This is a genomic window from Microbacterium sp. 67-17, assembly GCF_001898325.1.
Classification (GTDB): Bacteria; Actinomycetota; Actinomycetes; order Actinomycetales; family Microbacteriaceae; genus Microbacterium; species Microbacterium schleiferi.
On sequence record NZ_MKTR01000014.1, the window covers coordinates 57,672 to 113,763 of the forward strand.

The window sequence follows — 56,092 nt, forward strand, 5'->3', positions numbered from 1 at the left end:
AGAAGGCTGCGGCGACAACTCGCGCCACTGTCGCGCGAGAGACCGAGCAGTCGCGGGCCGCGGCTGAAGAGGCGGTTCGTGAGCTGCGGATGCGGGCTGCCGAGTTCGAGGAGTCGCTCACGCGCCGTCAGGATGACGCGCAGCAGGAGTTCCTGGTGCTGCACAATCAGGCTGTTGCGCACGCGGAGCGCATCACCACCGACGCGAACGCGCAGGTCGCGGCAGCGCTCGAGCACGCGCAGCGGATCACCGCGAAGGCCGACGACTTCGACAAGCTCATGCGCTCGCAGGCGCAGCAGATCGAGGCCGACGCGAGGGTGCGGGCGTCCGAGCACCTCGACCGTGCACGCGAGAAGGCGCAGCGCATCATCGACGCAGTGACGGCCCAGGCCGACACAGTGCTCCGCGACGCCGAGGATCGCACGCGGCAGTTGCGCTGGCAGCAGCATCAGCTCACGAGCTTCATGGCCGAGGTCAAAGAGATGATCCGCCCCGACGGTGTGAGCGGGTCGCCGCAGGACTCCGACATCACTCCCACCGCAGACGGCGGCGCCCAGCACGCGTAGTCTGGCCGAAGCCCGTGAGGGAGGTTCGGCATGGTCCAGGTACGCGTCGCCGGGGTGGCGATGGACTCGATGGGGCAGCACGTCATCCTGCTCAAGCCTCTGGATGATGCGCCCGGAACAGGCTCGATCGTTCCGATCTGGATCGGTGCTCAGGAGGCGACCTCCATCCTCGTCGCCGTCGAACACGCCGTGACACCGCGACCGCTTGCCCACGACCTCATGTCGGTGATGATCCAGCAGCTGCAGGCCGAGGTGACGCGCGTCGAGGTGACCCGGATCACGGACGGCACGTTCTATGCCGAGATCACCGTCGTCCATGGCGACCAGGTTCTCGTCATCGACGCACGACCCTCGGATGCGATCGCGCTGGCCTCGCGGACGGGGGCTGCGATTTGGGTCGCGGATGCCGTGGTCGAGGAAGCCGGCATGCCCGACATCCTCGACGAGGATGACGCCGAAGCGTCAGTCGACGAGTTCAAGCGTTTTCTCGACGAGGTCGATCCCGAGGACTTTCGCGGCTGACCGCCTCCGGGCTGGCGGCCGGAGCCCCGGTCGAGCCGCGCACGACCAGGGCCGTCGGCAGCTCGACGATACGCGGTTGGGGGTCTGCGCCGGCGGCGATGGCAACCAGCTCATCGATCGCGGCTCCCGCCATGTCGCGGATCGGCTGGCGAACCGTCGTCAGGGCAGGCTGGACCCACTTTGCCCCGCGAACGTCGTCGAACCCGACCACGAGCACGTCTTGCCCGACCCGCATGCCGAGGTCGGCGGCGGCGCGATACACGCCGATGGCCATCTCATCCGAGATCGCGAAGACGCCGATCGGCGCGGATGCCGCAGCCTCGCGCAGCGCCGGAAGGCTCGCGCGCCAGGCGCCCGGCGAACTCCAGTCCGCGCGAACCCGGTGGATGACGGCGGTCGGATGCCGCGAACGCACCGCGGCTTCGAAACCTTCCACGCGCGCGCGTCCGAAGCGGTAGGACGGTGCGGCATCCACGACGACGAACTGCTTGGCTCCGGCCTCGAGCAGGTGCTCCGCTGCCGCGGCCGCTCCGGCGCGGTCGGTCGTACGCACGCTGGTCAGTGACGTACCTGCTTCGGCCCGCGGATCCATCAGCACGAGCGGGATTCCCGCGTCGCGCAGGACGGCGAGCTGGGCGGCGGTGGGCAGGATCAGGCCCAGCACCACACCCGCTGAGCCGCGGGCTCGGATCCGCAGGGGCCAGTCATCGTCGGGGGTGTCTCGCTCCGCCGTGAGGACCAGGTCGAATCGATGGCGCGCTGCAGCGAGGTGTGCGCCAGCGGTGACCTCGTCGGCGTAGGGGTCGTGGAACCGCCCCAGTACGAGGTCGAACAGGCGCGACGTTCCCGTTCGCGGTCGCCCTCGGCGCACGCCGGTGGTCGAGTACCCGTACTGCTGGGCGACCGCCAGCACGCGTGCTCGCGTCTGCGGTGTCATCTCGCCCTTGCCTCGTAACGCGCGGGAGGCGGTTGAGACACTGACCCCGCTCTCGGCGGCGATCTGGGCGAGGGAACTCACGGGACGATTTTTGCGCAAAAGCGAGGACCTGCGCCACGGCCGCTGGCATTGTGGTGGGCGGATCGTGAGAGAAGGGCGATGTCGATGGGGATGTCGAGTCCACCCGTCCTGCGGGTCGCCATTGTCGGCGCCGGCTTCATGGGCAAGATGCACGCACACGCATGGCGCACCGCGCATCGTTTCTTCAGCCTGGATGCCATCCCCGAGATCGCCGTCCTCGTCGGGCGGGACGCGGCACGCACTGCCGATGCCGCCCGCGAGTTCGGGGCGCTCGCCGCGTCGACCGACTGGCGGGAGGTCGTGGCGCGTGCAGATATCGACGTCGTCGACATCTGCACGCCCGGTGACACGCATGCCGAGATCACGCTCGCGGCACTGGCCGCCGGAAAGCACGTGCTGTGCGAGAAGCCGCTCGCCAATAGCGTCGTCGACGCCGAGCGGATGGTCGTTGCGGCAGCTGCAGCCCCAGACCTCGTCGCGATGTGCGGATTCAGCTATCGCCGCACCCCTGCGCTGTCGCTTGCGCGTGAGCTCGTCACTGCAGGGCGGCTGGGTGAGATCCGGCACGTCCGGGCACAGTATCTGCAGGATTGGTTGAGCGACCCCGACGCCCCCTTCACCTGGCGACTGGACAGGGAACGCGCCGGCTCGGGCACTCTGGGCGACATCGGCGCGCACAGCATCGACACCGCCCAGTGGCTCAGCGGGGAGCGGATCACTGCCGTGTCAGCGCTCACACGAACCTTCGTGACCGATCGTCCCGAGCTCACGGAGCAGGTCGGGCTCGGCGGACGAGCCGTTCAGGGTGCATCCCGACGTGACGTCACTGTCGACGACGCAGCAGCGTTCACCGCCACTTTCGCAGGCGGCGCAATCGGGGTGTTCGAGGCAACCCGCATGGCGACCGGCAGGCGTAACGCCAACCGCATCGAGATCAACGGATCGCGCGGCTCGATCTCGTTCGACTTCGAACGCCTGAATGAGCTCGAGTTCTATGACGCCACCGATCCGGCAGGCGAGCAGGGCTTCCGTCGCATCCAGGTCACCGAGCCTGAGCATCCGTACGCGGCTGCGTGGTGGCCGGCGGGCCACGGCCTCGGGTACGAACACGGCTTCACGCACCAGATCGTGGACTTTGTGCGGGCGATCACCGCCGGCACGACACCGTCACCCTCGTTCGCTGAGGCGGCTCAGGTCCAGCGTGTGCTCGCTGCCGTGGAAGACAGTGCGGCGCGAGGCAGCATCATGACGGCTGTGGAAGGAGCACCCTCATGACCACCAGACACGCTCTCGTCGTCCGCGGCGGGTGGGACGGCCACCGTCCCGTCGAGGCGACAGGCCTCTATATCCCTTTCCTGGAGGCGAACGGATTCGCGGTGCGCGTCGAGGAGTCGCCCGACATCTATGCGGATGCCGCCGTGATGGCCGCCACCGATCTCGTGCTGCAGTGCGTCACGATGTCCGAGATCTCGCAGGATGCCCTGACGGGACTGCGCGCGGCGGTGAGAGCTGGTCTTGGGCTTGCCGGTTGGCACGGGGGGATCGCCGATTCGTATCGCAACAGCTCCGACTACTTACAGCTGGTCGGCGGACAGTTCGCGACCCATCCGTCGAAGAGCCCCGACCGGTGCACGGGCGACCAGAGCGACAACTATCTGCCGTACACGGTCGAGATGACAGCGCTCGGGCGCGAGCACCAGATCACGGCGGGAATCGCCGACTTCGAGCTGACCACCGAGCAGTACTGGGTACTGCACGATGACCTCAACGACGTGCTGGCGACCACGACGCATCCAACCCAGCCGTACCATCCCTGGCATCGGCCGATCACCTCGCCCGCGATCTGGACGCGGCTGTGGGGAGAGGGGCGCGTCTTCGTCGCGACACCCGGGCACAGCCTGGATGTGCTCGAGGATCCGAACGTCCGCACGATCATCGAGAGGGGACTGCTGTGGGCAGCACGCACGGCATCGGCGTAGTCGGACTCGGCGTCATCTTCGCCCAGTATCGTGAGACTCTCGTCGGGCAGAGCGATGTCGCGCTCGTCGCGGTTGCCGACCTCGATGAGGCCCGTGCCCACGAGGTAGCCGCGACGATTCCCGGATGCCGCGCTCTGCGCGTCGGGGAGCTGATGGCAGACCCCGCCGTCGACACCGTGCTGAACCTCACGATCCCGGCAGCGCACGCCGAGGTCGCGCTGGCAGCGCTCGCGGCAGGCAAGAACGTCTACGGTGAGAAGCCGCTCGCGGCGACCTTCGAGCAGGCCCAGCAGATCATGGCGGCCAGTGGGCAGGCGTGGGTCGGCGGCGCGCCCGACACGGTGCTGGGGACCGGCATCCAGACAGCCCGGCAGCTCGTCGACTCGGGGCGGATCGGCCGGCCCCTCGCGGCGACGGCCACGTGGGTCGCTCCGGGACACGAAGCGTGGCATCCGAACCCCGACTTCTACTACCGCGAGGGCGGCGGACCCCTCATGGACATGGGTCCGTACTACCTGACCTCGCTCGTTCACCTGCTGGGTCCCGTCGAGAGTGTGAGCGGAGCATCTTCGCGCAGCAGAGACACCCGAATCATCGCTTCCGGGCCGCGGGCTGGACAGGAGATCCCCGTCGAGGTCGACACGTATGTCACGGGGACACTGCGACACGAGGGTGGTGCCATCTCGACAGTGGTCTTCAGCTTCGACAGCGTCGCCACGCACGCCGCGCCCATTGAGGTGCACGGGCAAACGGGTTCGATCGCGGTTCCCGACCCGAACATGTTCGAGGGCGACGTACAGGTACGGATGCTGGGAGCAGCGGAGTGGCAGACCGTTGCCCCGTCGGCAGGCTACGGCGGCGCTGGGCGCGGCATCGGGCTCATCGATCACGTCCGCACCGGGGCCGACCGCGCGAGCGGAGCCCTTGCCCTGCACGTCCTCGAGATCATGACCGGGCTGCTGCGCTCTGCGCGAGAGAACTGTTCTTTCCCCCTCACAACAACGGTGCAGCGACCGGCGTTGGTTCCGCTGACCCCCGCATCCGACTGGAGATGATCCCATGACCGAAACCGCACGCGCCGTCGTCGACCTCGACGTCACCGGCGCCACGATCAACCGCCACCTGTATGGGCATTTCGCCGAGCACCTCGGCCGCTGCATCTACGACGGATTCTGGGTCGGCGAGGACTCACCGATCCCTAACGAGCGCGGCATCCGTCTCGACATCGTCGAGGCCCTGCGCGCCGTGAACATTCCGAACCTGCGATGGCCCGGCGGATGCTTCGCCGACGAGTACCACTGGCGGGACGGCATCGGCCCCCGTGAGCAGCGACCCCGGATGGCGAACACCCACTGGGGTGACGTCATCGAGAACAACCACTTCGGCACTCACGAGTTCATGGACCTCTGCGACATGCTCGGCGCCGACCCCTATGTCAACGGGAACCTCGGCAGCGGCACCGTTCAGGAGATGAGCGAATGGGTCGAGTACCTCACGCGCGACGATGACAGCCCGATGGCGCGGCTGCGGCGCGAGAACGGTCGCGATGAGCCGTGGAAGGTGCCGTTCTGGGGTCTCGGCAATGAAGCATGGGGATGCGGTGGCAACATGTCGCCGGGGCACTACGCGCAGGAGGCCCGCCGCTACGCGACCTTCTGCCGGAATCACGGCGGCAACGAGCTGACCCGCATCGCCGCCGGCGCCAACGAGGGTGACCTGCGCTGGACGCGTGCCCTCATGGAGGCGGTGAACTGCCTCGGGTGCACGAAGGACGACAACCCCGTCTACCAGGCGATCTCGTTCCACTACTACACGCACTCGGGAACGGGCATCAACACCGAGGATGCCGCGGGTTTCACCGACGATCAGTACTACCGGACCATGGCGTACGCGGCCGGGATCGAGCGGATCCTCGCGTCCCACGTCGCGCTGATGGACGCCTACGACCCGCGCGGGCGCATCGACCTCGTCTGTGACGAGTGGGGCACGTGGTGGAACGTCGAGGAGGGAACCAATCCCGGATTCCTCTTCCAGCAGAACACCGTGCGTGATGCTCTGGTCGCGGGCCTGCACTTCGACATCTTCCACCGGCACGCGCGGCGGCTGACGATGGCCAACATCGCCCAGACCGTCAACGTGCTACAGGCCATGATCCTCACCGACGGCGAGAGCCTGGTCCTGACCCCGACCTACCACGTGTTCGAGATGAACAAGGGACACCAGGATGCGTTGCAGCTGGGTGCTCACATCCTCGAGGTGCCGAGCGAGACGGTGGGGGATGAGGACCTGCCGTTGCTGTCGCTCTCGGCATCCATCAAGGACGGGGCAGCCCTGATCTCGCTCACCCACCTGGCGGCACACGACGACCTGGACGTCAGTATCGATCTGCGTGGCCGTGCAGCCTCGGTCGCCCGCGCGCGGGTGCTCACCGCCGAGACCGCAGCGGACTTCAACGACCCGAGCGCGCCCGACCGGGTCGCGCCGGTGCCGCTGGAAGCGCGAATTGCTGACGGCGTGCTCTCGGTGCGGCTTCCGGCTCACTCCTTCGCAACCGTCGAACTCGACCTCGCCTGACCGGCCCCGCGCGACGCGTCTCAGGCGTTCGTGGCGCGGGCGATTGCCTCGATCAGGGTGTCGATGTCGGACTCGGTGGTGTCGAAGCTGCAGACCCAGCGCACCTCGCCGACTGAGGCATCCCAGTCGTAGAACCGGAAGCTCTCGCGGACGCGGTCGGCGGCTCCCGCCGGCAGAGTGGCGAAGATTCCGTTTGCCTGGGTCTGCTGGGTGAACCCGACCCCGCGGATGCTGCCGGCGGCGATCGCCTCCTCGAGCCCACGCCGCAACCGCGCCGCCATCGCGTTGGCGTGCCGTGCGTTTCGCAGGAACAGATCGGCCTCATACAGCGCGATGAGCTGGGCCGAGACGAACCGCATCTTGGAGGCCAGCTGCATGTTCATCTTGCGCAGGTAGTGGAGCCCCACTGACGCCGAGTCGGTGAGCACGACGATCGCCTCGGCGGCAAGCGCTCCGTTCTTGGTCCCTCCGACGCTGACGACATCGACCCCGACATCCGTCGTGAAGGCGTGTAAGGGGAGGTCGAGGGCCGCAGCGGCGTTCGAGATGCGAGCGCCGTCCATGTAGAGCAGCATCCCGCGCTCGTGGACGTGGTCGGCGATCGCCCGGATCTCGGCCGGCGAGTAGAGCGTGCCGAGCTCGCTCGACTGGGTGATGGCGACCACCAGCGGCTGGGCGCGGTGTTCATCACCCCACCCCCAGGCCTCGGTGTCGATCAGCTCGGGTGTGAGCTTTCCGTCGGGAGTCGGGATCGTGAGCAGCTTGATGCCGCCGACCTTCTCGGGTGCTCCGCCCTCGTCGCTGTTGACGTGTGCCGTGGATGCCGCGATCACCGCTCCCCACCGGGGCAGCATCGACTGCAGCGCCGTGACATTCGCGCCCGTGCCGTTGAAGACCGGGAACACCTCGACGCGCTTACCGAAGTGACCAGCGAACACGCCGCGGAGCCGTTCGGTGACCGAGTCCGCGCCGTACGCGGGCTCGTGGTCGACGTTCGCAGCGGTGATCGCCGCGAGTACCTCGGGATGGATGCCGGAGTAGTTGTCGGAAGCGAAGCCGCGGGCGTGGACGGGTGTGCTGGTCACCGTCTCAGCCTACGGTTCGCGCGGACGCGCCCGGTGAGCAGGTCATGCGTCGCCAGCCCGGATGCCGGCCGTCGAGGCGATCACCGGGCGCATCTTCTTCTCGAGCGCCTCGTAGAACATCGACAGCGGGAACTCGTCGTCGAGGACGGCATCCGTGTAGCCCGACAGCGGGCCGGCGAGGACGTCGTCGGGGAGTCCCCGGTTCCACCGCGAGGCGGGGTGCGGCGGAAGCGTCTCGCGAATGAGGTCGTAGGCCGCCAGCCAGTGGACCGGCTTCGGGCGGTCGATCGAGGCCCAGTACAGCTCGTCGATGCGGTCGGCCAGGGCGACGACGGCGTCGGTGACCGCCTCCCAGTCGATCGTCAGGGCGGTGTCTGTCCAGTGGAGCACGCCGCGCTGATGCAGCCAGGCGAACAGGAGCTGTCCGCCGAGCCCGTCGTAGTTGCGCACCCGCGAGCCCGTGATGGCGAAGCGGAAGATGCGGTCGAACACGACGGCGTACTGCACCAGTCGCGCGTGCTCGAGGGACTCCTCTTCGGCTGCACTGAGCGTCTCGCCACGGTCGCTGCGGCCGTGGAGTCGGTCATGGATCCGCACGCTCTCGCGAAACGCCGTGAGGTCGCAGCGCAGCTCTTCGAGCGCGTACAGGAAGTACGGCATCCGCTGCTTGATCATGAACGGGTCGAAGGGTAGATCTCCGCGCATGTGCGTGCGGTCGTGGATGAGGTCCCACATGACGAACGTGCGCTCCGCGAGGGCGGCGTCATCGAGCATCCGCGCGGCATCGGCAGGGAGCTCGAGCTTGGTGATCTCGGCGGCAGCGCGCACCACCCGGCGGTAGCGGGCTGCCTCACGGTCCTGGAAGATCCCACCCCACGTGAAGGTCGGGATCTCGCGCATTGCCACGGTCTCGGGAAAAAGCACAGCCGAGTTCGTGTCGTAGCCCGAGGTGAAGTCGATCAGGCGGAGCGAGACGAACAGGGCGTTGCCGTAGTCAGTGCTCTCGAGTTCGGCGATGAACGCGGGCCAAATGGCCTCGACCAGCACAGCCTCGACGTGGCGCTGCCTCGACCCGTTCTGCGTGTACATCGGGAAGACGACGAGGTGACGGATGCCGTCGACGCGATGCTGCTGTGGCTGGAACTCCACGAGCGAGTCGAGGAAGTCTGGGATGCCGAAGCTGCTCTCGCTCCAGCGGCGGAAGTCCCGGGTGAGGGCGGTGAGGTAGGCGGCGTCATGGGGGAACTGGGGTGCCAGCTCCTCGACGGCGCGCACGATCGTTGCAACGTTCTCGCGGGCGGCGGCGTGATGCGCGGCATCCGGGATCGAACCGTCAGCGGCCTGCAGTGGGTGCAACGCTTCGGCGGCAGCCTTCAGCTCAAGCCACGCCGGCGAGGTTTCGATCGACCCAGCCAGCTCGGCCGGAGCGAGGGGTGCGGGGGACGACAGGGTCGACATGAGGCCTCCGAACGGGTAGTCGCTCGCGAGTCTAGAATTTCTCCGTAGTCCGCGCTGACTAGCAGGAATTTTTCCGGTACTGACGGGTTGCGACGGCTAGTCTTGCCACCATGGCCACGGACGCACTTCCCCCACGCCTGGATGACGACACCGACGCCCGGATCCTGCGCGCCCTCTCTGCGAACGCCCATACGACCCTCGCGGACCTCTCGGCGGCGGTCGGTCTGTCGGTGTCGGCCGTCCAAGCACGGGTGCGCCGCCTGGAGAGCCGCGGGATCATCACGGGATACCGCGTCGTGGTCGATCCCGAGGCTGTCGGCAAACCGCTCGCCGCGTTTGTTGAAATCACTCCGCTCGACCCCGCCCAACCCGACACCGCACCCGAGATGCTCGCTCATCTGGAGGAGATCGAGGCGTGTCATTCGGTTGCGGGAGCTGCTAGCTACATCCTGCTCGTACGGGTCGCGACGCCCCGCCACCTTGAGTCCCTGCTTCGCGACATCCGGTTGGCTGCCAATGTGAGCACGCGAACCACAGTGGTGCTGCAGACCTTCTACGAGCATCGTCCGATCGCGCCGGTCGCCCGAGGCTGACGGGCGCGACAGGCTCGGGCGAGAGTGGATGCCGGACCGGCCGAGCGCCCTCGGCCGGTCCGGTTGGAACTACTGTCCACCCTCGGTCAAGGTGACCTCGATGGGGGTGTAGGTCGCCGAAACGTCGTACCCTTCCTCGACGAGCTCCGCGAGAGCTTGCTCGATGTACTCGTTGGAGTATGCCGACGCCGGCGGCTCGGCCGTGATGAGGTTCAGCCCGTCCTGGTTGACCGCCGAGAGGGCGCCGGCGACAGTCTTGTCCCAGGCTGCCGGGTCCATCACGCCGAACTCCGAACCGTTCCAGATGAGCTTGTTGACCTCGTTCATCATCCACTCCTGGTGCACAGGTCCGACCGGGAAGGCGGCTTCGGCGTTGATCGCGTAGTCGTAGGTGATCGCTGCAGCCTCGACGGGATTGTCGCGGGCGTAGATCCAGCCCTTCGCGATGGCCTTCAGGAACCGCACTGCCGCGTCGGCGTATGCCGGGTCGGATGCGAGGCGCTCGGTGTCTGCCCAGATCGCGTCCTGCAGCATCGCGCCGTCGGTCTCCTCGTACGAGATGACGTTGAGGTCCTCGAGTGTGTACAGCTCGCCTGTCTCGGGGTTGACGGTCTCGAGCACCTGCGCGAGCTCGTTATAGGTCATGGCCTGTGCAGCGTCCACATCGCCATCCAACAGCGCGTTCATGCTGAAGTCCTGCGTCGTGATCGACACCGTCGTGGAGTCGAGGTCATCGGCTGCCATCGCCGCGAAGATCTCCCACTCGTTGCCAAAGCCCCACGAGCCGATGCGCTTACCTTCGAAGTCGGCAACCTCGGCGATGCCCGAGTCGGCCCATGAGACCTGCGTCGTGCCGGATTCCTGGTAGACCTGCGCGATGTCGGTGAGCTCGACGCCGGTGGCCTCGAGGCTGCCGAGCACCTTCGGAACCCAGGCGATCGCGAAGTCGACGTCTCCCGCAATCAGGGCGTCCTGGGGGACGATGTCGCCGCCGGAGGGGATGATCTTGACATCGTCGAAGCCCTCCTCCTCGAAGTAGCCCTGGTCGAGGGCGACGTAGTAGCCGGCGAACTGCGCCTGCGGTAGCCACTGCAGCTGCAGGCTGACAGTGGTGAGCGGATCGAACTCGCCGCTGTCTTCTGTGGTGACTGGGTCGGACGAGCCCGCGCACGCCGCCAGTGTGAGCGCGGCGACGGTGAGTGTGGATGCGGCGACAAGGCCGCGTCTGGTGCTGTGTCTCACGGTGTTCCCTTCTTCGGTGGGGGTGCTCTCTCGGTGGTGCGGGTGGTGCTCGATGCCGGTCAGGCCGGCATCCTTCGGGTCGCCAAGCGCTCCAAGAGCGAGGTGACCAGGAAGAAGACGAGGCCGATGATGATGCCGCCGAGGACGAACGCCCACGCCAGGGCCGCGCGCCCCGATTTCGCGTACGTCGCGATCGCGGTTCCGATGCCGTCGGCTGGCCCACCGAAGTACTCGGCCACGAGTGCCGCGATGACCGCGAGTGAGCTTGCGATACGCAAGCCCGTCATGAGGTACGGCAGGGCTGTCGGCAGGGTCAGCAGGCGGAAGGTCTGCCCGGGCGTTGCCGCCGAGGCCCGGAACAGGTCTCGGTGCACGGGCCGGCTCTGGCGCAGCCCGCGCAGCACATTGATGAAGACGGGGATGAACGCGGCAAGCCCCGCCACGGCCTGCCTGCCGAACTGGCTGGATGCTCCGAACATCGTGTTGAGCACGGGGGTGATCGCGACGATCGGAATGACCGCGAGGGCTGCGACGATCGGCGCAAGCATCCCGTCGAACTGTCGGATCGCCGCGGCCAGCGCCGCCAGCGCGATCGCGACGAGCGAGCCGACGACGAGTCCGATCAGGGCGTTGGTGGCGGTGACCACCATCGCCTCCGTGATGATGTCGGCGTGTGCGATGAACTCTTGCACGATCGCGACCGGGCTCGGCAGCATCCGGGGCGCTGCAGCTGCCACATCCACATAGAGAATCCAGGCGGCAAGGCCGAGGATCCCGACACCGACGGGTGCAGCGATCCGTGCCCACCCCGGCAGGGGGCGGGCCGACATCGTCGTGTCGCGCAGGCTCATCTCTCGTTCGCTCTCTCGACCTTGGTGCCGTGGAGGGCCTCTCGCACTGCCGTGACCCGCTCGAAGTACGCGGGTGACTCGCGGAGGTCCTCGCCCCGGCTCGAGCCGAGCCCGATGGGGACGATCTCGGTGATGCGGCCGGGCCGGGGACTCATGACAACGACCCGATCCGAGAGGAAGACGGCCTCAGGGATCGAGTGGGTGACGAAGACGACTGCCGCGCCGGTCTCGGCGGCGATGCGCGTGAGTTCGGACTGCAGGTATTCGCGCGTCATCTCATCCAGCGCTCCGAACGGCTCGTCCATCAGCAGAAGGCGAGGGCGTGCCGCCAGAGCGCGGGCTATGGCGACGCGCTGCTGCATGCCGCCGGAGAGTTGGTCGGGATAGCGGTCGATGAAATCCGAGAGTCCGACAAGGTCGGCCAGCTCCTGCACCCGCGCGTCGCGGGAGGGCTTGGCCGTTCCATGTAGCTCGAGGGGAAGTGCGATGTTTCCCGCTACCGTGCGCCACGGCAACAGCCCCGCCTGCTGAAAGGCGATGCCGTAGTCCTGATCGATGCGGGCCTGGTGGGCGGCCTTGCCGAAGATCTGCAGCTCGCCCGTCGTCGCACCGTCCAGATCGGCGATCAGCCGCAGCAGCGTCGACTTCCCGCAGCCCGATGGTCCGATGAGGGAGACGAACTCACCCGGCGCGACATCCAGGTCGACCCCGGTGAGTGCGGTGACGTCTGCGCCCGAGGTCGGGAAGACCTTCCCCACGTCTCGGGCGAGGACGGCAGGTGTCTCGGGTGCTGTCGAAGGCGTACTCATGCGGTTGCCTCTCCTCGTCGGTAGCGGTGCAGACCCACCCCGATCAGGGCGACGGAGCCGGCAGCGATCAGGCCCAGCGCGACCGAGCCGAAGATGGGCCCCCACGGGGCGGCAGGGTCGCTGGATGCTTGACCGGCGAGCTGGATCAGCATCCGTCCGATGCCGCCGCGCATGCCGATCGAGACCTCGGCGACGACGACCCCGAGCACAGCGTTGGCAGCCGCGAGGCGCAACGCGGGAAGCAGATGGGGGACCGCTGCAGGAAGGCGCAGGTGACGGAGAGTCGCCCAATAGCCGACGGCGTAGGTGCGCATCAGGTCGACGTGGATGCGGTCGGGCGCTTCCAGGCCCCGCAGAGCCCCGATGGCAACGGGAAAGAACGCGAGATACGAGGCGATGACGGCGACCGAGAGCCACTGCGGCCAACTCGTTCCGCCGCGATCGATCTGGTTGCCGATCGCGTTGATCACGGGCGCGAACGCGATGAGGGGGACCGTTTGGCTCACGACGATCCACGGCAGCAGGCCCCACTCAAGAAGCTGCCACCGCTGCATGACAAGAGCCAGCGCTCCGCCCACGGCGACGCCGAGTACCCAGCCGACCGCTGCGATCCCGAGCGTCGTGAGTGCAGCGACGGCGACGGTCGCGATGAGGGGCGGTGTGTCGCCACCGCTGGTGGGCGCGACAAGTCTTGCGAGCATGTCCCACACGTGAGGCATGGCGCGATCGTGGGTGCGCGGCAGGATCATGAGCCCCGAGCCGGTCCGCCCCTCGACCGCGCCGATCGTGACGCCGTCGGCAGGCCCGAGGAACTTGTAGCCCTCCCACAGCAGGATGATCGCAAGCACACCGAGGTTGCCCCACCCGAGCCCCTCGATCCGCCCCCGCATTCCCGCTTGGTTCATTCGCTCGCGTCGATCCCGTCGGCTCGGCTTCTCATGACTTTGCCGTGACCTTCTCGCGCAGGGCCGGGATCACCGTCTCGCCGTATGCGCGAAGGGTCTCTTCCTTGTTGTCGTGCTGCAGGTATCCCGCGAACTGCGTGACCCCGAGTGCCCGCAGCGCCTTCAGCTTGGCGATGTGCTCGTCGGGGGTGCCGAGGACGCAGAACCGATCGACGATCTCGTCGGGAACGAAGTCCACGTGGTCGTTGTGGCTCTTGCCATGCGAGTTGTAGTCGTAGCCGGTGCGGCCGGCGATGTAGTCGGTGAGTGCCTGCGGCACAGCGCCATCGGTGCCGTACTTCGCGACGATGTCGGCGACGTGGTTGCCGACCATCCCGCCGAACCAGCGGCACTGGTCGCGCATGTGCTCCCGGTCCTCTCCGATGTACATGGGAGCGGCGACACAGAACGCGATCGACTCCGGGTCGCGGCCCGCTGCAGCGGCGGCATCCTTCACCGTCCGGATCATCCACGCGGCAATGTCGAGATCCGCCAGCTGCAGGATGAACCCGTCGGCGACCTCACCGGTGAGCTTGAGGGCCAGCGGACCGTAGGCGGCGACCCAGACATCCAGTTCCGACCCGGCGCTCCACGGGAACTGCAGCGTCGCGCCGTTGTATTCGACGGCGCGGGAGTTGGCGAGCTCCCGGATGACGTGGATCGACTCGCGCAGTTCCTGCAGCGTCGAGGGCTTGCCGCCCGTGACCCGCACGGCCGAGTCGCCGCGGCCGATGCCGCAGATCGTGCGGTTGCCGTACATCTCGTTGAGGGTCGCGAACACGGATGCCGTGACAGTCCAGTCCCGCGTTGCGGGGTTCGTGACGAAGGGGCCTACCGTGACTTTGCGCGTCTCAGCGAGGATCGCCGAGTAGATGACATACGGCTCTTCCCACAGGAGGTGGGAGTCGAAGGTCCACACGTGGCTGAACCCGTGGGCTTCGGCGAGCTTGGAGAGCTGGATGACGCGCGACGCGGGCGGGTTGGTCTGCAGGACGACACCGAAATCCATGGACTTACCCCTGTTCCCGGTCGTTGAGCGAGCGAAGCGAGACGAAACGCACGATCACACCAGGTACTGACTCAGGCCGCGCTTGACGAAGCTGCCATCGCCCTTGCGGCCGAGGTACTGGCCGTCATCGACGATGACCTTGCCCTTGGAGATCACGGTGTCGACGTGTCCGTCGATCTCAAACCCCTCCCAGGCCGAGTGATCCATGTTCATGTGATGGGTCTTGTTCAGGCCGATCGAGGTGTGGCCGTTCGGGTCGTAGACGACGATGTCGGCATCCGCCCCGGGCTGGATGACGCCCTTCTTGCCGTACATCCCGAACATGCGTGCCGGCGTCGTGCTGGTGAGCTCGACCCAGCGCTCGAGGGTGATCTCGCCCGTCACGACGCCCTGATACATGAGGTCCATGCGGTGCTCGACAGAGCCGATGCCGTTGGGGATCTTGCGGAAGTCCCCGAGGCCCAGGGTCTTCTGATCCTTCATGCAGAACGGGCAATGATCGGTCGAGACCATCTGCAGATCGTTCGTGCGCAGAGCCTGCCACATGTGGTCCTGGTGGCCCTCGGCGCGGGAGCGCAGCGGCGTGGAGCACACCCACTTCGCGCCCTCGAACTCTCCCCACTGCTCGCTCGATGCCCCCAACTGCTCTTCGAGCGAGAGATAGAGGTACTGCGGGCAGGTCTCGCCGAACACGTTGAAGCCGTTGTCGCGAGCCGCGGCAAGCTGCTCAACAGCCTGCTTGGCCGAGACATGCACGACGTACAGGGGCGCTCCGGTGATGTTCGAGAGCATGATGGCGCGGTGGGTGGCTTCTTCCTCGGCCTGCCACACGCGGGCCTTGCCGTGGAAGTAGGGCGAGGTCTTGCCGGCGTCGACGAGTTGCTGGGCGAGGACGTCGATGACCGGCCCGTTCTCGGCGTGCATCATTGTCAGCAGCCCGGTGTCGGCGGCGACCTGCATGGCCTTGAGGATCTGCGCGTCATCCGAGTAGAAGACCCCCGGGTAGGCCATGAACAGCTTGTAGCTCGTGATGCCTTCGTCGACCAGTTTGGGCAGGTACGCGAGCGAGTCGTCGTCGATGCCGCCGACGATCTGGTGGAACCCGTAGTCGATCGCGCAGTTTCCCGCGGCAAGCTCGTGCCACGCCGCGAGACCGTCGGGCACCTTCGTGCCGTACGTCTGCACGGCGAAATCCACGATGGTCGTCGTCCCGCCCCAGGCCGCAGCCCGGGTGCCGGTCTCGAACGTGTCCGAGGCTGACGTGCCGCCGAAGGGGAGCTGCATGTGTGTGTGGGCGTCGATGCCGCCGGGGATGACGTACTTGCCGCCCGCATCGACGACGGTGTCGACGGATGCCGCCAGGTTCGTCCCGAGCAGTTCCGAGCCGGGCGCGAGGACGGCGACGATCCTCTCGCCGTCGACGAGGACGTCGGCTGCTGCCCGCCCGGTGGCGGAAACGACGGTGCCGCCGGTGATCAGTGTCGTGCTCACGGTGCGGAGATCCCTTCGTAGCTGTCGGGGCGGCGATCGCGATAGAACTGCCAGTCGTCGCGCATCTCCTGCACCATGTCGAGGTTCAGATCACGGATGAGGACCTCTTCGTGCTCGCTCGATCCCAGCTCTCCGACGAAATTTCCGCGGGGGTCGATGACCTGGCTCGTCCCGTAGAAGGTGACAGCCTCGTCGCCGTACTCGTTGTCTTCCCGGCCCACACGGTTTGGCTGAAGAACGAAGTAGCCGTTGGCGACAGCGGCGCAGGGCCCCTCGACCTCCCAGAGCCGGTTGGACAGGCCGGGCTTTGTCGCGTTGGGGTTGAAGACCATGTGCGCACCGTTCAGACCGAGTTCGCGCCACCCTTCGGGAAAGTGCCGGTCGTAGCAGATGTACATGCCGACGGTGCCGACCGCGGAGTCGAAGACGGGATAGCCGAGGTTGCCGGGACGGAAGTAGAACTTCTCCCAGAACTTCTCGACGTGGGGGATGTGGTTCTTGCGGTAGGTGCCGAGCACGGTGCCATCGGCATCCACCAGCACTGCCGTGTTGTAGTAGACCCCGGTCTGTGCTTCCTCGTAGATCGGCAGCACCATCACGGTGCCGAGCTCTTTCGCTACCGCGGCGAACCGCTGCACGATCGGGCCGTCGACCGGCTCGGCATAGCGGTAGTACTTCTTGTCCTGCGTGATGCCGAAGTACGGGCCGTAGAAGAGCTCTTGGAAGCACACGACCTGTGCACCGTCGGATGCTGCATCCCGGGCGAACTGCTCATGCTTGTCGAGCATGGAGGCTTTGTCGCCTGTCCATGTGGTCTGCGTGATGGCCGCTCTTACCGTCGTCATATCGGGTACTCCCTCCGCTTCGGCGGGCGAGCCGACCGGCCCACTTCTCGCCATCCTGGGTCCTCGACGTTTCCCCACCGTTTCGTGTCATGTCGGGGTGGTAACCGTTCGGCTCGACGAGGTTGTCCTCGATCATGCGCCGTTCCGGGGCGGAAGGCGAGGGTTTTGGATGTCGGTGCCCCGCAGTACGCTTCCCGGCATGACGACTCCCGCCCCGGCGGACCCCACCGACGCCGCGCGTACGCGCCTGTTCGGAACCGCGAACGAGCGGACCTTCCTGCACGTGCTCGTGAATACGGCTGCCGCGAACATCACGACGAGCTACCTGTGGTTCGCACTCACGTTCTGGGTGTACCTCGAGACCCGCTCTGTGCTGGCTACCGGGATCATCGGCGGCACCTACATGCTGCTTCTCGCCGTTTTCGCCATGTGGTTCGGGACGCTCGTTGACCGCCATCGCAAGCACCGGGTGATGGTGTTTTCGGCTGCCGCGACCCTGGTGGCTTTCCTGATTGCCGGCGCGCTCTATCTCGCTCAGCCCGAGTCCGCGCTCGTCGACATCAGTGGCCCGTGGTTCTGGCTGTTCGCCGGCATCATCCTGCTCGGCTCCATCGTCGAGAACATGCGCAACATCGCGCTCTCGACGACGGTCACGCTGCTCGTGCCCGAGGAGCGGCACGCGAATGCCAACGGCCTCGTCGGCACGGTTCAGGGCATTGCGTTCATCATCACGAGCGTCTTCAGCGGACTGTCCGTGGGCCTGCTCGGCATGGGCTGGACGCTGCTCATCGCGATTGTGGCCACGGTGATAGCGGGGGTCCATTTGCTCCTGCTTCGGATCCCCGAGGACCAGCCGACGGCATCCGTGGGTCGAGGGGTTGACCTCCGCGGTGCCATCACCGCGGTGAGACTGGCACCCGGGCTGTTCGCGCTCATCATCTTCTCGACGTTCAACAACCTCATCGGCGGGGTCTACATCGCCCTGATGGACCCGTACGGCCTGACCCTGTTCAGTGTCGAAGCGTGGGGACTCGTGTTCGGGGTCGCCGCGACAGGGTTCATCGTCGGCGGCATCGTGATCGCGAGGTTCGGGCTCGGGCGCAATCCCATTCGCACGATGCTGCTCGTCGTTGTCGGAATGGGGATTCTCGGTGCCCTGTTCACGATCCGCGAGTGGTGGTTGCTCTACGCGGTTGGTATTTGGCTCTACATGGCTCTCGTGCCGGCCGTCGAGGCATCCGAGCAGACCGTCATTCAGAAGGTCGTGCCTTTCGGTACTCAGGGCCGCGTCTTCGGGTTTGCGGCGGCCTTCGAATCGGCGGCGGCCCCCATCACAGCCTTCCTCATCGCTCCCATCGCTGAGTTCTGGATCATCCCGTACATGGAGTCCCCCAGCGGTCAGCAGACGTGGGGCTGGCTCCTCGGGGATGGGGAGGCGCGGGGGATTGCGCTCGTGTTCGTCTTCGCCGGGCTTGCCATGGTCGTCATCGCCCTGCTTGCGTTCACGACCCGGTCGTACCGCCTCATTACGGCGCAGTACCGGGCAGCGCCTGAGGCTGAGGCTTCACAGGCTGAGGCCCCCGAGCCTGAGCCCGAAGCGGAGGTCGCGGGACCGACGCCGTCGCCGTAGGCGGTCAGGCCCGAGCACATACATCTCGAGATGGACGCGGTGCGGGCTGCGCGTTCCGTAGCGTGAGTGGGGTGAGACGCACCGGGATCTTTCGCGAACTCCTTCCCTACCAGGTGGCTACCGATGTCACCGTCGCGGGCGTCTTCGGGCTGCTCTGTATTCCGCTGGAGCTGACGGTCGGCGGCTGGGCTGCCGAGTCGGCGCTCGCGACGGTACTGATGTGTGTCCTCTTCGGGGCGGCGCTTGCGGTTCGTCGGCTGTCGCCGCTTCTCGCGCTCGGCGCGGCCTGGATCGCGGCGATCGTGCAGATGCTCCTGCTGCGGCCGCCCTCATTCGTGGATGTCGCGATCTTCGCGGTGCTCTACGCGACGGCGGCCTACGGGACTGTGCTGGTGTACTGGCTCGGGTTCGCATCGGCGATCGTCGGGGCGGCAGTGATCACCGCGTACCTCTTCGGCACGCAACTGCTGAGCGTGTCCTCGTGGAGCGTTCTGCCCTTGGCTGCTGCTGTCCTCGTCGCGGCAGGGTTCGCACTGCTTCTGGCCTGGACGGTGGGAGCTCTCGTCCGGACGTCGCTGCGTGCCCGGCGCACCCAGCGTGAGCGTGAGCGTGCCGAACGGGGACGCATCGAAGAGCAGGAACGTGGTCGGATCGCCCGCGACATGCATGATGTCGTTGGTCATTCGCTCGCCGTCATCATCGCCCAGGCTGACGGGGCTCGGTACGCCGCCGATGCCGATCCGCGGGCGGCGAAGGATGCCCTCGCGACGATCTCGACGACGGCACGCAGTGCACTCGCGGATGTTCGGCTGCTGCTCACGCAATTGCGCCACAGCGAAGGTGTCGCACCCCAGCCGATGCTGAACGACCTCGAAGGTCTTTATGCGCAGGTGCGAGCTGCTGGGCTCGCGGTGCGCGTGGATGTCGAACCGATGCCTCCCGCGACCGTGCCGGCTGCCGTGCAGTTGGCGATCTACCGGGTGCTGCAGGAGGCTCTCACCAACGCCATCCGCCATGGCGCCGGAGATGTCGAGGTGACGATGCGCTGGCTCCCGGACCGCCTGCACCTGTGGGCGTCGAATCCGGTCGATCGGCTGGTCGGTCTGCCAGAGCCGGATGCGCTTCGCCCGATCGAGTCGGCCGAAGTGCGCCACGGTATCGTCGGCATGCGCGAGCGTGCGCGGCTGGTCGGTGGGGCAGTGGAGGCCGGGATGGTCGGGGAGATGTGGGTCGTGCGTGCGACCTTCCCTTTCGCTGTGGAGCCGGAGCGTCGAGAGTCGGCGGCACGATGACCGACCAGAGCAGTGCGGGTCGCGCCGTCATCCGCGTCGCTCTCGTGGATGATCAGGCGCTCTTTCGGGCCGGCATCCGCATGGTGATCGCCTCACAACCCGACATGGCAGTCGTCGGCGAGGCGGGGGACGGTCAAGCAGCCCTATCGATGGTGCGAGACACGCGGCCGGACGTCGTGCTCATGGACATCCGGATGCCGGTCATGGACGGCCTCGAGGCGACGGCGCACCTGCTGCAGGACCCTGACGCGCCGCGGATCGTGATGCTGACGACGTTCGACCTCGATGAGGCGGCGGCTCGAGCGATCCGTGGCGGCGCGAGCGGGTTCCTCCTCAAGGATGCCGAACCCGAGTTCGTCCTCGCCGCCATCCGCAGCGTGTATGCCGGTTCGGCGGTGATCGCGGCGACGGCCACGGCGCAGCTGTTCGCGCACTTCCGGGATGAACAGACCCGCCCCGCACCGCGAGCGTTCGGCGAGCTGACCGAGAGAGAGCGCGAGATCTTCGGTCTCGCCGCTCGCGGCCTGTCCAACGCCGAAATCGCCAGCCGCGAGTACCTCTCGGAGGCGACGGTGAAGACGCACATCAGTCGCATCCTCGGCAAGCTGGGGCTGCGTGATCGTGTCCAGCTCGTCGTCTTCGCCTATGAGCACGGCCTTGTCTGACCTCTCCCGCATATCGAGTCCTCCGCGAGGGGTCACAACACGCCGCATGTGGTGGCGTCTGTGCGGCATGTTGCGACCCCTCACGTGAGGCGGATGCCGCGGAATCATCCTTTCGATGGATGCCGGCGAGACTTCGGGATGACGCGGGGGCGGGGGCCTGATTCCTAGCGTCGGAGATATGAAGATCACCACGACGCAGATGGGCCTGGCGGCCCGCGTAGAGAACCTCGGCAAGACCTACGGCACCGGAAGCGGAACGGTCAGGGCGCTCGATGACGTCACTGTCGGCATCCGTCGCGGGGAGTTCACCGCGATCATGGGTCCCTCGGGCTCGGGCAAGTCGACTCTCATGCACATCATGGCTGGGCTCGATGCCCCGACCGCCGGGCGGGTGTGGATCGGCGACACCGACATCACCGACCTCGGTGACCTCGAACTCACGATCCTCCGTCGTCGTCGCGTGGGCTTCGTGTTCCAGTCCTTCAACCTCGTGCCGACCCTCGATGCGCTGGGGAACATCCTGTTGCCCTTCGACCTGGACGGCCGTGCGCCGAGCGTGCTCGAGAAGGCGCGCATCGACGGGCTCATCGACGCACTCGGGCTTCGGTCGCGTTTGAATCATCGGCCGCACGAGCTCTCGGGCGGCCAACAGCAGCGTGTTGCCATCGCCCGCGCCCTGGCTACCGCCCCGGATCTGCTCTTCGCCGACGAGCCGACGGGTAACCTCGACTCGCGCTCGGGGCGTGAGGTGCTCGCGTTGCTGGCCGAAGCGAGCCGCACCCGCGGGCAGTCGATTGCCATGGTCACGCATGACCCGGTCGCTGCCAGCCACGCCGACCGCGTACTGTTCCTCGGCGACGGACGCCTCGTCGCAGACAAGCCCGCGCAGACCGCCGAGCAGATCTCGGCCCACATGCTCGCAGCAGACGGTGACGACACCCTCGTGCAGACGCGGCGTGCGGAGGTCGGCGCATGAGCGCCGTCGCGGCATCCGTCGAGCAGGCGACCCTGCACGTGCCGCGCGCCCGCACCAGCTTCGCGTGGCTCCGTGAACGCGGGATGGGGGCGAGCATCCTGGTCGCTGCAATCTCGACGGTGTTCGGGGTCGTGCTGATCGCCACCACCGACTTTCTGGCGGCGATGCTGCGCGCGGACCCCTACATCGGTGACAGTGGAACCCTCGCCTTCATCCTCGGATTCCTGACGCTGCTACTCGTCGCGCTCGCGGTCTATGTGGCCGGCATCGTCACGGCCAACACGTTCGCGACCGTCGTTGCCGGACGATCGCGCCAGATCGCCCTGCTGCGCCTGATCGGCGCGTCGGCGAGGTCGCAGCGAGCACGCGTGGCCTCCCAGGGCCTGATCGTCGGCGTGCTCGGTGCGGCGATCGGTACGGTGCTCGGGATCGTCGTTTCTGCCGCGGGAGTGCAGATCGCGATAGTCCGACTCGGGTTGGATGCCGTCCACGTGGCGCCGGTCACACTGTCGATGCTGCTGCCCGCCGTGATCGTGGCGCTCACCACGTGGCTCGCGGCGTGGATCGGTTCCCGGCGAGTTCTCACCGTCACCCCGCTGCAGGCAGTGTCGGGCTCGGTTCCCCTCGCCACCGATGAGGTCATCGCTCGGCGGGGGAGGCACGCTGTCGCCGGCATCCTGTTCGCCCTCGGGGCGGTCGCGCTTGCCGCGGGCATCTTGCTGGGTCTCGTCTCACCGCTCGGTGTCGTGGTCGCCTTCGCCGGTGGAGTCCTCTCGTTCACCGGCATCACGATGGCAGCCCCGCTGGTCATGCCTCCGGCGCTGCGCCTGGTCGGCCGGGCGCTCGGTCGCTCCGCTCCTGCGCGGCTCGCGGTGCAGAACGCCTATCGGAATCCCGAACGCTCAGCTCGGACATCGATCGGCATCGTCATCGGCGTGACTCTCGTGACGATGTTCGCGGTGGCGATCGAGTCGGTGAAGGCGGTGCTCACGGCCAACGCGGGGGGCGAGCTCGACCCGGAGCTTGCGAGCATCATGGACACGTTCGCGGCGATCATGATGGGGCTCGTTGCAATCTCGGCAGTGATCGCGGGAGTCGGGCTCGTGAACCTCCTGACCCTCGGGATCATCCAACGCACCCGGGAGCTGGGGCTCCTGCGCGCCCTCGGCGTTTCCATCGCGCAGATCCGCCGCATGGTGCTGCTGGAGGCAGTGCACGTAACGGTGACCGCGACTGTCCTGGGAGTTCTGCTCGGTATCGCCTACGGCTGGGCCGGTGCGCAGTCGCTGCTCGGCAGCGTTCCCACCAACCCCGACGGGGTCACGCCGGCGGGCATCGTTTGGCCTGCCGTGCCGCTGGGGCCCCTCCTGGTGATTGTCGCGGCAACGGCGATCCTCACTGTCGCCGCATCGGTTACCCCCACACGCCTGGCGACCCGCGTCGCGCCGGTGGCGGCGCTGAGCGAGTAGCCGGGGCGTGGAGGTCAGGCCGTGGCGGCCGTGTCGGTCTCGGCTGGCTCGGCTGTCGCGGCATCCGGATCGTGCGCCCACGACGGCGCGATCTGACGGAGGCGGGCGGCCCGCCACTGCCAGACTGCCCACAGGCCAGGCCATAGCGCGGGTGCAGCGGCGCCACCGATCACGAGGCGCTCTCGCCACAGGGTGCGGCCGTCCGGCAGAGGAGACACCGCCATCTGGTGGTCCCAGACGTCGAGGACTGCGAGCGGGCCGGTCAGCGGCATCCCGGAGTCGCGGATGATCCGCACTCGCACCCCGTTCACCTCGCGTTCGGCATCCGTGATCGAGATGAGCTGACGGCCGACCGGGATGAGCCCGGCGATGCTGAGCCCGACTGCCGCATTCTGGCCGTGCTCCCACTGCGTCGGCATCGCCTCCAGCGGCTGCATGTCGAGGAAGGGTCCGTACACCTCGGCCAGCACCCGCGGCGAGTGCAGGGCGCGCCAGGCGGCGTCGGCATCGCAGTCGATCGTGAACTTGCTGAGCACGCGCATGCGGCAAGTCTCGCATCCGGGATCGCTCTACGCTGGACGGATGCCGTCACCGCTGGATCAGGGTCGTTATCAGGTGCGTCTCGAGTGGGGGTCTGCGGGCCGCGACCGCCTGGCCCCTGCGGAGGTCACCGTGGTCGTTGACGTCCTGGCCGACGCGGACTCCGCTGCGGATCGAGTCGCCGAGGCAGCCACGGCGGCCGGCAGTTTCGTGCTGCGCGGAGGTCTCCGGAACGCGTCGGCGATCGCGGAGGCCGTGCTCGCCGAGCAGCATCGGCGCGCCGAACGCACGAGCATCGCCGTAATCGCCTGCGGGGCGACGGATGCCGACAGCGCGCGGTTCGCGGTTGAGGACCTGCTCGGGGCTGGCGCAGTGATCGACGCGCTCGCCGAGCGCGGCATCGACCACACCTCGCCCGAAGCTGCCGCGGCATGTGAGGCGTTCCGGGGGCTTCGCCCGGCGGTGCGCCACCTCCTGACGGCGAGCGCCACCGGCCAGGTATGGCTCGAGGCGGGGCGCCGCGATGAGGTTCTCGCGGCTGCCTCGGTGGATGCCGAGTCGCCAGCTCAGTGACGAGCGAGCCGGAACATCCCCCAGCCGAGGGCGATGAACCGGAAGAACTGGACGACCAGGTTTGTGCGGCGACGCAGATCGGCATCCGTCGGCACGGGGGCTGCGTCGACCATTGCTTGTGCTGATGAGTCAGCGGGCGTGATCATCGTGAGCTCCTTTCTTCGCGGATCATTCCGGGATGAGATACCAGAGCGGGTACGCCTTGGCCTTGTAGAGGAACGCCGTGTGCAGCATCCGTTTCAGCCAGTGCGCAGCCAGTCCCACCTCGCCGGTCGTGTGGTCGGCGTCTCGCCCGTGGGTGAGCGGGCGTGCCTGGAAGTCGGGCACGATCGGGGCCATGGTCATGGCAACGGCACTTCCCCGGGCGAACCCGGTGCCGGTCGAGGCGATACATGCGGCGGGGAGGTCGGCCATGGACGCGCTGTGCTGCGTGACGCTCGTGCCCGTCCTGATCATCTCGGCGATATTGAGGGCTGCGGCCTTGCCCATCGCGCCCGAGGGCATCCCGGTGCGCGGGGGAGCAGGCGCGATCGCCACCCCGTCGGGTGTCGACAGCGGTTCCGATATCGCGTGCGGCGGGGCGAAGGCGATGCCGACGGCGAACATATTCGGATATCCGGGTACCTGGTAGGTGCTCGGCCAGTCCTTCGCCGACCACTGCGAGTACGGCTTGGGGGAGTAATCAGCGTCGACCTTCATGAAGCCGCTCGGCGCGAAGAATCGTTGCGAGATGTCGGCGCCGTCGCGGTCGTACGCACGCAGGGCAACGCCGCGGAACGGGGGCAGCAGCATCGCGAAATCGAAGGGGAGCGACTGGGGGGAGCCGTCCTCCTGCACGTACCGGATCGTCTGGGGCTCGACGGCAGTGACCGCGGCGCGCGTGATCGCACGGATGCCGCGCTCACGGAACAGGCTCGACATCCACTGCTCACCCGACACGTCGCCATGCTTGGTGCGAAACGACATGCCGCCGACGCCGAAGTCGCCGAGCTCTGGCTCGTTGCTGAGGTAGACGACCTCGGTGTTGTCCCTGACACCCTCCTGTTCTAGCTTCTGCTCGACGTTGAAGGCGTACTCAAACGCTGCGCCCTCGCAAGTGCACCGCCCGTGCCCGACGCCCACCACCAGTCGCAGCTTCTCGCCGGTGCGGGCGCGTTCGATCGCGGCGTCCAGCCGTGCTGCGGCATCCACGGCATGTCCCGGCGTGCAGACGGATGCCGTGTATCCGGCGTCAGGTCCGAGTCCAGGGGTCGCGGCGAAGTCGAGGGCGGGCCCGGTGGCGTTGATGAGGAAGTCGTACCGAACGCGTTCGGTCTGTCCGTCCCGTCCCGGCTCGGTGTACTCGATGTCTACGGCGCCCTGCGGAGAATCCGCATCACCGTTCGGCCAGATCGCCGTCGCCTTGGCTTGGTGGAACGTGATTCGCTTGCGTTTGTAGACCGGGGCGAGAGGGAACACCACCGCTTCCCGCGTCATCCGTCCCACGCCCACCCAGATGTTGGAAGGAATCCAATTCCATTGCGAGTTCGGCGACACGACGATCACCTCGTGCTGATTGCCGAGCTTGCGGCGCAGGGTCAACGCTGCGGTGTGCCCCGCAACTCCCGCGCCGAGAACGATGACACGTGACATCGTGGTCCTCGCTTTCCGGGCCGCCATGGCCGTCATCGGCAACATACCCCGGGGGGTACGCAGTGAATAGGGACCAAAGGCCGGGAAAAATGGCTGCGGGCTGCGCCTCAGCGCGGCGTCATGGCCGCCAGACGCACGGATGCCGTGATCTCACGCTTTGACCACGTGAGCAGGTAGCGCTCGTCGAAGCGAGGCGCGCACCGGGCGCAGGAGGTCTGCCGACTGGCGCGGCGGTGGCGGTACGCCACGTGGCCGGCGGGGCAGACCCCGACCCACGGGGCCAGCTCGGTCGCGGTCTCTCCGTGGTGGGTCGTGCCCCCCACGTAGCCGAGGTCGCGGGCAATTGCCTTCCACCGCGGACCGTGACCGGCTGCCGCACCCGCGAGGGCGTGCGCGACCTCGTGCAGCAGTGTCTGGTGGTTGGTGTCGTCGTCGTGGCGGGCCGCGAGGTAGCGAGAGACCGTGATGCGCTTGCGGGTGAAGTCACACAGGCCTGCGCGTCGCTTCGCGTTGTCGAAACCGAACGTCCACTCCGGGCTCAGGTGCACCGAAAGCAGGGCCTCGGCCCAGTGGCGTACACGGTGCAACTCGGACATGACGACAGCGTAAGCGGTGCCTCAGACACCGACCGGTCAGCTGGCGACTGCCGCGCCGGCCTCGGCGCGGCGACGCTCGGCAGCGTCGATTGCGAGAAGAGTCGACTCCAGCTGGTCGTCGGGCGTTGCCGTGCTCTGACGTGCGAAGAGTGCGCGCTTGAAGTCAGCGCGGGCTGCGTCGAAGTCTCCCGCGTCGTACTGCACCTTCCCGCGGTGCTGATAGGCGAACGCGGCGATTGAAGCCCATCCCGCGCCCTCGGCCTCGAGAGCACAGGTGGTCAGCTCCTGTGTGGCGGCAGCGAGCGATCCGCGAAACTGCAGCACCGTCGCGTGCAGGATGCGCGCGCGCAGCAGATCCTTGCGCGTGCCCGCCATCCGGGCCGTGCGCACCGTTTGGTCGGCGATTTCGAGCGCGTCATCGAGCCGGTCGAGCACCTTTAGCAGCCAGACCCGTTCAAGGAGGGCGGGGAGCGAGCGCTGGTCGCCGAGCTCGTCGAGGCGTTCGCGGCACTCACGGGGGTTGACCACTTCGCGCAAGGTGACGGGGTCGTAGCCGTGGATATAGCTCACTCGCGCTCCTTCCCGCAGAGCGGTGATCGCCGCGGTCATCCCGCCCGATCCCGCATCGTCGCTGCACCTCGCCCCATACGTGGTGCGCTCTTATTGTGGCGGCGTCGGCGAGCGGTGCCGGCTTCCCACGCCGTCAGCGTTCGAACAGCGTCGCCGATGGTGCCGGCGACGGTGCGGCGTCGGCATCCGTGACGATTCGCGAGCCAGCGATGAACGCGTCGACCTCCGCACCCTGAGCCACCTTCGCCGGATGCGGACCCGCAGCCATCAGCCGCGGGAGCCACGCGGTAGGAAGCGGGCTGCGGGATGCCGCGATCACGATGTTCCCGAAGCGCCTGCCCTTGAGGACTTGAACCTCAGCGAGCAGAGCGACGTGAGGGAGCTCGCTGCGGACGGTGGCGGCTTGGCGGCGGGCGAAGGCGAGTCCCGCCCCGTCGGCGACGTTGACCAAGAGCACGCCGGTGTCGCTGAGGTAGCGCGCCGCGAGGCTGTAGAACTCGTTACTGGTCACGTGTGCGGGAGTGCGCGCGCCATGAAAGATGTCGGAGATCACGAGGTCGGCCTGACCGCGCAGACCCGCGGGCAAGCGTTCCAGCACGGCGCGGGCATCACCCGTCCGTGTGCGGATCGAGCCGCCCGCTCGCGAACTGGCCGGAAGCGGCAGGTGCTCGCGAATGAGAGTCACCAACGCAGGTTCGAGTTCGATGACCTGCTGCCGTGATCCGGGCCGCGTCGCCTCGACATAGCGGGGGAGTGTGTATGCACCGGCGCCGAGATGGATGGCGGTCAGGGACGCCCCGGGCTCTCCGATCTGGTCGATCACAGCTCCCATCCGCGCGACGTACTCGAAGTGCAGGTGCGTGGGGTCTGCGAGGTCGACATGGGATTGCGGGGTGCCGTCGACCTCCAGCTCCCAGCCGCTCGCGAAAGCCGAGGGCAGGATGCGCGCGATAGATCCGTCCGACAGCCGCACCTGCGGCGGCGGGGCTTCGACGTGCGCTCGGGCCACGCTTCCACCGTAGACCGGGCGTACCGTGGTCGCATGAGGACCATCGACCTGAACGCCGACCTCGGCGAGACTGTCGACGGTGTCCCCACAGCTGACGACGAGGCGCTGTTCGCTGTGATCTCCAGCGCCAATGTCGCGTGCGGCGGCCACGCCGGGGACGCGCACTCCATGGCCGAGGCCACCCGGCGGGCTGCTCGGTTCGGTGTGGCAATCGGTGCCCATCCCTCGTACCCAGACAGGGCCGGGTTCGGTCGGCGGCCACTGGCCATGGCGGCTGACGAGCTTCATGCCGCGGTGTCCACGCAGCTGGATGCCCTCGCTGATGTCGGCGCCGACATTCGATACGTCAAGCCCCACGGCGCCCTGTATCACGCCGTCACGACGGATGCTGCGCACGCGGCGGCGCTTGCCCGCGCGGTGGCGGATCTCTCCCGCCGGCTGGGCCGCGGGCTGCCGATCCTTGCTATGCCCGGCGAGATCTCCGCGGCGGCGCACGAGCACGGTCTGGAGGTCGTGGCTGAGGCGTTCCTTGACCGCGGGTACACGCCGAGCGGTGAGCTCGTGCCCCGCGGCGAACCCGGCGCGGTCATCGAGGATCCTGACGCCGCAGCGGCGCGGGCCGTACGCCTGGCCCGCCAGGGCACTGTCGTCGCGGTCGACGGATCGAGCGTCGCCGTGGCAGCAGCCTCCTTCTGTCTGCACGGCGATTCGCCGGGGTCGGTGGCGGCCGCGCGGGCGGTGCGCGCTGCGTTGGATGCGGCATCCGTGTCGGTACGAGCGCCATGGTGACAGGCGCCCGGGTCCGAGTCTTCGGCGACACGGGTCTGCTCGCTGAGGTTCCCGAAGACCTCAGCCCGCCCGCGGCGTTGCGGGTCGTCATCGCGCTACGTGAGCGGCTCGCGAAGACGCAGCCGGCGGGTGTCGTGGATCTCGTGCCCGCCGCGCGCACCGTGCTGGTGCGCTTCGCGCCGCGTGAGGTCGCCGCCTCGATCGTGCGCGCCTGGATCGAGAAGAACCTCGCCGACGCGCTCGCCGCTGCGGTACTCGACCCATCGCGGCACCCGCCCTCGCCCGGCGATTCGGATGTCGAGATCGGCATCCGGTACGACGGGCCTGACCTCGACGAGACCGCAGCTCTCCTCGGCATCCGCCCCGCCGAGCTCGTCTTGACGCACCAGTCGGCTACCTGGACCGTCGCGTTCACGGGGTTCGCACCCGGCTTCGGATACCTGGTGAGCGAGGACTGGCCCTTCGACGTGCCCCGCCTCGCATCCCCTCGGACGCGGGTGCCGGCTGGGTCCGTGGGCCTCGCGGGAACCTTCTCGGGCGCCTACCCGCGATCGACGCCGGGCGGGTGGCGGCTGATCGGGGCCACCTCGGCTCCGCTTTTCGATCCGGACGCCGCAGCGCCCGCGCTCCTGCGCCCCGGCATGCGCGTCCGGTTTCGCGAGGTCGCTGACCCCCCTGCGGCCCGTACCCCCGCAGGCCGCGGCAGTTCTGTGCATCAGCTGCGCACCGATGCGCCGCACCCGCACGAAACAGCCGCACCCGCGGTATCGGGGGAGCAGAGGGATGTCGAGACCCGGCCGCTGCTTCGGGTCGATGCTCCGGGGCTGCTGGCGACGATCCAGGATGCCGGGCGCCGGGGAGCCGGGTCGCTCGGCGTCTCGGTCTCTGGCGCTCTGGATCGCGCCGCCGTGCGCACAGCCAATCGGCTCGTCGGAAACCCCGAGCACGCGGCGGGCCTCGAGATCACCGCGGGGGGATTCGAAGCCACCGCCGTCGCTGATGTGTGGATTGCCGTGACCGGCGCGTGGGGAGAGCTCACCATCGACGGAAACGACATCGACCACGGTGCGGCGCACCTGTGGCGGAGCGGAGAGCGTCTGCGAGTGGGGTGGTTCACGGCCGGCGTTCGCGCGTACCTCGCCCTCCGCGGGGGCATCGAGACCCGGGATGTCCTGGGTTCGGCCGCCACCGACACCCTCGCCGGCCTCGGGCCCACACCGCTCCGTGTTGCCACCGTGCTATTTGTCGGGGAACCGCCGGTCGACGACGTCCCGGCATCCGATCTCGCCCCCTGGAGTCCACCGCCGTCCGAACTGGTCGTTCGCATCGTGGCCGGCCCTCGCGAAGATGCCTTCATCCCGGCATCGCAAAGCGCGTTGTTCGAGGCGACGTGGACGGTGGGTGCGGCGTCTGACCGGGTCGGCATGCGGCTCGAGGGTCCGTCACTGGAGCGTACGGACCCGGGGGAGCTGCCGAGCGAGGGAATGGTCCCGGGGGCGATCCAGGTACCACCGTCGGGTTCGCCGACGGTCCTGCTCGCAGACGGTCCGGTGACCGGCGGCTACCCGGTCATCGCCACGGTTCTGGATGCCGATCTCGACCTGCTCGCCCAGGCGGGGCCGGGTACGACGATCCACTTCCGGCACGCGCCTCAGCGCTGAGACCACGGGTTATACCGCACGAATTTGGACTCGTCAAGAATCCGGGTGGACACGGCGTGCCGGAACGCGTATAGTTGGTGGTTGCGCTCTTGGATTCCCCCTGCCCTCATATGGTGGTCGGCTGTTGCCTGCGTGTCCCCGCTTCCGCGGTGCGAGACGCGTGGGTTTTCGGGGAGGACCGAACGCTTCACCTGACGACAAGGATAGTGCCCCGCCCGGGCCCACGGAGGTAATCCCCTTGGCTGCTGCGCGCAACGCAACCACCACCACATCCCCCAAGAACGGCCGCGGAGCTTCCCGCCTCTCGTTCGCCAAGATCTCCGACACGCTGACGGTCCCTGACCTGCTGGCGTTGCAGACCGAGTCTTTCGATTGGCTCGTCGGAAACGAAGCATGGAAGGCCCGCCTCGCCGAGGCTGAGGCAGCCGGCCGCAACGACGTCTCGGTCAAGAGCGGCCTCGAGGAGATCTTCGAGGAGATCTCGCCGATCGAGGACCTCAGCGAGACGATGCAGCTCTCGTTCACCAACCCCTATCTCGAGCCCGAGAAGTACTCGATCGAAGAGTGCAAGGAGCGCGGCAAGACCTACGCCGCCCCGCTGTACGTCGAGGCCGAGTTCATGAACCACCAGACCGGTGAGATCAAGACCCAGACGGTCTTCATGGGCGACTTCCCGCTGCAGACCGACAAGGGAACGTTCATCATCAACGGCACCGAGCGTGTCGTCGTCTCCCAGCTCGTGCGTTCGCCCGGTGTCTACTTCGACAAGACTCCCGACAAGACCTCCGACAAGGACATCGTCTCGGCGCGCATCATCCCGAGCCGCGGTGCCTGGCTCGAGTTCGAGATCGACAAGCGCGACCAGGTCGGCGTTCGCATCGACCGCAAGCGCAAGCAGTCGGTCACCGTGTTCCTCAAGGCGCTGGGGCTTACCAGCGAGCAGATCCTCGAGGAGTTCGCAGGCTTCGACTCGATCGAAGAGACCCTGTCGAAGGACACGATCCTCACCAAGGAAGACGCCCTCCGCGACATCTACCGCAAGCTCCGTCCGGGCGAGCAGGTTGCCGCCGAGGCTGCCCGCGCGCTGCTGGACAACTTCTACTTCAACGCGAAGCGCTACGACCTCGCCAAGGTCGGTCGCTACAAGATCAACCAGAAGCTCGGTCTCTCGGGTCCGCTGAGCGACTCGGTGCTCACCGTCGACGACATCGTCGCGACGATCAAGTACCTCGTCCGCCTGCACCGCGGTGACGAGAGCTTCGAGGGCGTGCGTTCGGGCAAGCCCGCCACCATCCGCCTGGATGTCGACGACATCGACAACTTCGGCAACCGTCGCATCCGCGCCGTCGGCGAGCTCATCCAGAACCAGGTCCGCACGGGTCTGTCGCGCATGGAGCGCGTCGTTCGAGAGCGCATGACGACGCAGGACATCGAGGCGATCACCCCGCAGACCCTGATCAACGTGCGCCCCGTCGTGGCGGCGATCAAGGAGTTCTTCGGAACGTCGCAGCTGTCGCAGTTCATGGACCAGAACAACCCGCTCGCCGGTCTGACCCACAAGCGTCGCCTCTCGGCGCTGGGCCCCGGCGGTCTCTCCCGTGAGCGCGCCGGCGTCGAGGTCCGTGACGTCCACCCGTCGCACTACGGCCGCATGTGCCCGATCGAGACGCCGGAAGGCCCGAACATCGGTCTGATCGGCTCGCTCGCCTCGTTCGCGCGGATCAACGCGTTCGGATTCATCGAGACCCCGTACCGCAAGGTCGTCGCCGGTCGCGTGACCGACCAGATCGACTACCTCACCGCCGCCGAGGAGGACGACTTCATCGTCGCCCAGGCCAACGCGCCGCTGAAGGCCGACGGGCACTTCCAGGAGACCCGTGTCCTGGCCCGCAAGAAGGGTGGCGAGGTCGACCTGTTCCCGGCTGAGGACATCGGCTACATGGATGTCTCGCCGCGCCAGATGGTGTCGGTGGCGACCTCGCTCATCCCGTTCCTCGAGCACGACGACGCCAACCGCGCCCTCATGGGTGCGAACATGCAGCGTCAGGCCGTGCCGCTGCTTCGCAGCGACTCGCCCGTCGTCGGAACCGGTATGGAGGGCTTCGCCGCGATCGATGCCGGTGACGTGGTCACCGCCAAGCGCTCCGGTGTCGTCATCGAGGTCTCGGCCGATGTCGTGGCCGTGCAGACCGACGAGGGTGGGATCGACGAGTACTTCCTGCGCAAGTTCGACCGCTCCAACCAGGGCACGTCCTACAACCAGCGCGTCATCGTCTCGGCAGGTGAGCGGATCGAGGCCGGCGAGGTCATCGCTGACGGTCCTGCCACCGAGAACGGTGAGCTGGCCCTCGGAAAGAACCTCCTCGTCGCGTTCATGACGTGGGAAGGTCACAACTTCGAGGACGCCATCATCCTGAGCCAGGACCTGGTGAAGGATGACACCCTCTCGTCGATTCACATCGAGGAGTACGAGGTCGACGCCCGCGACACCAAGCTCGGCAAGGAGGAGATCACCCGTGATCTCCCCAACGTCAGCCCTGACCTGCTGAAGGACCTCGACGAGCGCGGCATCATCCGCATCGGTGCCGAGGTTCGCCCCGGCGACATCCTCGTGGGCAAGGTCACCCCCAAGGGCGAGACCGAGCTGTCGGCCGAGGAGCGCCTGCTTCGCGCGATCTTCAACGAGAAGAGCCGTGAGGTTCGCGACACGTCGCTGAAGGTTCCCCACGGTGAGCAGGGCACGATCATCGCCGTCAAGGAGTTCAACGCCGAAGACGGTGACGACGAGCTCGGCTCGGGCGTGAACCGCCGCGTCGTGGTCTACATCGCCCAGAAGCGCAAGATCACCGAGGGTGACAAGCTCGCCGGCCGTCACGGCAACAAGGGTGTCATCGCGAAGATCCTCCCCGTCGAAGACATGCCCTTCCTCGCAGACGGCACGCCGGTCGACATCATCCTGAACCCGCTCGGTATCCCCGGCCGCATGAACTTCGGTCAGGTGCTGGAGCTTCACCTCGGATGGATCGCCAAGCAGGGCTGGAAGGTCGAGGGCAACCCCGAGTGGGCAGCTCGTCTGCCCGAGATCGCTCGAGAGGCAGCTCCCGGCACGAAGGTCGCGACCCCCGTGTTCGACGGTGCGTACGAGTCCGAGCTGGCAGGCCTGCTCGACTCGACGCTGCCCAACCGTGATGGCGTCCGCCTGATCGATTCCACAGGCAAGACGCAGCTGTTCGATGGGCGTTCGGGTGAGCCGTTCCCGGCTCCGATCTCGGTCGGCTACATGTACATCCTGAAGCTGCACCACCTCGTCGACGACAAGATCCACGCACGCTCCACCGGTCCGTACTCGATGATCACGCAGCAGCCGCTGGGTGGTAAGGCGCAGTTCGGTGGCCAGCGCTTCGGTGAGATGGAGGTGTGGGCTCTCGAGGCCTATGGCGCCGCGTACGCCCTCCAGGAGCTCCTCACGATCAAGTCCGACGACATCCTCGGCCGCGTCAAGGTGTACGAGGCGATCGTCAAGGGCGAGAACATCCAGGAGCCCGGCATCCCCGAGTCGTTCAAGGTCCTCATGAAGGAAATGCAGTCGCTCTGCCTGAACGTCGAGGTCCTCTCGGCCGACGGCACGGCGGTCAACCTCCGCGACACCGACGACGACGCTTTCCGCGCTGCCGAGGAGCTCGGCATCAACATCTCCAGCCGCTTCGAGTCCTCGTCGATCGACGAGATCTGACCCGGCCAGGCAACACAGAATTCCGATACAGGAGAACTGAGAACTCGTGCTCGAATCAACAACTTTCGATCAGCTTCGCATCGGCCTGGCCACCGCTGACGACATCCGTCGTTGGTCTTTCGGTGAGGTCAAGAAGCCCGAAACCATCAACTACCGCACCCTGAAGCCCGAGAAGGACGGTCTGTTCGGTGAGCAGATCTTCGGCCCCTCGCGCGACTGGGAGTGTGCGTGTGGCAAGTACAAGCGCGTGCGCTTCAAGGGCATCGTGTGTGAGCGCTGCGGCGTGGAGGTCACCAAGTCCTCCGTGCGGCGCGAGCGCATGGGGCACATTGAGCTCGCCGCACCCGTCACGCACATCTGGTACTTCAAGGGTGTTCCCTCGCGCCTGGGCTACCTGCTCGACATGGCACCGAAGGACCTCGAGAAGGTCATCTACTTCGCCGCGTACATGGTGATCTCGGTCGACGAGGATGCTCGTCACCGCGACCTCGCGACGCAGGAGAACAACATCCGCCTCGAGCTGAAGACGCTCGCCGACCGTCGCGACGCGCGGATCGCCGCTCGCCTCCAAAAGCTGGAGGAGGAGCTCGCCGCGCTCGAGGCCGAGGGTGCGAAGTCCGACCAGAAGAAGAAGGTCAAGGACGCCGCCGAGAAGGACATGTCGCAGGCCCGCAAGCAGGCCGACGACCAGATCGCCAAGCTCGAGCGGGTGTGGGAAGAGTTCCGCACCCTCGAGGTCGGCTCGCTCAAGGCCGAAGACGAGATCTTCCAGGAGCTGCAGGACCGGTTCGGTCAGTACTTCGAGGCCCACATGGGTGCCGAGTCGATCCAGCGGCGTCTTGCCGCCTTCGACCTGGCAGCCGAGGCTGAGAGCCTGCACCTGCAGATCGCCGAGGGCAAGGGCCAGCGCAAGATCCGTGCGATCAAGCGCCTGAAGGTCGTCAACTCGTTCCTGCAGACCGGCATGAGCCCGGCATCCATGGTGCTCGACGTCGTCCCGGTCATTCCGCCGGAGCTTCGCCCCATGGTTCAGCTGGACGGCGGCCGCTTCGCGACCTCCGACCTCAACGACCTGTACCGTCGCGTGATCAACCGCAACAACCGTCTTCGCCGACTGATCGACCTCGGTGCCCCCGAGATCATCGTCAACAACGAGAAGCGGATGCTGCAGGAGGCCGTCGACGCGCTGTTCGACAACGGCCGCCGCGGTCGCCCCGTCACCGGCACCGGCAACCGTGCCCTGAAGTCCCTCAGCGACATGCTGAAGGGTAAGCAGGGTCGGTTCCGTCAGAACCTGCTCGGTAAGCGCGTGGACTACTCGGGCCGTTCGGTCATCGTCGTCGGTCCCCGCCTGCAGCTGCACCAGTGTGGTCTTCCCAAGCAGATGGCTCTCGAGCTGTTCAAGCCGTTCGTGATCAAGCGCCTCATCGACCTCGGTCACTCGCAGAACATCAAGGCAGCAAAGCGTGCCGTCGAGCGCACGCGTCCCGAGGTCTGGGACGTGCTCGAAGAGATCATCCGCGAGCGTCCGGTGCTGCTGAACCGTGCACCCACCCTGCACCGCCTGGGCATCCAGGCCTTCGAGCCGCAGCTCGTCGAGGGCAAGGCCATCCAGCTCCACCCGCTCGTGTGTGCAGCCTTCAACGCTGACTTCGACGGTGACCAGATGGCTGTTCACCTGCCGCTGTCGGTCGAGGCTCAGGCCGAGGCTCGCATCCTGATGCTCGCGTCGAACAACATCCTCAAGCCCTCGGACGGCCGTCCCGTGACCCTGCCTTCGCAGGACATGATCATCGGTCTCCACCACTTGACCACGGTCAAGGAGGGTGCGATCGGTGAGGGCCGCGTGTTCGGCTCGGTCTCGGAGGCGATCCTCGCCAAGGACGAGGGCACCCTCGACCTGCAGGCCAAGGTCCGCATCCGTGTTCCCGGTCTGACGTTCCTCGAGGGCGATGCTCCTGAGGGGTACGCCAGCCACGGGCTGCTTGACGCTTCGCTCGGCCAGGCGATCTTCAACGACGCCCTCCCCAAGGGATACCCGTTCGTGCGTGAGCAGGCCGACAAGGGCAAGCTCAGCCAGATCGTCAACAAGCTCGCCGAGGAATACCCCAAGGTCGAGGTTGCTGCGACGCTGGACCGCATCAAGGATGCCGGTTTCTACTGGGCCACGCGCTCGGGTGTGACGGTCGCCCTCAGCGACATCCTCACGCCGCCGAACAAGGCCGAAATCGTCGCGGGCTACGAGAAGCAGGCCGCGAAGGTCCAGGCGCAGTTCGAGAAGGGTCTCACCACCGACGCGGAGCGTCGTCAGGAGCTCATCAAGATCTGGACCGAAGCCACCGACGAGGTCCAGAAGGCGATGCGCGCCCACTTCCCCGAAGACAACACCATCAACCGGATGGTTTCCTCGGGTGCTCGTGGTAACTGGCTGCAGATCCGGAACATCGCCGGTATGCGGGGCCTCGTGAACAACCCGAAGGGTGAGATCATCCCCCGTCCGATCATCTCCTCGTACCGCGAGGGTCTGTCGGTGGCGGAGTACTTCATCGCGACGCACGGTGCCCGTAAGGGTCTGGCCGACACGGCCCTCCGTACCGCAGACTCGGGTTACCTCACGCGACGCCTCGTGGATGTCTCGCAGGACGTCATCATCCGTGAAGAGGACTGTGGCACATCGAAGGGCCTCGAGTTCACGATCGCTGCCCCCGGCGCCGACGGCAAGCTCGTCCGCGACCCGAACGTCGAGAACTCGGTGTTCGCGCGGACTCTCGCCGCGGACGTCATCGGCGAGAACGGCGATGTCGTGGCTGAGGCCGGCGACGACGTGGGCGACGTGCTCATCGACAAGCTGGTTGCTGCCGGTGTCACCTCGATCAAGGTGCGCTCGGTCCTGACCTGTGACTCGGCTGTCGGCGTCTGCGCGACCTGCTATGGCCGCTCGCTCGCCACCGGCAAGATCGTCGACATCGGTGAGGCAGTCGGTATCATCGCCGCCCAGTCGATCGGTGAGCCCGGAACCCAGCTGACGATGCGTACCTTCCACACCGGTGGTTCGGCCTCGGCGGAAGACATCACGCAGGGTCTGCCCCGTGTGCAGGAGCTCTTCGAGGCCCGTACCCCCAAGGGTGCGTCGCCGATCGCCGAGTTCGATGGCCGCATCACGATCGACGAGACCGACAAGTCCAAGAAGATCATCCTCACGCCCGACAACGGCGACGAGGCTGTCGTGTACCCCGTCCTCAAGCGCGCCACGCTGCTTGTGGAAGACGGTCAGCACGTCACTGTCGGTCAGCCCCTGCAGGTCGGCACGCTCGACCCCAAGGAGGTTATGCGCGTCCAGGGCGCTCGCGAGGTGCAGAAGTATCTCGTGAACGGCGTCCAGGGTGTGTACCGCTCGCAGGGTGTTCCGATCCACGACAAGCACATCGAGGTCATCGTCCGTCAGATGCTGCGCAAGGTCACGGTCGTCGACCACGGCGACACGAACCTGCTGCCCGGTGAGCTGGTCGACTTCCGTCGCTACCAGGACATCAACCGCCAGACGGTCGCTGAGGGCAAGCGCCCGGCATCCGGTCGCCCCGAGCTGATGGGCATCACCAAGGCGTCGCTGGCTACCGAGTCGTGGCTGTCGGCCGCCTCCTTCCAGGAGACGACCCGCGTGCTCACGCAGGCTGCGATGGAGGGCAAGAGCGACCCGCTGGTCGGCCTCAAGGAGAACGTCATCATCGGAAAGCTCATCCCCGCCGGAACCGGACTTGCGAAGTATCGCAACGTCGCGGTCGAGGCGACGGAGGAGGCCAAGAGCGAGCGGTACCCCAACCGCATCTTCGCCTCGGACGGCGCCTACAGCGACGCTGACCTGAGCTTCGTCGACTTCGACAGCTTCTCGACCGACGACTTCACGGGCAACTACAACTGACCCACACGTCCTCACGGTACGCAGGGCCTCGGGATTTCCCGGGGCCCTGCGTCGTTCCTGTCCTTTTCTAGGCCGAGTTGTCCCTCGCGTCCGGCTCCGCGGCGTGCCCTGCGCGGGGACATGCCCTCGCCGGCTGCGCCGGGTCCCGCCAGACCCGGTGCCAGCCCCGCAGTCCGGATGCCCCGCTGCGCCTGTGCTCCTGCTTAGGCTCGGAAAACTGACGCGTATCGTCGCTTCGCGCGCGGATGCCGACACATCGCGACAACTTTTCGGGGCCTCGCGGGCGTCCTGGCCGACTTCCCGGGCATCGGCGTCGTACGGTTGCTGGCGGAGGTCACCATGGCTCGCGTTCCCGGTCGCGACAACCGCATCGCCATCCCTGCAATCGTGCTGTCTCTGGCGATTGTCGGGGCGCTCGTGTGGTTCGCCGTGCCCGCTATGCCGCTGGTCATGGCGTGGGCGGGAGGAACCGCGGGAAACGCAGCGACGATGCTCGCCGCAACCCCGACACTGCACGCCGTCGTCGCAGACGGACTGGACGTCGCCGAAGCTGACTGCCGCGAGCTGTACCCGACCGACCTCTGGAACGAACTCACCTGGACGGCGGATGCGATTCTGAGCCAGTCCACGGCTGGACCCACGACAGCGATGACCGACCTCGTCTCGGCGCTGGCGCCGACGGCAACGCGTACCTGCACCTGGACCGACAGTTCCGGGCAGGCGGTGGTCACAACGTTCGCGACAGTGTCAGCGGATGCCGCCGGGATCGCGGAGGCTTCCCTGCGTGGGCAGGGGTTCTCCTGCGCGACGGCCGACGGCACACTGGAGTGCTCCTCGACGACGGATGCCGGCAACGAACACCAGTCGGTGCGGGGAGCGCTGTGGGTCGCGACGGTGTCGAGTGCGTGGTACCCGGACGACTACGACCAACGCATCGCCATCCACCTCTGGCAGTGATGCCCGCGAGCCCGGGTGCCTCGGGGGCGTCACCGAGAATCCATATCGGCGTCCGCACGGCCTCGTTCCGCGGATCTGAACCCGGGTCGGGGTAGTCTGCGAGCCGAGGATCTACCTCGGGAGGAGTTTCGCATGAGTGACGACAAGCCCACGCCCGGCGCGCCCGTGGAGGAACCGGTCGGCGAGCCCGTCGCCGAGGAGCCACCCGTCGACGACGTCGTCGGCAGTGCGCGCGAGAGTCTTGCTGATGCCGAAGCCGCCGGATCGCCGACGCCAGAGACGGTCGCTCCCGTAGCCGAGCCCGTTGTCGTTGAACCTGTGGTCGTCGAGCCCGCGGCCGAACCGGCGCGTGTCGAACCCGCCGCAGAGCCTGTCACGGTCGAATCCGCGCCCACCGAGGCAGCAGTGCCCACTGAGGCGTACGAGGCCACTGTTATCGCCCCCGTGGTGACGGCGAGCGAGCCGACCGGGGGCGCCTTCGGCCCACAGCCGATCTTTGTTCAGGCCCCCGAAGCTCCGCGTCCTCGAGGCAACCGCGCAGCCGCGGGCGCAATCGGCCTGCTTGCGGCCCTCTCGTTCGGCGTTCTGTACCTTGCGGTCGGGGTCGGTCTCGGCCTCATCGACGGCTCCGTCACCGCCAGCAGCATCGGCACGGCGCTGCTGGCTGCGCTGTCGACCTGGGCGCTGTGGGTCCCCGTCGTCGTGTTCTTCATCGCGTTCTGGCTGCTCGGTGCGATCATCAACCGCGGCCGGTGGGCGGCGTGGGTGATCTTCGGCCTGATCGTCGGGGTTGCGGCCTATGGTGGGCACCTCCTGGGGCAGCTCTTCCAGGCGCCGTTCTGGAGCCTGACGGCGAAGGAGGGCGCAGAGCTTGTCGAAGGGCAGCTGCTGGCTCCGCTTGCCATCGCTGCGTTCATCATCGGTCGCGAGCTCACGATCTGGTTCGGCTCCTGGGTGGCCGCCCGGGGCAAGCGCATGACCGAACTCAACGTCGAGGCGCGCCGCGAGTATGAGCGCACTCTCGAGGCTGGTCCGCAGCTGCACCAGTACTGAGACGCAGGGGCACCCTCCATGGCCGCGGCCCGGAGCTTCACTGTGTCATGAGCCGCTCGCGCAGGGCAGCGGCGACGGCGGCGGGAGTCGTGCTGTTCGCTACGGTGCTGATCGCGGCGTTCGGATTCGTCAGCCTGCTCCTGGACGAGGACGTGATCGTCACGCCGAGTCTCGGGCAGGTGCCGGGCGTCATCGCGGTCGGGGCCTCGCTCGCGTCGATGGCGCTGACGATCTGGGTGCGGATGCCGGCACCCGGCGTCTGGGGAACGCTGCTGTGGAGCGGCCTTGCCGCCTTCCTCGGCTACCTTGCGGGGCTGGGCGTGGCATCCGTGTTCGCAACGGCGGATGGCGTCCTTGCGCTGTCGGCCGTCGGACGCGCTGCAGCCACGTGGCGGGGGCTCGTCGTCATCGCCGCGGCGATCCTGGGAGCGGCGATGGCTCTGGCGATCGCGCGTGGTGCCGGCGAGAACGCGCGGTGGCCATGGGAGCGGGATGACGATGAGTGAGCGCCTCGACACGCGCGTCCTCTGACGGAGCCGCAGTGCACGAGGGCTCCGGCGCTACCGTAGAGGGGTGGAGCGCTCGCTCGAAACGGAAGTGAGCCAGGCCGTCGATGCCTGGCTGCGCTGGCTTCCGCGCTGGGAACCCGCGACGCACCGCGGCCGGGTTGCCCCGTGTCGGCGGTGCTTCGGGTCGCCCATCCTGTCTGCCGCAGGTCTCGGATCCGATGTGCCGCACGGGGTACAGCACGGCCTGTCGACCCGCATCAAGACGATCGTCGACCATGCGGTTGCTGACTACACGGCACAGAACCTTCCGATGCTGCAGGCAGAACTCGACCAGCAGGCGGCCCGTAATCGCGCCCGCAGCTATCGCCCGGCTGAAGGCCTCGAGCCCGAGTTCGAAGGCCTGCCGCTGGATCCCGAACCGGTCCCCGGTGCTCCGTTCCTGTTCACGATCTCGGGTCTTGCCGATGAGGCAGACGCCGATGTCCCGGCGCTTCCGCCGCTGAGCCCCGAAGCGAAGGCGGCGCTGCGGCAAGAGGTGGGCCTCGCCGACGACTACGCCAACATGATCGGGCGGGATGTCTGCACGATCCTGCTCCACCACCGCCTGCGCATCCAACAGGGCGTGAGCCAGTATGTCGAACCGCAGATCACGGCGATGCTCGATGACCTCGCCCGGTCGCTGGACGCCCCCTTCGATCCGCGTGATTCCCTCGGGGAGTGATGGCTCCGCGCAAACCAGGGGCGTCGCCGCGCAGGGCCGCGCCCTAGGGTGGATGCCATGACCGACGGAACCGCGGTGACTCAGGCGCTGATTCTGTTGATCCCTGTCTCGGCGACAGTGATCGCCCTGTACGTCTGGTGCGCCCTTGCGCTCAGCGCGGTCTTCGCGAAGTCCGGCGAGCCGCGCTGGAAGGCGTGGGTCCCGTTCGTGAACCTCGCCGCGCTGCTCGTTCTGGGAGGAATCCCTGGATGGTGGGTCCTGCTCCTGCTGATCCCAGGCTTCGGCGGTGTTGCCGTCTGGATCCTCGTGATCGTCGCGGCGCATCGCGTTGGACTCTCGTTCGGCTACGGCGGGGGAATGACGGTGCTGGCTGCTCTGCTGTTCCCCGTGTGGGCGACGGTCATCGGCTTCGGCTCGGCCCGCTGGATCGGACGAGAAGGCCGCCGCCGCCGTGGCACCGTGCCCGATGCGGCGGTCTTCACGACCTCCGATCCGGCTGGCAGAGCGCCGTCGGAGCCACCGCCACCACCGGCGCCGCCCGCCGTCTCACCGTTCGCCCCACCGCCGCTCGAGGCCCCTGCGCCCGGAGCGGACACCGGCTCGCGGTCGCGCGCGAGCGGGTCTCGCGCCGAGGACGGGTGGGACATACTCTCCGCATTCACCGAGGCGGAACAGAGTCCCCCGGCACCGATGGCGCCTATCGCACCGCCTGCGTCACCGTCGATCTCCGGGTGGGGAGAAACCGACCAGCCCGACGAGCCGGCAAGCCCCCCCGAAACCCCCGCTGCCCCCGAGCCGTTCGCGCCTCCGGCGCGTGCTGCGCGACCGGTTGAGACCGGCGCCACGGGCCTTGCACCATCGGCAGAGCCGATCGATGACGTGACCGACGCCGTCCCCGGCGCACCAGCGCCGGTCTCTGCTGTCAGTGGTCGCTCGTCGTATGACGACGCCCCCCTGTTCCCCCCGGTCGCGGACGGCGAACACTGGGCCACGGGCCCGGATGCGGAGCCCTTCCCCGAGACCTCAGGTGCGGTCTCGGCGATCGTCGGCTCCCCGGTGGCGGGATCACCACGAATGGCGCGGTCGGCAGTCTCGGCATCCGCTGATGATGAGGGCGACTTCGACGCGACGCTGTTGGCCCACCGCAATCGTCCGCGGTGGTCGCTCGTGACGGCAGCGGGCGACGAGTTCGAGCTGCGCGCGCAGGTCGTCATCCTCGGGCGGCGCCCCTCACCAGATCCTGCTCACTCGGGCGCGCAGCTCGTTGCGCTCGATGACGTCACCGTCTCCAAGACACATGCTCGTCTGGAATTGCGTGGCGACCAGTGGCATGTCGTCGACCTCGGCTCAACGAACGGAGTCGTCGTGGTCTCGGTCACGGGAAGCGAGATCGAACTCGCGCCCGGAGGTGAAGCCCCGGCGGGCGAGAGACTGCTGCTCGGCGACCTCGAATTGCGGCTCGTCCGCGCGTCGCGTTGACAGAGGGGCCCGCAACGGTCCGCGTTTGACCGACCTCCGAAAACCCGCGTATCATTGATCGGGTGTGCGCCTGCGCGCCACTTGTGCTGCGCCTCGGTGTGTCGCAAGGCAAGCGGGGTTCGCACATCAGGGAACGGCCTGCGAACAGGCCACCCCCACGGCATATCCACCACACGACTCGCGGCAGACTTCTGACGCGCCGGTGGATCTGTGGTGAAACCACGAGCTGTCACCGTGCAGCACAATCAAGGAGAGAACGTGCCAACCATTCAGCAGTTGGTTCGAAAGGGGCGGTCGCCGAAGGTCAGCAAGACCAAGGCTCCCGCGCTGAAGTCGAACCCGCAGCAGGCCGGGGTCTGCACCCGCGTCTACACCACCACACCCAAGAAGCCGAACTCGGCGATGCGCAAGGTCGCTCGTGTGAAGCTGCGCAACGGCACCGAGGTCACCGCCTACATTCCCGGCGAGGGGCACAACCTGCAGGAGCACTCGCTCGTGCTGGTGCGCGGCGGCCGTGTGAAGGACCTTCCCGGTGTGCGCTACAAGATCGTCCGTGGCGCCCTGGACACCCAGGCCGTCAAGAACCGCAAGCAGGCCCGTAGTCGCTACGGCGCGAAGAAGGGCTGAGACAAATGCCTCGTAAGGGTCCCGCCCCCAAGCGTCCCGTCGTCAACGACCCGGTGTACGGCGCTCCGATCGTCACCCAGCTGGTCAACAAGATCCTCGTCGACGGCAAGAAGTCGCTCGCCGAGTCCATCGTGTACGGCGCCCTCGAGGGCGTCGAGTCCAAGAACGGTCAGGACGCTGTTGCCACCCTCAAGAAGGCGCTCGACAACGTGCGCCCGACTCTTGAGGTCAAGAGCCGCCGAGTCGGTGGTTCCACCTACCAGGTTCCCGTCGAAGTCAAGCCGCACCGTGCGAACACCCTCGCGCTGCGCTGGCTCGTCAGCTACGCGAAGGGTCGTCGTGAGAAGACCATGACCGAGCGCCTGCAGAACGAAATCCTGGATGCCTCGAACGGCCTCGGTGCCGCGGTCAAGCGCCGCGAAGACACCCACAAGATGGCCGAGTCGAACCGCGCATTCGCCCACTACCGCTGGTAATACCCCTTCGCCGTTCCCGCAGGCCACAAACCTGCGGGAACGGCGAAGTCCGCGACATCCCTCACCACACGTAAGGACACCCCGTGGCACAAGAAGTGCTCACCGACCTGAACAAGGTCCGCAACATCGGCATCATGGCTCACATCGACGCCGGCAAGACGACGACGACCGAGCGCATCCTCTTCTACACGGGTGTCAACCACAAGATCGGCGAAACCCACGACGGCGCTGCGACCACCGACTGGATGGAACAGGAGCAGGAGCGTGGCATCACGATCACCTCTGCGGCCGTGACGTGCTTCTGGGACAAGAACCAGATCAACATCATCGACACCCCCGGCCACGTGGACTTCACCGTCGAGGTGGAGCGTTCGTTGCGCGTGCTCGATGGCGCCGTTGCCGTCTTCGATGGCAAGGAGGGCGTGGAGCCCCAGTCCGAGACCGTGTGGCGTCAGGCCGACAAGTACGACGTGCCGCGCATCTGCTTCGTCAACAAGATGGACAAGCTCGGTGCTGACTTCTACTTCACCGTCGACACGATCATCAACCGTCTGAAGGCAAAGCCCCTCGTCATCCAGCTGCCGATCGGTGTCGAAAACGACTTCGTCGGCGTCATCGACCTGGTTGAAAACCGCGCCCTCGTGTGGCCCGGCGACGCCAAGGGTGACGTGACCATGGGCGCCAAGTACGAGATCCAGGAGATCCCTGCCGACCTCGCTGACAAGGCCGCCGAGTACCGCGAGAAGCTCCTCGAAACTGTCGCTGAGAGCGACGAGGCGCTGCTGGAGAAGTACTTCGGTGGCGAAGAGCTCACGGTCGCCGAGATCAAGGGCGCCATCCGCAAGCTCACGATCGCCTCGGAGATCTACCCCGTGCTGTGCGGCTCGGCATTCAAGAACCGCGGCGTGCAGCCCATGCTTGACGCTGTTGTGGACTACCTGCCCTCGCCGCTGGACGTTCCCTCGATCGAGGCTCACGACCCCAAGGACGAAGAGAAGATCATCGAGCGTCACGCCGACGCTGCCGAGCCGTTCGCCGCGCTCGCCTTCAAGATCGTCTCGCACCCCTTCTTCGGTCGCCTCACCTACATCCGCGTGTACTCGGGTCACCTCGACTCCGGTGCGCAGGTGGTCAACGCGACCAAGGGCAAGAAGGAGCGCATCGGCAAGATCTTCCAGATGCACGCCAACAAAGAGAACCCGGTCGACTCGGTCACCGCGGGGCACATCTACGCCGTCATCGGCCTCAAGGACACCACCACGGGTGACACCCTCTCGGATGCCGACAAGCAGGTCGTCCTCGAGTCGATGACCTTCCCGGAGCCGGTCATCGAGGTCGCGATCGAGCCCAAGACGAAGGCTGACCAGGAGAAGCTGGGGCTTGCGATCCAGAAGCTTGCCGAAGAGGACCCGACGTTCCGCGTCGAGCAGAACTCCGAGACCGGCCAGACCGTCATCAAGGGCATGGGCGAGCTGCACCTCGACATCCTCGTGGACCGCATGAAGCGCGAGTTCAAGGTCGAGGCCAATGTCGGCAAGCCCCAGGTGGCGTACCGCGAGACGATCCGCAAGGCCGTCGAGCGCCACGACTACACGCACAAGAAGCAGACCGGTGGATCCGGCCAGTTCGCGAAGATCCAGTTCGCGCTTGAGCCCCTCGAGGTCACGGCCGAGAAGATCTACGAGTTCGAGAACAAGGTCACCGGTGGCCGCATCCCGCGCGAGTACATCGAGCCGACCAACCAGGGCTTCCAGGACGCGATGAACGTCGGTGTCCTGGCCGGCTACCCCATGGTCGGCATCAAGGCGATCCTCATGGACGGCGCGTCGCACGACGTCGACTCGTCCGAAATGGCGTTCAAGATCGCCGGTTCGATGGGCTTCAAGGAGGCCGTCCGCAAGGCGAACCCCGTCATCCTCGAGCCGCTCATGGCGGTCGAGGTGCGTACTCCCGAGGAGTACATGGGGGACGTCATCGGTGACCTGAACTCGCGTCGCGGCCAGATCCAGTCGATGGAGGATGCCGCCGGCGTCAAGGTCGTCCGGGCCCTCGTTCCACTGTCCGAGATGTTCGGCTACATCGGCGACCTGCGCTCGAAGACCTCGGGCCGTGCGGTCTACTCGATGGAGTTCGACAGCTACGCGGAGGTCCCCAGGGCCGTCGCCGACGAGATCGTCCAGAAGAACAAGGGCGAGTGATCGCTCACGGGTGCCGCACCCGCGGCATCCGGTTCTTCGGGGTTACAACTTCACACCAGAAACACACACACCCTCTCGCCTAGACTGAGAGACATCCCCGTAGAGTGCCGGTCGCAATCCAGCGCCCGGAGCTTCTACATGACCGTCCTGAGGAGGACCCAGTGGCTAAGGCCAAGTTCGAGCGGACCAAGCCGCACGTGAACATCGGAACGATCGGTCACGTTGACCACGGCAAGACGACGCTCACCGCGGCGATCTCGAAGGTGCTCGCCGACAAGTACCCGTCGGCCACCAACGTGCAGCGTGACTTCGCGTCGATCGACTCGGCTCCCGAGGAGCGTCAGCGCGGTATCACGATCAACATCTCGCACGTTGAGTACGAGACCCCCAAGCGTCACTACGCACACGTTGACGCCCCGGGTCACGCCGACTACATCAAGAACATGATCACCGGTGCTGCCCAGATGGACGGCGCGATCCTCGTGGTCGCCGCCACCGACGGCCCGATGGCTCAGACCCGTGAGCACGTTCTGCTCGCCAAGCAGGTTGGTGTTCCCTACCTGCTGGTCGCGCTGAACAAGGCAGACATGGTCGACGACGAGGAGATCCTGGAGCTCGTCGAGCTCGAGGTTCGCGAGCTGCTCTCGAGCCAGGACTTCGATGGCGACAACGCCCCCGTCGTTCGCGTCTCGGGCCTGAAGGCTCTCGAGGGCGACGAGAAGTGGACCGAGTCCATCGTCGAGCTCATGAACGCCGTCGACGAGTCGATCCCCGACCCGGTGCGTGACAAGGACAAGCCGTTCCTCATGCCCATCGAGGATGTCTTCACGATCACCGGTCGTGGCACCGTCGTCACCGGCCGCGCCGAGCGTGGCACGCTCGCGATCAACTCCGAGGTCGAGATCGTCGGCATCCGCCCGACGCAGAAGACCACGGTCACCGGTATCGAGATGTTCCACAAGCAGCTCGACGAGGCGTGGGCCGGCGAGAACTGTGGTCTGCTTCTTCGCGGCACCAAGCGCGAGGACGTGGAGCGCGGCCAGGTCGTCGTGAAGCCCGGTTCGGTTACCCCTCACACCAACTTCGAGGGCACCGCGTACATCCTGTCCAAGGACGAGGGTGGCCGTCACAACCCGTTCTTCACGAACTACCGCCCGCAGTTCTACTTCCGCACCACCGACGTGACCGGCGTGATCACCCTCCCCGAGGGCACCGAGATGGTCATGCCCGGTGACACCACTGACATGACTGTCGAGCTGATCCAGCCGATCGCCATGGAAGAGGGCCTCGGCTTCGCGATCCGTGAGGGTGGCCGCACCGTCGGCGCCGGCACGGTCACGAAGATCCTGAAGTAATCTTCGGCACCTGTCGAGAGGGGTCGTCCGCGTCGCGCGGGCGGCCCCTTCGTCGTGTCGGAAACCCCCCGTTTCGGGGATTGTGCGTTGAGAGGGGTCTTTGTTTCGAATCGGTGAACATTGCGTCCCGATTCGCGGCCCCGATTGTGGTATTCACAAAACTGTGGGTAGCCTGGGAGCAACTCGGGGAGGACGAGGGCTGTTCCAGGCAGCGTTGACCTCCGCGCACAACGCCCCCCACGCCGCTGGTCGGCATACACATAACAGACTTTTTCTACGTCGGGGAGACACTATGAAGAGCCTACGTACCAAGATTGCTGCGGTAGCCATCGCGGTTGCTGCGGTCATCGCTGCACCCGCGGCCGCCTCCGCCGCTGGCTACACCCCTTCCGGTCCGACAGCCGGTATCACCGCCTCCGGTTCCTTCACGCCGGGCGGCGCAATCACACTCACTGCTGGTGGATACGCTTCCGGCACTCCGGTGAGCTTCACCGTCACTGGCGAGAACGGCGCCGGCATCACGCTGGCCATGGTGAAGTTCGTTTCGTCGACCTCGCCGGTCTTCGGACCGTACTCGGCCAACGGTTCGGGTGTCGCCAACTCGGCAGGGGTCGTGCTGCCATCCAACGCGAGCGGCACCTACACCGTGACCGCAACCGCACCGGGCTACACCAACCAGACGACGCAGTTCGTTGTCGGGTCGTCTGCCGGTGGCGGCGGCCTCTCCGACACCGGGTTCGATGCGACATCGATGCTCGGGGTCTGGATCGGCGGCGGCGTGCTGCTGCTCGGCGGTGTGCTCGTTACGGTCTTCGCGGCGCGCCGCGAACGCCAGGACGCCTGAGCGCGACCGCACAACCTCAATGAAGGCCCCCGCTTCGGCGGGGGCCTTCATCATGTAGCGGCGCAGCGGATCAATCCCGGTGCGAGTTTGCGACACGCCCGGGATGCACGTAGACTGTTCAGGTTCCACATTCCAAGGCGCACCGTTGTGCGCCTGGATCACTGCCAGGGCAGTGCATAGAACGCGCGAAAGCGCAGAATCTAGGCCGCGGGCAGCAGAACACGTTTCCCACACAGCATCCCTGCTTGTCAGGGTGACACGCGTGCGTGTCGTGCGGGACCGGATGCGCGAGTGTCCGGGTTGACATCAGAACAGCGGTGCAGCATCCGCACTATGCGGAGTGAAGTGCCACGGCGCGCAAGCGCCACGGTGCGTCCAATGCCCGTGCCCCGAACCGATCGGGGTCCAGAGGTAAGACGCGAGAAAAGAGAGTGAGCAGACAATGGCGGGACAGAAGATCCGCATTCGCCTGAAGTCGTACGACCACGCGGGGCTTGACAGCTCGGCGCGCAAGATCGTCGACACCGTGACCCGAGCGGGCGCGACGGTCGTTGGACCCGTGCCGCTTCCGACCGAGAAGAACGTCGTGTGCGTCATCCGGTCGCCCCACAAGTACAAGGACAGTCGCGAGCACTTCGAGATGCGCACCCACAAGCGTCTGATCGACATCATCGACCCGACGCCCAAGGCCGTCGACTCGCTGATGCGCCTTGACCTGCCGGCCGACGTCAACATCGAGATCAAGCTCTGAGGTTCGACATGGCTGACATCAACTCCAAGATTTCGAAGGGACTGCTGGGCACCAAGCTCGGCATGACCCAGGTTTGGGACGAGAACGGCAAGCTCGTTCCCGTCACCGTGATCGAAGTGGCCCCCAACGTGGTCACCCAGGTCCGCACCCCCGAGAAGGACGGCTACAACGCCGTTCAGATCGCCTACGGCCAGATCGACCCCCGCAAGGTGAACAAGCCGCTCTCGGCCCACTTCGAGGCCGCCGGCGTCACCCCGCGCCGCCACCTCACCGAGGTGCGCACGGCCGATGCTGCTGACTACTCACTCGGTCAGGAGCTCACCGTCGACGGCGTGTTCGAGGCCGGTCAACTGGTCGACGTCGTCGGCACCAGCAAGGGCAAGGGCACCGCGGGTGTCATGAAGCGCCACAACTTCAAGGGTGTGTCGGCTTCGCACGGTGCGCACCGTAACCACCGCAAGCCCGGTTCGATCGGTGCCTCCTCGACCCCCAGCCGCGTGTTCAAGGGCATGCGGATGGCAGGTCGCATGGGTGGCGAGCGCGTCACCGTGCTGAACCTCACCGTCCACGCGGTCGACGCCGAGAAGGGGCTGCTGCTCGTCAAGGGCGCCGTTCCCGGCGCGCGTGGTCGCATCGTCTACGTCCGCAACGCAGTGAAGGGTGCCTGATCATGGCTGACTCGACTCTCGCGCTCGACGTCCACAAGGCTGACGGCAAGAAGGCCGGCTCGGTTGAGCTGCCCGCCGCCCTGTTCGACGTCAAGACGAACATCCCGCTCATTCACCAGGTCGTCGTGGCGCAGCGCGCCGCGGCTCGCCAGGGTACTCACTCGACCAAGCGCCGTGGTGAGGTCTCGGGTGCTGGCCGCAAGCCGTTCAAGCAGAAGGGCACCGGTAACGCCCGTCAGGGTTCGATCCGCGCGCCTCACATGACCGGTGGTGGCATCGTCCACGGGCCCAAGCCCCGCGACTACGGACAGCGCACGCCCAAGAAGATGATCGCCGCCGCGCTTCTCGGTGCGCTGAGCGACCGTGCTCGTGGCGACCGCCTGCACATCGTCGACTCGTTCGGCATCGAGGGAGCTCCGTCCACGAAGGCTGCTGTTGCCGTCCTCGGCAACCTCGCCCCGGCGAAGAACGTGCTCGTGGTCGTCACGCGCGACGACGAGACGAGCATCCTCAGCGTTCGTAACCTCGCTTACGTGCACGTGCTCTACGTTGACCAGCTCAACGCCTACGACGTCCTCGTCTCGGACGACATCGTCTTCACCAAGGCTGCCTACGACGCGTTCGTCGCGTCGAAGACCGTCTCCACCCAGGAGGTCTCCGCATGACCGCTGTCAACAAGGACCCGCGCGACATCATCCTGAAGCCGGTCGTCTCCGAGAAGAGCTACTCGCTCATCGACGAGGGCAAGTACACCTTCCTCGTGGACCCGCGTGCGACCAAGACCGAGATCAAGCTCGCGATCGAGAAGATCTTCGGCGTCAAGGTGGCCTCGGTCAACACGATCAACCGCGTCGGCAAGGCCCGTCGCACCCGCTTCGGCATGGGCAAGCGCAAGGACACCAAGCGCGCCATCGTCACGCTGAAGTCGGGCTCCATCGACATCTTCACGGCCGTCGGCTGACAGTCGGGATAGAGGACTAGAGACATGGCAATTCGCAAGTACAAGCCCACGACCCCCGGTCGCCGCGGCTCGTCGGTGGCGGACTTCGCTGAGATCACCCGATCGACGCCCGAGAAGTCGCTCCTTCGCCCCATCGCCAAGACCGGTGGCCGCAACAACCAGGGCCGCATCACGACGCGTCACATCGGTGGCGGACACAAGCGTCAGTACCGTGTGATCGACTTCCGTCGTAACGACAAGGACGGCATCAACGCCAAGGTCGCGCACATCGAGTACGACCCCAACCGCACCGCGCGCATCGCGCTGCTGCACTATGTCGACGGTGAGAAGCGTTACATCCTCGCGCCGAACAAGCTGCAGCAGGGCGACATCGTGGAGTCGGGCCCCTCGGCCGACATCAAGCCCGGCAATAACCTGCCGCTGCGTAACATCCCCACCGGTACCGTTGTGCACGCCATCGAGCTGCGTCCCGGTGGCGGTGCCAAGATGGCCCGCTCGGCAGGTGCAGCGGTTCGCCTCGTCGCCAAGGATGGCCCCTACGCGCAGCTTCGTCTGCCGTCGGGTGAGATCCGCAACGTCGATGCGCGCTGCCGTGCCACGATCGGCGAGGTCGGCAACGCCGAGCAGTCGAACATCAACTGGGGCAAGGCTGGCCGCAAGCGCTGGAAGGGCGTCCGCCCGACCGTCCGCGGTGTCGCGATGAACCCGGTCGACCACCCCCACGGTGGTGGTGAGGGCAAGACCTCCGGTGGTCGTCACCCCGTGAGCCCGTGGGGTCAGGCGGAGGGCCGTACGCGCCACGCCAACAAGGAAAGCGACAAGCTCATCGTCCGCCGCCGCACGGCCGGCAAGAAGCGCAAGTAGGTAGGAACAGAAGATGCCACGCAGTCTCAAGAAGGGCCCCTTCGTCGACGAGCACCTGCTTCGCAAGGTCGTCTCCCAGAACGAAGCCGGGACCAAGAACGTCATCAAGACCTGGTCGCGCCGCTCGATGATCATCCCGGCCATGCTCGGCCACACGATCGCCGTGCACGACGGTCGCAAGCACATCCCTGTGTTCGTGAGCGAGACCATGGTCGGCCACAAGCTGGGCGAGTTCGCGCCCACCCGCACCTTCCGCGGCCACGAGAAGGACGACAAGAAGGGCCGCCGCCGCTGACGCGGTGGCGCAAGAGGAGAGAGAAATGGTGGAGTCCATCGCACGCGTGCGACACATCCGCGTGACCCCTCAGAAGGCTCGTCGTGTCGTCGCGCTCATCAAGGGCAAGCAGGCCGAAGAGGCCCTCGCGATCCTGAAGTTCGCGCCGCAGGGTGCGAGCGAGCCGATCTACAAGCTGGTCGCATCGGCTATCGCCAACGCTCGCGTGAAGGCCGACAACGAGGGAACCTACTTCGACGAGGGTGCGCTGTTCGTCAAGAACGCGTACGTCGATGAGGGAACGACGCTCAAGCGGTTCCAGCCGCGCGCGCAGGGTCGTGCATTCCAGATCAAGAAGCGCACCAGCCACATCACGGTCGTTCTCGCAACGCCCGAGGTCGCTGAGACGGCGCCCGCTGCCAAGACCAAGAAGGCGAGCAAGTAATGGGACAGAAAGTCAACCCGTACGGCTTCCGCCTGGGCATCACCACCGACCACGTGTCGCGGTGGTTCTCGGACTCGACCAAGCCGGGTCAGCGCTATGCGGACTATGTGGCCGAGGACATCAAGATCCGTCGTCTGCTCAAGACGCAGCTCGACCGCGCCGGTGTCAGCAACATCGAGATCGAGCGCACGCGTGACCGCGTTCGCGTCGACATCCACACCGCCCGCCCGGGCATCGTGATCGGTCGCCGCGGCGCCGAGGCTGAGCGCATCCGCGCCGACCTCGAGAAGCTCACCGGCAAGCAGATCCAGCTGAACATCCTCGAGGTCAAGAACCCCGAGGCAGACGCGCAGCTGGTTGCGCAGGGCATCGCCGAGCAGCTGTCTGCCCGTGTCGCCTTCCGTCGCGCAATGCGTAAGGGCCTGCAGGGCGCGCAGCGTGCTGGCGCCAAGGGCGTTCGGATTCAGGTTTCGGGCCGCCTCGGCGGCGCCGAGATGAGCCGGTCGGAGTTCTACCGCGAAGGCCGTGTGCCGCTGCACACCCTGCGCGCGAACATCGACTACGGCTTCTATGAGGCCAAGACCACCTTCGGCCGCATCGGCGTGAAGGTCTGGATCTACAAGGGCGACCTCACCAACAAGGAACTGGCCCGCGAGCAGGCGAACATGAAGCCGGCCCGTGAGCGTGGCGACCGTCGCGACGACCGTCGTGGTCCCCGCCGTGACAACCGCGCCGCTGAGGCCCCGGTCGCAGAAGGAGCGTCGGCATAATGCTCATTCCCCGCAAGGTCAAGTACCGCAAGCAGCACCACCCGGGTCGTGATGGCCAGGCTACCGGTGGCACCAAGGTGTCGTTCGGTGAGTTCGGCATCCAGGCGATCACCCCCGCCTACGTGACCAACCGTCAGATCGAGTCAGCTCGTATCGCGATGACCCGTCACATCAAGCGTGGTGGAAAGGTGTGGATCAACATCTATCCCGACCGTCCGCTGACCAAGAAGCCCGCCGAAACCCGCATGGGTTCCGGTAAGGGTTCGCCGGAGTGGTGGGTCGCAAACGTCAAGCCGGGTCGCGTCCTGTTCGAGGTCGCCGGCGTCAACGAGCAGCTCGCTCGTGAAGCCCTGACCCGTGCCATCCACAAGCTGCCTCTGAAGGCACGCATCATCAAGCGCGAGGAGGGCGACGCGTAATGGCGATCGGCACCAAGACGCTCGCCCCGAGCGAGCTGGACACGTTCGAAGACCAGCGCCTGGTCGAGGAGCTGCGCAAGGCCAAGGAAGAGCTGTTCAACCTGCGCTTCCAGTCGGCCACCGGCCAGCTTGACAGCCACGGCCGCATCCGTGCGGTCAAGCGCGACATCGCGCGGCTGTACACCGTCATCCGCGAGCGCGAGCTCGGCATTCGTGCCACGCCCGCTCCCGTCGAGAAGGCGACCAAGGCGCGCAAGACGAAGGCAGCGAAGTCGGATGACGACGCCGCCGCCAAGGAAGAGGCTGAGTGATGGCCACCACTGACAAGACCACTGAGAAGGCGCCCGCCAAGAAGGCTCCGGCCAAGAAGGCTCCCGCCAAGGCTGCAGCCGAAGAGGCTGTCGTCGAGACCCCGATCGAGGCCGGACACGAGCACTCCGAGCACGACGTTCGCGACCCGAACGCCCGTGGCTACCGCAAGACCCGCCGTGGCTACGTCGTCTCGGACAAGATGGACAAGACGATCGTGGTCGAGGTCGAGGACCGCGTGAAGCACCCGCTCTACGGCAAGGTCATCCGTCGCACCTCGAAGGTCAAGGCGCACGACGAGGCGAACACCGCCGGCATCGGCGACCTCGTCGTCATCAACGAGACCCGTCCGCTGAGCGCTACCAAGCGCTGGCGTCTGGTCGAGATCCTCGAGAAGGCGAAGTGATCTCATGATTCAGAACGAATCCCGCCTCAAGGTGGCGGACAACACGGGCGCGAAGGAGCTGCTGACCATTCGTGTGCTGGGCGGCTCCAACCGTCGGTACGCCGGTCTGGGCGACATCATCGTGGCAACCGTCAAGGACGCGATCCCCGGCGGCAACGTCAAGAAGGGCGATGTCGTCAAGGCTGTCGTGGTGCGTACGGTCAAGCAGACCCGCCGTCCCGACGGTTCCTACATCAAGTTCGACGAGAACGCCGCCGTCATCCTGAAGAACGACGGGGAGCCCCGCGGCACCCGCATCTTCGGCCCGGTGGGCCGTGAGCTTCGCGACAAGAAGTTCATGAAGATCGTCTCGCTGGCCCCGGAGGTCATTTGATCATGGCGAACATCAAGAAGGGTGACCTGGTTCAGGTCATCTCGGGCCCCACGCCCGAGCGCGGCGGCGACCGCGGTAAGCAGGGCAAGGTCCTCGAGGTCCTCGTCGAGCAGGACCGCGTGATCGTCGAGGGCGTGAACTACGTCACCAAGCACGTCCGCGTCGGTCAGACCCAGCGCGGAACGAAGACCGGCGGTCTCGAGACCATCGAGGCGCCCATCCACATCTCCAACGTCCAGGTCGTGGACCCCGAGACGAAGAAGCCGACCCGTGTCGGTCACCGTGTCGAGGAGCAGGTCAAGGACGGCGTGAAGCGCACGGTTCGCGTGCGGTACGCAAAGAAGTCAGGCAAGGACCTCTGAACATGAGCACTGCAACTGCCGTCGAGACTGGCAAAATCCAGCCTCGCCTCAAGCAGAAGTACAACGGCGAGATCAAGAAGGCGCTGCAGGACGAGTTCGGTTACGCGAACGTCATGCAGATCCCCGGCCTCGTGAAGGTCGTCGTGAACACCGGTGTCGGTGAGGCAGCTCGCGACAGCAAGGTGATCGATGGTGCGGTCGACGACCTCACCAAGATCACCGGTCAGAAGCCGGTCGTCACGAAGGCTCGCAAGTCGATCGCGCAGTTCAAGCTGCGTGAGGGACAGGCCATCGGCGCGCACGTCACCCTTCGTGGTGACCGCGCCTGGGAGTTCATCGATCGCCTGGTGAGCCTCGCGCTGCCCCGTATCCGCGACTTCCGCGGACTGTCGGACAAGCAGTTCGACGGCAACGGCAACTACACCTTCGGTGTGCAGGAGCAGTCGATCTTCCACGAGATCAACCAGGACAAGATCGACCGCGTCCGCGGGTTCGACATCACGATCGTGACGTCGGCGAAGACGGATGCCGAAGGTCGCGCCCTCCTGCGTCACCTCGGCTTCCCGTTCCGGGGCACCGAGCAGCAGGCCTGATCCACCTCTGATGTCCCGGGACCTCCGGGGCATCACCACCACAGGTCGGCGTCCGCGTAACGGGCGTCGAAACCTGGTGAACGAAAGAAGAACCCCATGACCATGACAGACCCGGTCGCAGACATGCTGACCCGGCTGCGCAACGCGAACTCGGCGCACCACGACTCCGTGTCGCTGCCGAGCTCCAAGCTCAAGACGCATATCGCCGACATCCTCAAGCAAGAGGGTTACATCTCGGACTGGTCGGTCGAGGATGCCCGCGTGGGCCAGACCCTGACCATGACCCTCAAGTACGGCCCGAACCGGGAGCGTTCGATCGCGGGCATCAAGCGCGTGTCGAAGCCCGGTCTTCGCGTCTACGCAAAGTCGACCGAGATCCCCACGGTTCTCGGCGGACTCGGTGTCGCGATCCTGTCCACCTCCTCCGGTCTTCTCACCGACCGTCAGGCCGAGCAGAAGGGCGTGGGTGGGGAAGTCCTCGCCTACGTGTGGTGATCTGACATGTCGCGTATTGGACGTCTTCCTATCGACATCCCCGCTGGCGTGACCATCACGGTCGAGGGCCAGGATGTCGCCGTCAAGGGCCCGAAGGGTGAGCTCTCGCTGACCGTCGCGCGCCCCATCGAGGTCACCATCGA

59 protein-coding genes (2 of these 59 only partly in view) are annotated in these 56,092 nt (G+C 66.7%); 43 read left to right on the forward strand and 16 right to left on the reverse strand.

Annotation, left to right across the window (positions count from 1 at the left end):
• Together BGO47_RS06080 and BGO47_RS06085 are read left to right on the forward strand one after the other, a co-directional pair.
• Window positions 1-566 carry the 3' end of a cell division initiation protein gene (locus BGO47_RS06080; protein ID WP_292709562.1) on the forward strand. The gene continues 664 nt to the left of window position 1, outside the view, so 566 of the gene's 1,230 nt are visible here — the last part of the coding sequence; its start codon lies off the left edge, out of view; the stop codon is at window positions 564-566.
• A gap of 30 nt (window positions 567-596) precedes the next feature.
• Window positions 597-1,088 (forward strand): bifunctional nuclease family protein, encoded by a 492-nt coding sequence (locus tag BGO47_RS06085; RefSeq protein ID WP_292709564.1) that lies wholly within the window; start codon window positions 597-599, stop codon window positions 1,086-1,088.
• On the opposite strand, the gene BGO47_RS06090 is transcribed toward BGO47_RS06085, so the two are convergent.
• A complete protein-coding gene (locus tag BGO47_RS06090) occupies window positions 1,042-2,106 on the reverse strand; it encodes a LacI family DNA-binding transcriptional regulator (protein WP_292709566.1) in 1,065 nt (354 codons plus the stop codon). The genes BGO47_RS06085 and BGO47_RS06090 overlap by 47 nt on opposite strands.
• A gap of 90 nt (window positions 2,107-2,196) precedes the next feature.
• Between BGO47_RS06090 and BGO47_RS06095 the strand changes: the two genes are divergently transcribed.
• The 4 genes from BGO47_RS06095 to BGO47_RS06110 are packed head-to-tail and all read left to right on the forward strand — an operon-like array spanning window position 2,197 to window position 6,659.
• Complete coding sequence (locus tag BGO47_RS06095; protein ID WP_292709568.1) at window positions 2,197-3,381, forward strand: Gfo/Idh/MocA family oxidoreductase; 1,185 nt, start codon at window positions 2,197-2,199, stop codon at window positions 3,379-3,381.
• Window positions 3,378-4,085, forward strand: a complete 708-nt coding sequence (locus BGO47_RS06100) for a ThuA domain-containing protein (RefSeq protein ID WP_292709570.1) — start codon at window positions 3,378-3,380, stop codon at window positions 4,083-4,085. Before BGO47_RS06095 ends, BGO47_RS06100 begins: the two co-directional genes overlap by 4 nt.
• Window positions 4,058-5,140: a Gfo/Idh/MocA family oxidoreductase gene (locus BGO47_RS06105; RefSeq protein ID WP_292709572.1), complete on the forward strand. Its 1,083-nt coding sequence runs from the start codon at window positions 4,058-4,060 to the stop codon at window positions 5,138-5,140. The genes BGO47_RS06100 and BGO47_RS06105 overlap by 28 nt, the downstream gene beginning before the upstream one ends.
• A 4-nt stretch (window positions 5,141-5,144) precedes the next feature.
• Window positions 5,145-6,659, forward strand: coding sequence for an alpha-L-arabinofuranosidase C-terminal domain-containing protein (locus BGO47_RS06110; RefSeq protein ID WP_292709574.1), 1,515 nt, complete (start codon window positions 5,145-5,147; stop codon window positions 6,657-6,659).
• A 20-nt stretch (window positions 6,660-6,679) separates the two neighbouring features.
• Here BGO47_RS06110 and BGO47_RS06115 read toward each other — a convergent pair whose 3' ends face one another.
• Together BGO47_RS06115 and BGO47_RS06120 are read right to left on the reverse strand one after the other, a co-directional pair.
• Window positions 6,680-7,744, reverse strand: a complete 1,065-nt coding sequence (locus BGO47_RS06115) for an aminotransferase class I/II-fold pyridoxal phosphate-dependent enzyme (protein ID WP_292709576.1) — start codon at window positions 7,742-7,744, stop codon at window positions 6,680-6,682.
• 42 nt (window positions 7,745-7,786) lie between these two features.
• Window positions 7,787-9,202, reverse strand: coding sequence for a DUF6421 family protein (locus BGO47_RS06120; RefSeq protein WP_292709578.1), 1,416 nt, complete (start codon window positions 9,200-9,202; stop codon window positions 7,787-7,789).
• Window positions 9,203-9,339: 137 nt separating this feature from the next.
• Between BGO47_RS06120 and BGO47_RS06125 the strand changes: the two genes are divergently transcribed.
• Window positions 9,340-9,795, forward strand: a complete 456-nt coding sequence (locus tag BGO47_RS06125) for an Lrp/AsnC family transcriptional regulator (protein WP_292709942.1) — start codon at window positions 9,340-9,342, stop codon at window positions 9,793-9,795.
• Between the two features lie 69 nt (window positions 9,796-9,864).
• Here the strand turns inward: BGO47_RS06125 and BGO47_RS06130 are convergent, their stop codons facing one another.
• From BGO47_RS06130 to BGO47_RS06160, 7 genes are read right to left on the reverse strand one after another with little or no spacing between them, the layout of a single operon-like run.
• On the reverse strand, window positions 9,865-11,037 hold the full coding sequence (locus BGO47_RS06130) for an ABC transporter substrate-binding protein (protein WP_292709580.1): 1,173 nt from the start codon (window positions 11,035-11,037) through the stop codon (window positions 9,865-9,867).
• A gap of 59 nt (window positions 11,038-11,096) precedes the next feature.
• Entirely contained in the window at window positions 11,097-11,888 is a 792-nt protein-coding gene (locus BGO47_RS06135; RefSeq protein ID WP_292709582.1) for an ABC transporter permease subunit, read from the reverse strand.
• Window positions 11,885-12,697, reverse strand: a complete 813-nt coding sequence (locus tag BGO47_RS06140) for an ABC transporter ATP-binding protein (RefSeq protein ID WP_292709584.1) — start codon at window positions 12,695-12,697, stop codon at window positions 11,885-11,887. The genes BGO47_RS06135 and BGO47_RS06140 overlap by 4 nt, the downstream gene beginning before the upstream one ends.
• Complete coding sequence (locus BGO47_RS06145) at window positions 12,694-13,587, reverse strand: ABC transporter permease subunit (protein WP_292709585.1); 894 nt, start codon at window positions 13,585-13,587, stop codon at window positions 12,694-12,696. Before BGO47_RS06145 ends, BGO47_RS06140 begins: the two co-directional genes overlap by 4 nt.
• A gap of 46 nt (window positions 13,588-13,633) precedes the next feature.
• A complete protein-coding gene (locus tag BGO47_RS06150; RefSeq protein ID WP_292709587.1) occupies window positions 13,634-14,650 on the reverse strand; it encodes a TIGR03842 family LLM class F420-dependent oxidoreductase in 1,017 nt (338 codons plus the stop codon).
• A 54-nt stretch (window positions 14,651-14,704) separates the two neighbouring features.
• Window positions 14,705-16,141: a dihydropyrimidinase gene (gene hydA / locus BGO47_RS06155; RefSeq protein ID WP_292709589.1), complete on the reverse strand. Its 1,437-nt coding sequence runs from the start codon at window positions 16,139-16,141 to the stop codon at window positions 14,705-14,707.
• The gene (locus BGO47_RS06160) at window positions 16,138-16,986 is read right to left on the reverse strand and encodes a nitrilase-related carbon-nitrogen hydrolase (protein ID WP_292709591.1); all 849 of its coding nucleotides are present in this window, start codon (window positions 16,984-16,986) and stop codon (window positions 16,138-16,140) included. Before BGO47_RS06160 ends, hydA begins: the two co-directional genes overlap by 4 nt.
• A 199-nt stretch (window positions 16,987-17,185) precedes the next feature.
• Here BGO47_RS06160 and BGO47_RS06165 point away from each other — a divergent pair, with 199 nt between their 5' ends.
• From BGO47_RS06165 to BGO47_RS06185, 5 genes are all read left to right on the forward strand, one after another.
• Window positions 17,186-18,616, forward strand: a complete 1,431-nt coding sequence (locus tag BGO47_RS06165; protein ID WP_292709593.1) for an MFS transporter — start codon at window positions 17,186-17,188, stop codon at window positions 18,614-18,616.
• A gap of 71 nt (window positions 18,617-18,687) precedes the next feature.
• Complete coding sequence (locus tag BGO47_RS06170) at window positions 18,688-19,908, forward strand: histidine kinase (RefSeq protein ID WP_292709595.1); 1,221 nt, start codon at window positions 18,688-18,690, stop codon at window positions 19,906-19,908.
• Window positions 19,905-20,573, forward strand: coding sequence for a response regulator transcription factor (locus BGO47_RS06175; protein WP_292709597.1), 669 nt, complete (start codon window positions 19,905-19,907; stop codon window positions 20,571-20,573). Before BGO47_RS06170 ends, BGO47_RS06175 begins: the two co-directional genes overlap by 4 nt.
• A gap of 178 nt (window positions 20,574-20,751) precedes the next feature.
• Window positions 20,752-21,549 (forward strand): ABC transporter ATP-binding protein, encoded by a 798-nt coding sequence (locus tag BGO47_RS06180; protein WP_292709599.1) that lies wholly within the window; start codon window positions 20,752-20,754, stop codon window positions 21,547-21,549.
• Window positions 21,546-23,018, forward strand: coding sequence for an FtsX-like permease family protein (locus BGO47_RS06185; RefSeq protein WP_292709601.1), 1,473 nt, complete (start codon window positions 21,546-21,548; stop codon window positions 23,016-23,018). Before BGO47_RS06180 ends, BGO47_RS06185 begins: the two co-directional genes overlap by 4 nt.
• Before the next feature lie 14 nt (window positions 23,019-23,032).
• Here BGO47_RS06185 and BGO47_RS06190 read toward each other — a convergent pair whose 3' ends face one another.
• On the reverse strand, window positions 23,033-23,560 hold the full coding sequence (locus BGO47_RS06190) for a hypothetical protein (RefSeq protein ID WP_292709603.1): 528 nt from the start codon (window positions 23,558-23,560) through the stop codon (window positions 23,033-23,035).
• Window positions 23,561-23,600: 40 nt separating this feature from the next.
• On the opposite strand from BGO47_RS06190, the gene BGO47_RS06195 reads away from it, so the two are divergent.
• Window positions 23,601-24,131, forward strand: coding sequence for a 2-phosphosulfolactate phosphatase (locus BGO47_RS06195; protein ID WP_292709605.1), 531 nt, complete (start codon window positions 23,601-23,603; stop codon window positions 24,129-24,131).
• On the opposite strand, the gene BGO47_RS06200 is transcribed toward BGO47_RS06195, so the two are convergent.
• The 5 genes from BGO47_RS06200 to BGO47_RS06220 all read right to left on the reverse strand — a co-directional run bounded on the left by BGO47_RS06200 (window position 24,125) and on the right by BGO47_RS06220 (window position 27,938).
• On the reverse strand, window positions 24,125-24,277 hold the full coding sequence (locus BGO47_RS06200; protein WP_292709607.1) for a hypothetical protein: 153 nt from the start codon (window positions 24,275-24,277) through the stop codon (window positions 24,125-24,127). The two genes, BGO47_RS06195 and BGO47_RS06200, sit on opposite strands and share 7 nt — an antisense overlap.
• A gap of 22 nt (window positions 24,278-24,299) precedes the next feature.
• Window positions 24,300-25,763, reverse strand: a complete 1,464-nt coding sequence (locus tag BGO47_RS06205) for an FAD-dependent oxidoreductase (protein WP_292709609.1) — start codon at window positions 25,761-25,763, stop codon at window positions 24,300-24,302.
• Between the two features lie 107 nt (window positions 25,764-25,870).
• On the reverse strand, window positions 25,871-26,359 hold the full coding sequence (locus BGO47_RS06210) for a SprT-like domain-containing protein (RefSeq protein WP_292709611.1): 489 nt from the start codon (window positions 26,357-26,359) through the stop codon (window positions 25,871-25,873).
• Window positions 26,360-26,395: 36 nt separating this feature from the next.
• A complete protein-coding gene (locus BGO47_RS06215) occupies window positions 26,396-26,929 on the reverse strand; it encodes a hypothetical protein (protein WP_292709613.1) in 534 nt (177 codons plus the stop codon).
• Between the two features lie 133 nt (window positions 26,930-27,062).
• Complete coding sequence (locus tag BGO47_RS06220) at window positions 27,063-27,938, reverse strand: fused MFS/spermidine synthase (protein WP_292709615.1); 876 nt, start codon at window positions 27,936-27,938, stop codon at window positions 27,063-27,065.
• 33 nt (window positions 27,939-27,971) lie between these two features.
• Here BGO47_RS06220 and BGO47_RS06225 point away from each other — a divergent pair, with 33 nt between their 5' ends.
• The 30 genes from BGO47_RS06225 to rplF all read left to right on the forward strand — a co-directional run.
• Window positions 27,972-28,727 carry a 5-oxoprolinase subunit PxpA gene (locus BGO47_RS06225; protein ID WP_292709617.1) on the forward strand — a complete coding sequence of 252 codons (756 nt, stop codon included), beginning with the start codon at window positions 27,972-27,974 and terminating at the stop codon, window positions 28,725-28,727.
• Window positions 28,721-30,388 (forward strand): urea amidolyase family protein, encoded by a 1,668-nt coding sequence (locus BGO47_RS06230; RefSeq protein WP_292709619.1) that lies wholly within the window; start codon window positions 28,721-28,723, stop codon window positions 30,386-30,388. Before BGO47_RS06225 ends, BGO47_RS06230 begins: the two co-directional genes overlap by 7 nt.
• A 238-nt stretch (window positions 30,389-30,626) precedes the next feature.
• Entirely contained in the window at window positions 30,627-34,121 is a 3,495-nt protein-coding gene (gene rpoB / locus BGO47_RS06235) for a DNA-directed RNA polymerase subunit beta (RefSeq protein WP_292709622.1), read from the forward strand.
• Between the two features lie 46 nt (window positions 34,122-34,167).
• Window positions 34,168-38,040, forward strand: coding sequence for a DNA-directed RNA polymerase subunit beta' (gene rpoC, locus BGO47_RS06240; RefSeq protein ID WP_292709624.1), 3,873 nt, complete (start codon window positions 34,168-34,170; stop codon window positions 38,038-38,040).
• 339 nt (window positions 38,041-38,379) lie between these two features.
• Window positions 38,380-38,997, forward strand: a complete 618-nt coding sequence (locus BGO47_RS06245) for a hypothetical protein (RefSeq protein ID WP_292709626.1) — start codon at window positions 38,380-38,382, stop codon at window positions 38,995-38,997.
• A gap of 132 nt (window positions 38,998-39,129) precedes the next feature.
• A complete protein-coding gene (locus BGO47_RS06250) occupies window positions 39,130-40,050 on the forward strand; it encodes an ABC transporter (RefSeq protein ID WP_292709628.1) in 921 nt (306 codons plus the stop codon).
• Window positions 40,051-40,097: 47 nt separating this feature from the next.
• The gene (locus BGO47_RS06255; protein ID WP_292709630.1) at window positions 40,098-40,556 is read left to right on the forward strand and encodes a hypothetical protein; all 459 of its coding nucleotides are present in this window, start codon (window positions 40,098-40,100) and stop codon (window positions 40,554-40,556) included.
• Between the two features lie 67 nt (window positions 40,557-40,623).
• Entirely contained in the window at window positions 40,624-41,280 is a 657-nt protein-coding gene (locus BGO47_RS06260; protein ID WP_292709632.1) for a spermidine/putrescine ABC transporter substrate-binding protein, read from the forward strand.
• Between the two features lie 57 nt (window positions 41,281-41,337).
• The gene (locus BGO47_RS06265; protein ID WP_292709634.1) at window positions 41,338-42,759 is read left to right on the forward strand and encodes a DUF5684 domain-containing protein; all 1,422 of its coding nucleotides are present in this window, start codon (window positions 41,338-41,340) and stop codon (window positions 42,757-42,759) included.
• 258 nt (window positions 42,760-43,017) lie between these two features.
• Window positions 43,018-43,386 carry a 30S ribosomal protein S12 gene (gene rpsL / locus BGO47_RS06270; RefSeq protein WP_013584051.1) on the forward strand — a complete coding sequence of 123 codons (369 nt, stop codon included), beginning with the start codon at window positions 43,018-43,020 and terminating at the stop codon, window positions 43,384-43,386.
• Between the two features lie 5 nt (window positions 43,387-43,391).
• A complete protein-coding gene (gene rpsG / locus BGO47_RS06275) occupies window positions 43,392-43,862 on the forward strand; it encodes a 30S ribosomal protein S7 (RefSeq protein WP_292709636.1) in 471 nt (156 codons plus the stop codon).
• Window positions 43,863-43,945: 83 nt separating this feature from the next.
• Window positions 43,946-46,060, forward strand: a complete 2,115-nt coding sequence (gene fusA, locus BGO47_RS06280; protein ID WP_292709638.1) for an elongation factor G — start codon at window positions 43,946-43,948, stop codon at window positions 46,058-46,060.
• Between the two features lie 161 nt (window positions 46,061-46,221).
• The gene (gene tuf, locus BGO47_RS06285) at window positions 46,222-47,415 is read left to right on the forward strand and encodes an elongation factor Tu (protein WP_292709640.1); all 1,194 of its coding nucleotides are present in this window, start codon (window positions 46,222-46,224) and stop codon (window positions 47,413-47,415) included.
• Between the two features lie 292 nt (window positions 47,416-47,707).
• Complete coding sequence (locus BGO47_RS06290) at window positions 47,708-48,259, forward strand: hypothetical protein (RefSeq protein ID WP_292709642.1); 552 nt, start codon at window positions 47,708-47,710, stop codon at window positions 48,257-48,259.
• A 442-nt stretch (window positions 48,260-48,701) separates the two neighbouring features.
• On the forward strand, window positions 48,702-49,010 hold the full coding sequence (gene rpsJ, locus BGO47_RS06295) for a 30S ribosomal protein S10 (RefSeq protein ID WP_013584016.1): 309 nt from the start codon (window positions 48,702-48,704) through the stop codon (window positions 49,008-49,010).
• 8 nt (window positions 49,011-49,018) lie between these two features.
• Complete coding sequence (rplC, locus tag BGO47_RS06300; protein ID WP_292709644.1) at window positions 49,019-49,678, forward strand: 50S ribosomal protein L3; 660 nt, start codon at window positions 49,019-49,021, stop codon at window positions 49,676-49,678.
• A gap of 2 nt (window positions 49,679-49,680) precedes the next feature.
• Window positions 49,681-50,343, forward strand: coding sequence for a 50S ribosomal protein L4 (rplD, locus tag BGO47_RS06305; RefSeq protein WP_228177323.1), 663 nt, complete (start codon window positions 49,681-49,683; stop codon window positions 50,341-50,343).
• Window positions 50,340-50,639: a 50S ribosomal protein L23 gene (gene rplW, locus BGO47_RS06310; protein ID WP_195692935.1), complete on the forward strand. Its 300-nt coding sequence runs from the start codon at window positions 50,340-50,342 to the stop codon at window positions 50,637-50,639. Before rplD ends, rplW begins: the two co-directional genes overlap by 4 nt.
• A gap of 24 nt (window positions 50,640-50,663) precedes the next feature.
• Window positions 50,664-51,503: a 50S ribosomal protein L2 gene (gene rplB / locus BGO47_RS06315; RefSeq protein ID WP_292709649.1), complete on the forward strand. Its 840-nt coding sequence runs from the start codon at window positions 50,664-50,666 to the stop codon at window positions 51,501-51,503.
• A gap of 13 nt (window positions 51,504-51,516) precedes the next feature.
• Entirely contained in the window at window positions 51,517-51,798 is a 282-nt protein-coding gene (gene rpsS, locus BGO47_RS06320; RefSeq protein WP_018187348.1) for a 30S ribosomal protein S19, read from the forward strand.
• A 25-nt stretch (window positions 51,799-51,823) separates the two neighbouring features.
• The gene (gene rplV, locus BGO47_RS06325) at window positions 51,824-52,222 is read left to right on the forward strand and encodes a 50S ribosomal protein L22 (protein WP_292709654.1); all 399 of its coding nucleotides are present in this window, start codon (window positions 51,824-51,826) and stop codon (window positions 52,220-52,222) included.
• The gene (gene rpsC / locus BGO47_RS06330) at window positions 52,222-52,992 is read left to right on the forward strand and encodes a 30S ribosomal protein S3 (RefSeq protein ID WP_292709656.1); all 771 of its coding nucleotides are present in this window, start codon (window positions 52,222-52,224) and stop codon (window positions 52,990-52,992) included. Before rplV ends, rpsC begins: the two co-directional genes overlap by 1 nt.
• Entirely contained in the window at window positions 52,992-53,411 is a 420-nt protein-coding gene (rplP, locus tag BGO47_RS06335; RefSeq protein WP_292709658.1) for a 50S ribosomal protein L16, read from the forward strand. The genes rpsC and rplP overlap by 1 nt, the downstream gene beginning before the upstream one ends.
• Window positions 53,411-53,722, forward strand: coding sequence for a 50S ribosomal protein L29 (rpmC, locus tag BGO47_RS06340; protein ID WP_228177320.1), 312 nt, complete (start codon window positions 53,411-53,413; stop codon window positions 53,720-53,722). Before rplP ends, rpmC begins: the two co-directional genes overlap by 1 nt.
• Window positions 53,723-53,826: 104 nt before the next feature.
• Entirely contained in the window at window positions 53,827-54,126 is a 300-nt protein-coding gene (gene rpsQ / locus BGO47_RS06345; protein ID WP_292709944.1) for a 30S ribosomal protein S17, read from the forward strand.
• A 4-nt stretch (window positions 54,127-54,130) separates the two neighbouring features.
• On the forward strand, window positions 54,131-54,499 hold the full coding sequence (rplN, locus tag BGO47_RS06350) for a 50S ribosomal protein L14 (RefSeq protein ID WP_292709660.1): 369 nt from the start codon (window positions 54,131-54,133) through the stop codon (window positions 54,497-54,499).
• Window positions 54,500-54,501: 2 nt separating this feature from the next.
• Entirely contained in the window at window positions 54,502-54,861 is a 360-nt protein-coding gene (rplX, locus tag BGO47_RS06355; protein WP_228177317.1) for a 50S ribosomal protein L24, read from the forward strand.
• 2 nt (window positions 54,862-54,863) lie between these two features.
• Window positions 54,864-55,454 (forward strand): 50S ribosomal protein L5, encoded by a 591-nt coding sequence (rplE, locus tag BGO47_RS06360; protein ID WP_292709662.1) that lies wholly within the window; start codon window positions 54,864-54,866, stop codon window positions 55,452-55,454.
• Window positions 55,455-55,550: 96 nt separating this feature from the next.
• Window positions 55,551-55,949: a 30S ribosomal protein S8 gene (gene rpsH / locus BGO47_RS06365; RefSeq protein WP_292709664.1), complete on the forward strand. Its 399-nt coding sequence runs from the start codon at window positions 55,551-55,553 to the stop codon at window positions 55,947-55,949.
• Between the two features lie 6 nt (window positions 55,950-55,955).
• Window positions 55,956-56,092, forward strand: partial view of a 50S ribosomal protein L6 gene (gene rplF / locus BGO47_RS06370; protein WP_292709666.1) — the beginning only. 400 nt of this gene lie beyond the right edge of the window; the window shows 137 of its 537 coding nt (coding positions 1-137); the start codon lies at window positions 55,956-55,958; its stop codon lies off the right edge, out of view.

Coding starts and splice junctions, on each gene's coding strand:
- rplX (WP_228177317.1), top strand. CDS start 54,502: ATGGCGAACATCAAGAAGGGTGACCTGGTTCAGGTCATCTCGGGCCCC.
- rplC (WP_292709644.1), top strand. CDS start 49,019: ATGGCTGACATCAACTCCAAGATTTCGAAGGGACTGCTGGGCACCAAG.
- BGO47_RS06200 (WP_292709607.1), bottom strand. CDS start 24,277: ATGATCACGCCCGCTGACTCATCAGCACAAGCAATGGTCGACGCAGCC.
- BGO47_RS06245 (WP_292709626.1), top strand. CDS start 38,380: ATGGCTCGCGTTCCCGGTCGCGACAACCGCATCGCCATCCCTGCAATC.
- BGO47_RS06150 (WP_292709587.1), bottom strand. CDS start 14,650: ATGGATTTCGGTGTCGTCCTGCAGACCAACCCGCCCGCGTCGCGCGTC.
- BGO47_RS06165 (WP_292709593.1), top strand. CDS start 17,186: ATGACGACTCCCGCCCCGGCGGACCCCACCGACGCCGCGCGTACGCGC.
- BGO47_RS06100 (WP_292709570.1), top strand. CDS start 3,378: ATGACCACCAGACACGCTCTCGTCGTCCGCGGCGGGTGGGACGGCCAC.
- BGO47_RS06120 (WP_292709578.1), bottom strand. CDS start 9,202: ATGTCGACCCTGTCGTCCCCCGCACCCCTCGCTCCGGCCGAGCTGGCT.
- BGO47_RS06085 (WP_292709564.1), top strand. CDS start 597: ATGGTCCAGGTACGCGTCGCCGGGGTGGCGATGGACTCGATGGGGCAG.
- BGO47_RS06160 (WP_292709591.1), bottom strand. CDS start 16,986: ATGACGACGGTAAGAGCGGCCATCACGCAGACCACATGGACAGGCGAC.
- BGO47_RS06145 (WP_292709585.1), bottom strand. CDS start 13,587: ATGCGGGGGCGGATCGAGGGGCTCGGGTGGGGCAACCTCGGTGTGCTT.
- rpsG (WP_292709636.1), top strand. CDS start 43,392: ATGCCTCGTAAGGGTCCCGCCCCCAAGCGTCCCGTCGTCAACGACCCG.
- BGO47_RS06175 (WP_292709597.1), top strand. CDS start 19,905: ATGACCGACCAGAGCAGTGCGGGTCGCGCCGTCATCCGCGTCGCTCTC.
- rpsS (WP_018187348.1), top strand. CDS start 51,517: ATGCCACGCAGTCTCAAGAAGGGCCCCTTCGTCGACGAGCACCTGCTT.
- BGO47_RS06140 (WP_292709584.1), bottom strand. CDS start 12,697: ATGAGTACGCCTTCGACAGCACCCGAGACACCTGCCGTCCTCGCCCGA.
- BGO47_RS06225 (WP_292709617.1), top strand. CDS start 27,972: ATGAGGACCATCGACCTGAACGCCGACCTCGGCGAGACTGTCGACGGT.
- BGO47_RS06110 (WP_292709574.1), top strand. CDS start 5,145: ATGACCGAAACCGCACGCGCCGTCGTCGACCTCGACGTCACCGGCGCC.
- BGO47_RS06190 (WP_292709603.1), bottom strand. CDS start 23,560: ATGCGCGTGCTCAGCAAGTTCACGATCGACTGCGATGCCGACGCCGCC.
- BGO47_RS06210 (WP_292709611.1), bottom strand. CDS start 26,359: ATGTCCGAGTTGCACCGTGTACGCCACTGGGCCGAGGCCCTGCTTTCG.
- BGO47_RS06290 (WP_292709642.1), top strand. CDS start 47,708: ATGAAGAGCCTACGTACCAAGATTGCTGCGGTAGCCATCGCGGTTGCT.
- rpsC (WP_292709656.1), top strand. CDS start 52,222: ATGGGACAGAAAGTCAACCCGTACGGCTTCCGCCTGGGCATCACCACC.
- BGO47_RS06255 (WP_292709630.1), top strand. CDS start 40,098: ATGAGCCGCTCGCGCAGGGCAGCGGCGACGGCGGCGGGAGTCGTGCTG.
- rpsH (WP_292709664.1), top strand. CDS start 55,551: ATGACCATGACAGACCCGGTCGCAGACATGCTGACCCGGCTGCGCAAC.
- BGO47_RS06135 (WP_292709582.1), bottom strand. CDS start 11,888: ATGAGCCTGCGCGACACGACGATGTCGGCCCGCCCCCTGCCGGGGTGG.
- rplP (WP_292709658.1), top strand. CDS start 52,992: ATGCTCATTCCCCGCAAGGTCAAGTACCGCAAGCAGCACCACCCGGGT.
- rplN (WP_292709660.1), top strand. CDS start 54,131: ATGATTCAGAACGAATCCCGCCTCAAGGTGGCGGACAACACGGGCGCG.
- BGO47_RS06265 (WP_292709634.1), top strand. CDS start 41,338: ATGACCGACGGAACCGCGGTGACTCAGGCGCTGATTCTGTTGATCCCT.
- rplE (WP_292709662.1), top strand. CDS start 54,864: ATGAGCACTGCAACTGCCGTCGAGACTGGCAAAATCCAGCCTCGCCTC.
- BGO47_RS06250 (WP_292709628.1), top strand. CDS start 39,130: ATGAGTGACGACAAGCCCACGCCCGGCGCGCCCGTGGAGGAACCGGTC.
- BGO47_RS06205 (WP_292709609.1), bottom strand. CDS start 25,763: ATGTCACGTGTCATCGTTCTCGGCGCGGGAGTTGCGGGGCACACCGCA.
- rplB (WP_292709649.1), top strand. CDS start 50,664: ATGGCAATTCGCAAGTACAAGCCCACGACCCCCGGTCGCCGCGGCTCG.
- BGO47_RS06180 (WP_292709599.1), top strand. CDS start 20,752: ATGAAGATCACCACGACGCAGATGGGCCTGGCGGCCCGCGTAGAGAAC.
- BGO47_RS06095 (WP_292709568.1), top strand. CDS start 2,197: ATGTCGAGTCCACCCGTCCTGCGGGTCGCCATTGTCGGCGCCGGCTTC.
- rplV (WP_292709654.1), top strand. CDS start 51,824: ATGGTGGAGTCCATCGCACGCGTGCGACACATCCGCGTGACCCCTCAG.
- BGO47_RS06185 (WP_292709601.1), top strand. CDS start 21,546: ATGAGCGCCGTCGCGGCATCCGTCGAGCAGGCGACCCTGCACGTGCCG.
- BGO47_RS06230 (WP_292709619.1), top strand. CDS start 28,721: ATGGTGACAGGCGCCCGGGTCCGAGTCTTCGGCGACACGGGTCTGCTC.
- rplD (WP_228177323.1), top strand. CDS start 49,681: ATGGCTGACTCGACTCTCGCGCTCGACGTCCACAAGGCTGACGGCAAG.
- rpsJ (WP_013584016.1), top strand. CDS start 48,702: ATGGCGGGACAGAAGATCCGCATTCGCCTGAAGTCGTACGACCACGCG.
- rpmC (WP_228177320.1), top strand. CDS start 53,411: ATGGCGATCGGCACCAAGACGCTCGCCCCGAGCGAGCTGGACACGTTC.
- rplW (WP_195692935.1), top strand. CDS start 50,340: ATGACCGCTGTCAACAAGGACCCGCGCGACATCATCCTGAAGCCGGTC.
- BGO47_RS06195 (WP_292709605.1), top strand. CDS start 23,601: ATGCCGTCACCGCTGGATCAGGGTCGTTATCAGGTGCGTCTCGAGTGG.